The following is a 55,043-nucleotide window of genomic DNA, read 5'->3' as shown; positions in this document are numbered from 1 at the left end:
TGTCAAGGCCGAGCGGATTCTCGGTCGCGGGCAGCCCCACGAAGTGCAGTTCGACGTCGCCGTGGGCCTGGTGGGCGTGCACGGTGTCGGCGGGCACCCACAGGGCGCGGGTGCCCGGTGCGACCCAGGACCCGGCGTCGGTGGTGACGGCGACGACGCCCCGGCCCGCGTAGGCGATCTGGTGGTCGTCGTGCCGGTGGGCGTCGATCTCGGCGCCGTGCGCCAGGTACCTGGTGCGGGTGGGGGCCACCGGGGTGTGCCGGACGGTGTGACGGTTGGTGTGATGGTTGGTGTGTCGCGCGGCGTGGCGGTTCTTCGGCATTGTCTGGCAGGTTATCGGAAGCGGGACAGCGGGCCCGGTCGCGACGATGACCGGGTGCGAAAGAACACCTCCATTCCTCTGCTCTCCGTCGGGCACGCGTGCGTGGACGTCTACCAGGGCGCCGTCGCCTCGCTCGTGCCGTACTTCGTCGCCGAACGCGCCTACAGCTACGCCGCCGTGTCCGGCATCGTGCTCGCGGCCTCGCTGCTGTCGTCGGTGGCGCAGCCGGTCTTCGGCCTGCTCACCGACCGCCGGGCGATGCCGTGGCTGCTGCCGCTCAGCACGCTGCTCGCGGGCGTGGGCATCGCACTGAGCGGGGTGAGCGATTCGTACGCGGTGACCCTCGCCGTCGTCGCGGTGTCCGGGATCGGTGTGGCCGCCTACCACCCGGAGTCGGCGCGGGTGGCCCGGCTCGCGAGCGGCGGCAGTCACAGCGCGATGGCCTGGTTCTCGCTCGGCGGCAATGTCGGTTTCGCGCTGGCCCCGCTCCTGGTCGCCGCCGCGGTCGCCACCGGCGGACTGCGGTTCACTCCCCTGCTGGCGCTGCCCGCGGCGGCCGGCGCCGCGATCTGCCTGCCGGTGCTGCGCGCGCTGGGGCGCCGCGGGAACGCGTCGTCCGCCACCGTGGCGGCGCCCGCCAGGGACGACGTGCCGGCGTTCGTCCGCCTGTCGTTCGCGGTGGTGTGCCGCTCCATCGTGTTCACGGGCCTGAGCACCTTCGTCTCCCTGTACGCGACGCAGCGCATGGGCGGCAGCAAGGTGGCGGGCACCGTGGCCCTGTTCGTGCTCTACGTGGGCGGCGCGGTCGGCAGCGTCCTGGGCGGCGCGTTGGCGGGCCGCTGGGACCGGGTCGCCGTCTCGCGCTGGTCGTACCTGCTGACGGCGGCGTCGGTGGCGGGCGTGGTGTGGGTGCCAGGACCGGCGCTCTACGGCTTCCTCGCGCTCACCTCGGCCGGGCTGTACGTACCGTTCTCGCTGCAAGTCACGCTCGGGCAGGACTACTTGCCCTCGCGTGTGGGCACGGCGAGCGGCATCACCCTCGGCCTCACGGTGAGCATCGGCGGCCTGGCGAGCCCCCTCATCGGCACCGTCGCCGACCAGACGTCGCTGCGTACCGCCCTGACTCCGCTCGTCCTCATGCCGCTGCTGAGCTGGCTGCTGTTCCGGACACTGCCGGAGCCGACGGGGCCGGTGCCCGTCAGCCGCCCACGGTCACACTCCTCATCGAGTCCTGCGCGTTGACCACGGTGTCGCGCCGCGGCTCCGACGGTGTCACCTCGCGGACCGCCACCGCCAGGCTGTTGTTCGCGGTGAAGTAGGGGCCGATCCGCACCTGTTGTCCCGCGGGCCCCTCGTGGAAGGCCGGGGGCACCGGGTCGGTTCCCTTGCGCTGGGCCACGTCGCCGCCGATGCGGCCGACCGGGATCCGGGCGCCGCGGTCGACCAGGTACAGGTCCCAGAGCTCGCGGTCCTCGCCTGCGGCCCGGCACCGCTCGGCGAAGCCGGCGTGCGGCAGGGAGAGCCACACCTGGTCGCCGGAGACCACGACCTCCGCCGACTCGAAGACGGTGTCCTCGCCGCGCCGCGATGCCACCACCACGGTGTCGTCGCCCAGCGGCCGCCCCACGGACCGGCCCTCCGCGATGAGGGCGGTCCCGCCCGTGTCCACGGCGCCGATTTCGAGGTGTGCGGGGCGGGCCCAGGTCCGTACGGCGAGATGTCCCGAGCCCGTGGTGCGGGGGATGCGGGAGGTCACCTGGTCCCCGACGACCTGCGGTGTGCGGCCCACCAGTTCCGCGGTCTCCACCGTCAGGGAGTCGGCCCGGCGACGTACGCCGTCGGCCGGGCGCTCCACGTACACGGTCCACTCCCCTTCGCCCAGCACATGGTCACGGCCGATGCGGGCGCGCAGGGATGCCGGCTCCGGGTGGAGCGGGACGCGCAGTGTGTCGTCGCCGCGCCGCAGGAGCAGCGCGGCCTGTGGTGTGGGTACGCCGGTGACGTCCACCACGATGTCCCCGTCGGTCGTGACCCTCGTGCGGGCTACGGGGTGGAAGCCGGGGACGCGGGTGAGGCGCTTGGCGCGCCGGGGCATCAGGGCGCGGACGGCGGGGGCGAGGACGGGGCTGCGCAGGGACGCGCGCAGGACGGGGCGTGCGACGGTGCCGACGCGCTCGCGCACCGCGCCGCGTACCGGGCGGCGCATGCGTCCCGGTGTCGACACCGGGTCGGGGGCGCCGGGGCCGCCCAGCTCCGACACCAGGGCAAGGAACCGTTCGGCCGCCGTGTGCGGAGTGAAGGTCAGCGCCTTCGCCCGCGCCGCCTGCGCCATCGCGTGGCGCCGCTCGTCGTCCTCGATCAGGTCGAGCAGCGCGGCGGCGAACGCCTTCGGGTCGCCGGGCTGCACCAGGAACCCGTCGCGTCCGTCGTCGATGATCTCGCCGGGCCCGTAGGGGCAGTCGGTGGAGACCACGGGCAGGCCCGCGTGCATGGCCTCGACGAGGGTCATGCCGAAGGACTCGGCGTTCGACGAGACCGCCGCGATGGCTCCCTTCGCCCACTCCGGCTCGATGGACGCGATAGCCCCCATGAGCCGCACATGATTGCTCAGCCCCGCCGTCATGATCTGCTCGCGCAGGCGTCCCGCGAGGCGGCCCCGGCCGTAGAGGCGCAGGGACCAGTCGGGGCGCTCGGCCACGACGTGCCCGAAGGCCTCGATGAGCAGGGAGTAGTTCTTCACGGGTATGAGCCGGCCCGCCGCCACGACCACTTTGTTGCGTCCGGTCGACGCGGCGACATCCGGTGTGGGGACCCCGTTGGGTATGCAGCGGATCTCGGTGTCGATTCCGGGCAGGGCGTCGCGATAGCACTCGGCGTCGGCGTAGGAGACGGTGGTGAAGGCGTCGAGGTCGGCGATCGCCTGGTCCTGGGCCGACTGGATGACCGGCTTGTGCATGCTGTGCGTCAGGTGTTCCTGTCCGATGCGCAGCGCGCCGCGGGGGCCGTACTCGGCGAGCAGCACGTTGATGCCGGGCCGTGTTCCCACGATCACGTCGGCGTCGGTGCTGCCCAGCCACTCGACGATGCGTCTGTCGGTGAGGGTGCTGGAGTGGTCGTAGGGGCCGTCGGCGCGGAGGTAGAGCCGCGAGGGGTGGGCCGCCGGATCGTGTTCCGGGTCGAAGGCCGCGGAGTCGCGTCGCGCCTCGACGAGCGGATGAATCCTCACTCCGGGTGCCGGTTTCAATGCGGGGTGTTCCCTGGATCGCACGACCGATGCGATCTCCACTTCGTGGCCCGCCTCGGCGAGCGCGCCCGCGAGGTTCATCGTGGAGCGGATGGTGCCGCCTATTCCGTAGGCGTTGAAGAGCAGAAAGCTGATTTTCATCCGTGGAACGCCCGTTCTGTGGTGCTGAGACTGACGCGCGGGTTGACCACCCCGATCACATTAAATGGCCAAATACGAACAAATGCGACATCGGGCGTTGTGTCGCGCGTCAAGTCCCGGCTGGTGACGGGCAGTTGGGCGTCCACCATATGGACAGCGGTGTCTGACGGATCATCCGCTCACCGAGCGTGGTCGCTTCGGTCAGAGACCTCCCACGAGGATCTCTCCGTTCTCCTCCCGGGCCGGGTAGACCTTGATCGGTTTCACCGCGGGCGGCGACAGCGGCTCACCCGTGGCGAAGTCGAAGACGCTGCCGTGGCAGGAGCAGAGCAGCCCGTCCTCGGTGACCTTGCCCGCGGACAGGTGGCAGGCGAGGTGGGTGCAGTAGTTGGCACTGACGTGGACGTCGCCTTCGAAGCGGGACACCGCGAGTTCGAGGTCGCCGACGAAGAAGCGGCGTACGACGCCTTCCGGGACCTGCCCGGAGCGGGCCACCTTCACGTATTCGAGTTCCGTCTCCACCGTCGGTTACCCCTTTGTCCTTGCCGCGTCGGCGACCGGCTCCGCGAGCTCCATGAGTTCCGTCAGGTCCGTGTCCTCGTCGGCGAGGAGACCGGGATCGGGGCGCGCGCCCCGGGCGATGAGCTCCTTCGCCGTGTACACGTCGCCGCCGCGCTCCGCGGCGAAGGCCGCCCGTAGGACGCCGTCGGCCAGGTAAAAGGCGATGAAGTCGCGCTCGTCGAGCGAGCCGCGGACCACCAGCCGGTCCCAGCCGTGCGGGTCTCCGCAGTGCTGGAGATTGAGGCCGAACTGGTCGGACCAGAACCAGTGCGGGTCGTCGTACACGACGCTCCGACCGAGGATGTTCTTCGCCGCGGCCATCGCCTGCTTGTTGGCGTTGTCGAAGTGCTCGACGCGCACCCACCGGTCGTAGAGGGGGTGCTTGTGGTTGGCGACGTCGCCGGCCGCGTACACGCCGGGCACGCTGGTGCGGCAGTGTTCGTCGACGAGGACGCCGTTGGACACGGACAGCCCCGAGGCGTCGGCCACCTCGGTGTTGGGGAGCGCGCCGACCGCGACGACCACGGCGTCGCCCGCCACTTCCAACCCGCTCCGTGTGGTGACCACGACCGCGTCCGGTGTCGTACGCACCGTGGCCACCGTATCGCCGGTGTGCAGCTCGACCCCGCTCGTGCGCTGCACATCCGCGCAGAACGAGCCGAGTCGCGGGCCGAGCACACCCGCCAGCGGCACCTGTGCCTGTTCGAGGACGACGGGGGTGACACCCCGGGCGAGCGCCGTGGAGGCGACCTCCGAGCCGACGAAGCCGGCGCCGACGATCACCACGCGCCCGCCGGGGCGAAGCAGCGCGCGCAGGCGCAGCGCGTCGGCCATGCCCCGCAGGTGCACGATCCGCTCGTCGCCCTCGGGGACGCCCGGCAGCCTCCGGGCGCGGGCCCCCGTCGCCAGGAGCACGCGGTCGGCGGGGACGCGGGTGCCGTCGGCGAGTTCCACCGCGCGGGCCGTGGTGTCGATGCGGCGGGCCTCGGCGCCGAGGCGGAGCACGATGTCGTTGTCGCGGCACCAGTCCTCGGAGAGCAGCTCCGCGTCCTCGGGCCGCTGCGAGCCGTCGAGGAGTTCCTTGCTGAGCGGCGGGCGCTGGTAGGGGGCGTACGGTTCGTCGCCGATCAGCGTGACGGTTCCGGTGAAGCCGCGGCGGCGCAGGGTGCGGGCGGCGACCGCCGCGGCCTGGCCCGCGCCGACCACGGCGACGCTGCGGGGGTTCTCGGGCTGCTCGGGCATGGGGCTCACTCCTGTACGGGCAGGGCCGCCGCGGCGGCGGTGAGGGACGCTGAGTTCGCGGCGTACACCAGGACCCGGCCCGCCTCCACCCGCACCGGATACCCGGGCTGGCACTCGTCCCGGTCGTCCGCCCGCCCGGTGCGCAGGTCGAAGGCCCACTGGTGGCCGGGACAGATGAGGCGGCCGTTGAGGACGGTGCCTCGGGACAGCGCCTTGCCCTTGTGCACGCACGCGTCGGCGAACGCGTAGACCTCGCCGGCGTCGTGGAAGAGGGCGATACGGGTGTCACCGACGGTCACGAGTTTCTTGCGGCGCCTGGTGAGATCGGCGAATTCGGCGACGTCCACCCAGTCGGACATGGGCTCCCTCCCTGTTCTTTCGGTCCAGGTCTGTGGGGTGCGGCTACGAAAGGGGGCGGCGCCCGCCGCCCCCTTTCGGCCTTCCGTTACGCGGCCGCTGTCTGCTCCAGGTCCGGGCTGACATACGTGTCGTACAGCGACTTCGTGTACGCGAAGCGCATCTCGGCGCCCCAGCGCACGAATTGGAGGCAGCGCTGCTGCAATTGCGGGGTGTCGGCGTGGTCGAGCACGATCTGGTAGCCGCGTTCTCCGTGCACGACATCGGAGGTGATGTGGAGTTCGAAGAACTCGATCTCGTCCTCGGTGAATCCGTAGGAACCGCGCAGCGGAATGATCTGCTTCTTGTAGATGCTGGGGACCTGCGATTCGAGGCCGACGACGAGCGCGGCGGTGGCGACGACGAAGTGCTCGCGCATCGCCACGGCGTAGCACCAGGACTGGAGCCCGCGGGTGACCGCGTTCATGTTGGACGGGTCCTCGACGCGCTCGCGCGTGGTGCCGCAGGCTTCGGCGAAGCGGATGAGGAGGTCGGTGTGGCGGATGTCCGCGATCTCCTCCTCGTACATGTTCTGGAGGGTGAAGTCCTTGGCGCCGGTGAATTCGTCCGGGGTGTTTCCGTAGATGTAGCCGAGGTAGTCGGCGAACGGGCCGACGTAGTGATAGTGGTTCTCGGCCCAGCGCGCGAAATGCTCCCGCTTGAGTTCGCCGTCCGCCCATGCCCTGCTGAAGGAGGCGTTCTTGGCCTCACGGCCCTTGATGGCGCCTTCGAGAGCGCTACGGAATTCGTCCCTGGAGAGAAGCTCGGTCATGTTGCGGCGTCCTTTCCGCTGTCCGGGTAACTCCAAAGTAGAGGGGTCGAGTTGAGGGGTGGATGGTGTTTGTGCACAGGCCCCGCGGCGATCTCTGTGCACAGTGCCCCACCTCCCGTCGCGCGCGTCAGAACAGCACCGTGGCCAGTGCCGTCGCCGCCGCGAGTCCCGCGATCACGGGCAGGAAGCAGTGCCGTACGAGGTCCTGCACGGGCACCCGTGCCACACCTGCGACGGCTAGCAGCGAGGACCAGGCGATGAGGGTGCCACCGCCGGTCCACACCGAGCCCATCTGGCCGACGGCGGCGAGCGTCGCCGGGTCGGTGTGGGCGGCCGGGCCGAGCGCGCCGGCGAGCGATCCGGTCAGCGGCAGGCCCGCGAAGCCGGAGCCCTCCAGACCCGTGATCATGCCGATGATCAGGATGGCGAAGGAGAGCATGAAGCCGTTGTCGGGGATGTGCTGGTCGACGGAGGCCACCAGGTCGAAGAGGAGCGCCGGGGGCTTGGCGTCGTGCACACCCGTGATCCGCGAGACGAACTCGGCGTTCCCGAGGAAGAAGAAGCCCGCGATGGGCACGACGACACCCATCGCCTTGAAGGCGAACACCAGGCCGTCCACGACGTGGGAGGCGGCGGTGGTCAGTCCGTGGCTGCCGTCGATGCTGAAGACCGCCGCGAACAGCAGCAGCATCGCGACCCCGCCGACGAGCCCGGCCGCCTCGTCGCCCTGCACATCGCCGACCACGTCGGTGAACTTGCCGAGGAGCATGTAGCCGACGATGGCGGCGAAGGTGAGCGGGACGAGCACGGCGAACAGGCGGGAGCGGCGCACCGGTTCGGGCTTCGGCGGCGCCGCGGCCACCTCCGGGGAGGGTTCGAGCACCTGCGTGGCGGTGTCCGGGCCGGTCGCCGCGCGGGTCGCGGCCGCGGCGGCCGCCCCCTTCCCGATGCCGCGCGCCCCGGGCGAGCCGCCGAGCTGTACCTCGGCGCCCGCGTCGAGCCCGTTCTCCTGCGCCAGCCAACGCAGTTCGTGCTCGTCACCTGCCACTCCGAAGGAGCGCCGCCCGCGCAGGTAGAGGTAGGTCAGCGCCACCGCGCCGGTGATCAGGGAGAGCACCATCGCCCGGTCCGCGACCGCGCCGGTGCCCACCCCGGCGGCCTTCGCGGAGAGTCCCGGCGCGACCTGGATGACGTAGTCGCTGGAGAGCGCCATGCCCTGCCCCGCGACGGCCATCACCGCGCCCGCGGTCATCGCGGGGAGCCCGGCCCGGATCGCGGCGGGCAGCAGGATCGCGCCGATGAGGGGCACGGCGGGCGTCGGCCAGAAGAAGAGACTGATGAAGTAGGTGGCGGCGGCGATCGTCAGGAACGCGGCCCGGCCGCCCCGCATGAGCCCGCGGAACGGGCGCACCATGCGCTGTTCGGCGCCCATCGCGCGCAGGCCGCCGAGCAGCGCGGTGATGATGGCGATGATGAGGAAGATCGAGAAGAGTTCACCGGCGGCCGTCAGGCTCGCGGTGAAGATCGAGGCGAGTCCCTTGACGAGGTCGCCGCTGTAGGCCCAGGCCGTCAGGAAGGTGGCGAGGACGGCCGGGACCACGATGTTCCGGCGCGCGATCATCACGCCGATGATGACTACTACTCCCGCGAGATACGTCCAGTGCGCAGCAGTGAGTTCCACGTCCGCACTCCCTACCCGGCGCCCGGCGCTGCGGGGCCGAAGTCCGTTGGTTGTCGGGTGGTTGACGGGCATGCTGACGACCCCGGCGGCCAGGCCACAGGGGGACGATGCACATTGTCGGCGACATTATTTGTGCAGTGTGCGGACCCGTGACACGTCCCGTTTCCCGTGGATTTCGGGCCGGGGACAAGGGAGTTGCGGGCGGCCGTGATGGTGCGAAGTGCCCTGCCGCGCGCCGACTTCGAGGGCAGTGTGCACGTGGCTCGCGGCGGGTGGCCCGGTGCATACTGCGGGCATGCTCGCCACCCGCCTTGGTCTGCTTCCCCTGCTCACCGCGACGTTGACCACGACGATGGCGAACACGGTGGTCAACGTCCCCATGACGGCGATCCTGGCCGATCTGCACGCACCGCTCGGCCGGGGTGTGCTGGTGGCGACCGCGTTCCCGGTGACCCTCGCGGCGCTGATGCCGCTGTCCGGGTGGCTCGGCGACCGGTTCGGGCACCGGCGGGTACTGTGCGCCTCGATGGCGTCGATGATCCTCGGCGCGGCGGGCGCGGCGCTCGCCCCCAACCTGCCGCTGCTCGTGGCCTTCCGCATGCTTCAGGGCCTGTCCGCGGCGCCCGTGCTGCCGGTGGTGATGGTCCTCGTCGTGCAGGTCCTCGGCGAGGAACGGCGCGGCAGGGCACTGTCGTTGTGGGCGGCCGCCAACGGCGCGGGGCAGGCGCTCGGCCCGACCACCGGTGGCCTGCTCTCCGAACTCCTGGGCTGGCGTGCGGTGTTCTGGCAGATCGTGCCGCTGTCCGTCCTCGTCGTGGCCGGCGGGTGGCTGCTGCTCCCCCGCGACGACCGCTCGCGTACGCGGCCGCGTCTGGACGGGGCCGGTGCGCTGACGCTGACCTGCGGGGCCGGGCTGCTGCTCGTCGCGGCCTCGGCGCTGCCCTCGCAGGGGGCCGGTGCGCCCGTCGTCTGGGGTGCGGCGACTGCCGGTGCGCTCGCACTGGTGGCCTTCCTGCTGGTCGAGCGCAGGCGGCCCACTCCCTTCCTGCACCCCCGCCAGCTGGCCGAACTCCGCTATGTGCGCTCGTCGTTCGCGGCGGCGGCGCAGATGTTCGTCCTCGGCGCGGTACTGCTCGCCACCCCCGCGTACCTCGTCGGAACGCAGGGCATGTCGCAGTCCCGTACCGGCCTGGCCGTCCTGGCGCTGCCCCTGGCGATGGCGTCGCTGGCGCCCGTGGCCGGGCGGTGCACGGAGCGGTTCGGCGGCCGGGGTGTCATGCGGTGGGGTCTTGCGGTGCTGTTCGCGGGGGCGGTGCTGCTCGCGGTCGGGACCGGGGTGGGCCTGGGCGCCTGGCCGGTGGTGGCGGCGCTCGTACTGACCGGGGCGGGCATCGCGTTCGTCCAGACCCCGGCGGCCACGGGCGCCTCGCGTTCGGAGGCCGGGCGCACGGGGGCGGGGCTCGGCCTGTTCAGCCTGGTCCGCTTCGGCGCGACGTCCCTGGGGGCGGCGTCCGTGGCGCTGCTCGGGACCCAACCAGCGGGCCTGGTCAGGGTGTTCGGGGTGTGTGCGGGGCTCTCGGCGGTCGGGGTCGTGGTGGCTTCGCTCGGACGGGACACGGGCACGCGCGCGAGCGTGGCTACGCCGGCGGCGTCAACTCCGCCTGCAGCACCCGCAGCGAGTCGTTCAAGGTCTCGATCCGATGGGCGAGCCACACCGTGAACTGCGTCTCCGACACGCGTACGTCCATGCCGAGGGCCCGTGAGGCACGCTCCAGCTTGTACAGCATGGTGTTGCGGTGCAGTTGGAGGCGGCGGGCCGCCGCGTTGAGGTTGCCGGACTCGGCTATGTAGGCGAGCACCACCTCCTCCAGGTTCCCGGTCTGGCCGTCCGCGCGGCGCAGCGGTTCGAGCACCTCGTGGGCGAACTCCCGGCCCTGCGCCGAGCTCGCCGCCGCCTCGACCGCCGCGAACACCTGCAACTCGTCGTAGCCGCACACCTCCGACACACGCACCCGCCCCGACAGCTCAAGCGCGATCCGCGCCTCCCGGTAGCTCGCCGCGACACCGGCCGCCCCGAGCGCGGCCCGTCCGTACGCCACCTGCACACCACTCGACATCCGCTCGGAGACGAGCCGCTGGAGCTGCCGCCCGAACCGCGCCTGCGTCTCCTTGCCCGCGTCGGGCCCGAACTCGGCCACCACGACGAGCAGTTGACCCATCAACGCCGCCATCGTGAAGCCGGTACCACCACGCAACGCACCCACCGCACGCGGCAGGGACTGCGCCCTGACCGGACCCGCGTACGGCACCGAGGCGACGAACACCGCGTGCTCCGCGTCCGTGTCGAAGCGGTAATGCCGTGACCTGGCCTCCAGTTCGTGCGCGTCGGTGAAGCGGCCGTGCACGAGGGTGTCGAGGAAGTCGTCGCGCGAGCGTTCCTCCGCCTCGACGACCGAGCGCTGCCGCAGGATCTCGGAGGCGACGAGGGGCGCACCCTGCTCGACGATCACCCGGTGCTGGGCGAGGTCGTGCGCGGCGGACACCGCGCCGGGCTCGACGACGGCCACCGTCCCGTACGGCTCGCCCGCCACCCGCACCCGGGCGGTGACGACGTGCACCCGCTCCTCACCCCAGGCCACATCGAGGTCACAGGCGGTGGCATGGCCGTGCCCCAGGGCCGATTCCGCGGGCGGCCCCTGCTTGGTGTGCGCCGTGTGCACGGTGTCCGCGAGCTCCTGCCACCGCGCGTCCGTGGCATCCCTCTCCCGCTCGGCACGGGACAGGAGTTGGCCCGCCTCGTCCATGATGACCACGGAGGCGCCGGCGAGCGTGGCCATGGACCGGGCGAGCGCGGGAAGCCCCGAACCGGACGCGAACACCTCCCCCAGTGTGCGGTGCACGCGCACCCCGTACTCCAGCACATGGGCGCTGTCCGCGATCGTCTTCGTCGCCACCAGGCGTCCGATGTGGTGGTACGTCGCCTCGGGAGCGAGCCGCACCAGCGGCAGGTCCGCGGCGTCCGCCGCCCGCATCAGCGGCCCGAAGTCCGGTTCCGCGCGCGGCTGCGGGCGGGCCAGCACGGCCGCGACACCGCGTGCGGCGAGCCCGGCGAGCAAGCGCCGGCAGTCGGGCGTACAGGTCAGCTCGGCCACCGACGCGAACACCACGATCCCGGCCAGGTCCGCGCCCGCCGCGGGACGCTCGGGCCCGGGACCCGGCGGCAGTTCGGCGAGCGGCAGACACCAGGTCACCGCGTGCCGAAGGCCGGCCTTCCCGCCGAGGAGCCGCCCTCCGACGGCGGGCTCGGCGAGGAGCCTTTCGACCGTCAACTCCCTTTTGTTCGCTACGTCGTGTGCCATCTGCCTACATCCTCCTGCGGCGAAGGTGCGGAATGTACGAAGCCGCCCGGCACCTTCGCGACGAATGCTGGGGGCACGCGGAAACGCCGATGACGCGGTCGGGGCCGACGAGAACGTGGAGGTCATCTTGACTCAGAAGCTACTTGCACACCAGACCACCTCCCAGCACCGCCCACCCGCGGTGGTGACATCCTTCGACCCGGCCGCCCCGCACCGGCAGGTCACCGAGGTACCCGCTTCGAGCGCGGCCGACGCCGCCGAAGCGGTGCGCACGGCCGGGCTCGCCTTCCCCTCCTGGGCCGACGCGACGGCCGGGCGGCGCGCGCAGGCGCTGCACGGCGCGGCGGCGGCGCTCGCCGAGGACGCCGCGGGGATCGCCGCGCTGATCTGCGCCGAAGAGGGCAAGACGCTCGGCGCCGCGCGGGGCGAAGTGGCCAAGACCGTCGAGCAGTTCAGGCTCGCTGCGCAGTTGGCGTTCATGGTCGAGGGCGCCACGTACCCCGCCGAGTCCGCGGGTGTCTCGGCCTGGACGCTGCGTGTTCCGCTCGGTGTCGTCGTGGCCGTCACGCCGTGGAACTTCCCGCTGTCGCTCGCGGCCCGCAAGCTCGCCCCGGCGCTCGCGGCGGGCAACACGGTGGTCTTCAAGCCGTCGCCGGTGACACCGGGCGTCGGCGCCCGCCTTGCCGCGGCCTGCCATCGCGGCGGGGTGCCCGAGGAGGCACTGCGGGTCGTGCAGGGCGACGATCCGGAGGCGATGGCGGCGCTCGTCGGTGCGCCGGAGGTCCGTGCCGTCAGCTTCACCGGTTCGGACCGGACGGGCGCGCTGCTGCACCGCACCGTGCGCCCCGGTGTCCGTACGCAGTTCGAACTCGGCGGGCACAACGCGGCGTTGGTGTGTGCCGATGCCGAGCTGGCACACGCGGCGACCGAGGTGGCGGCCGGTGCCTTCGGCCTCACGGGGCAGGTGTGCACGGCGACGGACCGGGTCCTGGTGGACCGTTCCGTGGCGGCCGAGTTCACCGAACTCCTGGCGGAGCGCACCGCCAGGCTCACCGTCGGGCCCGGCGAGGACCCGGACGCGGCGATGGGCCCCGCGGCCACCGCGGCCCAGCGGGACCGGGTCGCCGGGCTCCTGGACTCGGCGCTCGCGGCAGGGGCGCGGGCGGTCGCGCATGGCGGCCTGATCCCCGGCGCGGACCCGGCGGGCCACTGGCTGCTGCCGACCCTCCTCGCCGACGTCCCCGCCGACCACCCCGTGCTCACCGCGGAGGTCTTCGGCCCGCTGCTGTCCGTCGTACCGGTGGACGGTCCCGACGAGGCCCTGGCCGCCCTCAACGCCGACGCCCACCGCCTCGTCACCGCCGTGCACACCCGTGACCTCGGCACGACGGCCCGCTTCGTGCGCGCGGCGCGGCACGGCATCGTCAAGGTCAACCAGCGCACCACCGGCAACGGCGTCGCTCCCCCCTTCGGCGGCTGGGGCGCCTCCAGCTCCGGCGCGTTCCCGGAGGGCGGCCGCGGCGCCCTCGACTTCGTGACCGACACCAAGACGGTCTACTGCGACCCGCTCACCGGCCGCTGACCCCTACGTACTCGTACGCCCCTGGGAGGGAACGCATGCACACCATCCACCGCCTCACCCTCGAAGACGCCGTGATCATGCTGGAGGCCGCCGAGGCCGAGGCCGCCCGGGTCGGCGTGAAGCAGACGATCTGCATCGCCGACGACGGCGCTCACCCCATCGCCCTGCATCGCATGACCGGCGCCCGCCTCACCGGCGTGGAGATCGCCATCGCGAAGGCGTTCACGGCGGCGGGCCACCAGCGCGCCACCCACCTCTTCAACGAGACACCGAAGGGCCCCGCCCTCCCGGGCAACGAGGCCTTCGGCATCCAGCACATGCACCCCGGCCGCTTCGCCGCCTTCGTCGGCGGCTTCCCGATCGTGTACGAGGGCCAGGTCATCGGCGCCGTGGGCGTCAGCGGGGGCAACGGCGAGCAGGACAAGGCGGTCGGCGCGGCGGCGCTCGCCGCGTTCGAGGAGAAGGTGGCGGTGCGCGGGCAGTGACTCGCGCTTCCCTTCCGGTTGATAGGCAAGCGAGTACTTGCCTATGCTGGGGTCGTGGCCGATGACCTGTTCAAAGCCTTGGCCGACCCCACCCGCCGCACGATCCTCGACGAGCTGACGCAGAAGTCGGGGCAGACCCTGTTCGAGATCTGCTCCCGGCTGACCATGAAGCATCAGCTGAACCTGTCCAGGCAGGCCATCTCCCAGCACCTCGCCGTGCTGGAGGCGGCCGGACTCGTCGAGGCCAGGCGGGAGGGCCGTTACAAGTTCCACGATGTGAACACCGCCCCGCTGCGCGAGATAGCGGAGCGGTGGCTCACGCCAGCAGCCCCTGCACAGGACCCGGAAGAGAGCACCCCATGAAGATCCACATGACCAGCGTCTTCGTCGACGACCAGGCCAAGGCGGCGCACTTCTACACCGAGATCCTCGGCTTCAAGAAGAAGCACGACGTGGATCTGGGCGAGGCCCGCTGGCTGACCGTCGTGTCGTCCGAGGAGCCCGACGCCGCCGAGCTGCTCCTGGAGCCCTCGGGCCACCCGGCCGTCAAGCCCTACCGGGACGCGCTGATCGCGGACGGCATCCCGCTCGCCCAGTTCGCCGTGGACGACGTGCAGGCCGAGTACGAGCGGCTGACCGCGCTCGGCGTGCACTTCACCCAGGAGCCGCTGGAGATGGGCCCGGTCACGACCGCCGTGCTCGACGACACCTGCGGCAACCTCATCCAGATCGCGACCGAGCCCAAGTAGGACCGGATTCGCGTTACGCGCGCCGCCGCCCGAAGACCGCGATGCCCGTGGCGACGGCGGCGGCGATCAGCCCGATCCCGCCGAAGATCAGCGGCAGCAGCCACAGCGAGAGAAACCCGTTGATCTGCGCGCCCTCGGGGTCATCGGCCCGGTACAGCACCTCGACGCGCTCCCCCTCCTCGTACGAGGGCGGGTTGGAGCCCGTCGAGCTGCGGAAGGTGTACGGGGTGCCGTCCGCCGCGGCGAACTCGACGACGGGGTACGCGGAGGGCCTGTCCCGGTCCCGCGACTTGCGGGACGAGCCGATGTCGGCGTCGCGCCACTGCAGGGACACGACCGTGCCCGTCGTACGGTCCGCCTCCCGCAGCAGCGAGATCGACGACCACGCCAGGATCAGCCCGACCACCAGGAAGATCCCGCCGAACGCCGACACCCCCACCACGACCCATCGGCGTACCGCCCGCCCCCGCACCTGAACCTGCACGTCGTGCCTCTCACTCGTCCAACACTCGTCCAAAGAGGAGGGAGGTTATCGCAGAACGGGTCAGCCGCTGCCGGTGAGTTCGCCGCTCAGCCCTCCGTGCAGGGCGGCGCTGTCCGGGTTGAAGCCGACGATCTCGACGCGCTTGCCGCGCTCCGCGTACTTGGTCTCGATCGCGTCGAGCGCGGCGACCGACGAGGCGTCCCAGATGTGCGTCCCGGAGAGGTCGATGACGACCTTGTCGGGGTCGCCGGCGTAGTCGAACCGGGTCACCAGGTCGTTGGAGGAGGCGAAGAAGAGCTCGCCGGTGACCGAGTAGACGACCTGGCCGCCGTCGGGATCGGTGACCGAGGTGACGTTCGCGACGTGGGCGACGCGCCGGGCGAAGATGACCATCGCGGTGACCGAGCCGAGGACCACGCCGATCGCGAGGTTGCTGGTGGCCACCACGACGACGACCGTCAGCACCATGACGACGATCTCGCCGGCCGGCATCCGCTTCAGCGTCCTCGGCGCGATGGAGTGCCAGTCGAACGTCGCGAAGCACACCATCACCATGACGGCGACCAGGGCACCCATCGGGATCTCGGAGACGACGGGCCCGAAGACCACGCACAGCACCATCAGGAACACGCCCGCGAGGAACGTGGACAGGCGGGTCCTGGCCCCTGACACCTTTACGTTGATCATCGTCTGCCCGATCATGGCGCAGCCGCCCATGCCGCCGAAGAAGCCGGTGACGATGTTGGCGATGCCCTGCCCGATCGACTCGCGGGTCTTGGACGAGCGGCTGTCGGTGATCTCGTCGACCAGCTTGGCCGTCATCAGGGACTCCATGAGCCCGACCAGCGCCATCGCGAGCGCGTACGGCGCGATGATCTTCAGGGTCTCGAAGGTGAACGGCACGTCCGGCAAGCCCGGTACCGGCAGCGAGGACGGCAGCGCGCCCTTGTCCCCCACGGTCGGCACCGCGATCCCGGCGGCGACCGTGATGACGGTCAGGATGACGATGGAGACGAGCGGCGCCGGGACGGCCTTGGTGACCTTGGGGAAGAACACCATCAGCGCGAGCCCGCCGACGATCAGCGGGTAGACGGCCCACGGCACGTCCGTCATCTCCGGCACCTGCGCCATGAAGATCATGACGGCGAGCGCGTTGACGAAGCCGACCATCACGCTGCGCGGTACGAACCGCATCAGCTTCGCCACTCCGAGGGCGCCGAGGACGATCTGGAACACACCGGCCAGGATCACCGCGGCGACCAGATAGCCGAACCCGTGCTCCCGGTTGAGCGGCGCGATCACCAGCGCGACCGCGCCGGTGGCGGCCGAGATCATGGCGCGCCGACCGCCGACGATCGAGATGGTCACGGCCATGGTGAACGCGGCGAAGAGACCGATCTGCGGATCGACACCCGCGATGACCGAGAACGAGATCGCCTCGGGGATCAGCGCGAGCCCCACCACGAGCCCGCCCAGGATCTCGGTGCGCCACACCTTCGGGTCGGACCACCAGTCGGGGCGCAGGCGCCGCAGCCGGGCGGCCGGGGACGGGAGGGCGGGCGCGGAGGAGGGGGACAAGAGAAAGGGCCTGTCGTGGTCGGGCACACCGGCGTCGCGTGGCCTGTGCGGAGGGATGGAGGGGCGGCGGGCGGCGCGCGGCCAACCCGGACGACCGGCAACTCTACCCTGACGTTAGGGTAGAGATCGGCGTCGCCGACTGTGGCCCCGGTGACACCACGTAGACACGGAGAGAGGCGCCGCGTGAGCCGCGAGCACATGCAGATCGGCGAGGTCGCCGCCCGGACCGAGCTGTCGCTGCGCACCATCCGGCACTACGAGGAGACGGGCCTGGTCATCCCGTCCGCCCGCTCGCAGGGCGGCTTCCGCCTCTACACCGAGAACGACGTGGCCCGGCTGATGGTGATCCGCCGTATGAAGCCGCTCGGGTTCACCCTCGACCAGATGCGGGACCTCCTGGACGCCACGGACCGCCTCGACGCGACGCCGCCGCCCGAGGGCGGCGAGCGCGAGCAACTCCTGGACCGTGTACGCCACTTCGAGCAGGCGGCGGCCGACCGCGTCGCGGACCTGCGCAAACAGCTCGGCCGCGCGGAGGAGTTCGCGGGAACGCTGCGGGAGCGGCTGGACGGGGCCGGGGCGGCGTAACCGGTCCCCGCACCCGCGGCGAGCGGCGTAGCCGGCCCCCGCACCCGCGGGGAAATCCGCTACCGGGGGCTGTCGCCGCGTGCCAGGATCACGCCATGACACGCACCGACATGCCCCCGTCCTGGGACGAGCGCACGATGCTCACGACCTTCCTCGACTACGCGCGCGCCACGGCCGTCGCGAAGTGCGCCGACCTCGCGCCCGAGCACGGGGGTGCGGCGCCGCTGCCCGGGTCGCCGCTCATGACACTGGGCGGTCTGATCAACCACCTCCGGTGGGTCGAGTACCACTGGATCCAGGTGATCTTCCTCGGCGAGGAGGACGCGGGGCCGTGGACGGACGAGGACCCGGACCGCGAGATGCGGCTCGGCGCGCAGACCCCCGTTTCCCAACTCGTCGCCGAGTACGAGGAGCAGAGCGCGCGGTACCGCGAACTCGTCGCCGGAACCGACCTGTTGACCACCGCGAAGCGCCCGATCAGGGACGGCACGCATGTCACCCTCGGCTGGATCCTGATGCACATGATCGAGGAGACCTCGCGCCACAACGGGCACATCGACATCCTCCGGGAGATGGCCGACGGCGCGGTGGGCGACTAGGAAGAGCGGTGGGTGACTAGGAAGACAGGCGGCCAGGCGCTACGCCTCCCGGCTGCGGTCCCTGACCTCGGGCCGCGGCTGGAAGCCCGCCGCCTGGTAGGTGGCCACGGCCGCGGTGTTGGCGCTCGGTGTGCCCACGAGGGCGCTCGACGCGCCGAGTTCGCGGAGCGCGGCCGCCGCGGCGACGCAGATCGCCGCCCCGTGACCGCGGCCCCGGTGGTCCCGGTGCACACCCATGGGTTCGAGCAGCCCGGGGCGTCCCGGCCCCGCCGACCACACCGTCACCGCCGCCACGGCCGCGCCCCCGTCGTCGTACGCGAGCAGACACCGGGCCTGCGCGTGCGGCGACCCGGCCGCCATCGCGTGCCAGCGTGCCTCGGTGAACATGGCCCCCTCGAACGCCGACCGGTGCACGGCGGCGTACGCGTCCGCCCGGTCGGGGCCCGCCACCTCGATCCGCACGGCCGGGGGCCCGACCGGCTCGGTGAGATCGCGACGCAGCGGCGTCCACGCCTCACCGGCACCCCAGCCGGCCCCGGCCAGGAGGTCGTCCAGCAGGACGCCCCAGGGAGCCTCGATGTCGACCGGCCCCTCGGGCAGGACCCCGCGCCCCGGATCGACCACATCGGCGAGCAACTGCCGTGCCAGCTCGGCGTCTTGGTGGGCGTCGGGCGCGAGGGTCAGCCGCAGCAGGGTGGGCCCGTCCAGCAGGCCGACGGCGAGGACCCGCCCGTCACGGCGCCACGTCCGCACCGACGCGGCGATCCGCTCGGCGCCCCAGCGCCAGTACCAGCCCAGGTCGCCGGGGTGCAGCTGCATCGGCGCCGTGTCGTGCTGCCACGACCGCAGGGCGTCGACGACCGCGCCCAGTTCGTCGACTTCGGGTGTCCCCAACTCGATGTCCATGTCGGCGATGACACACCATGGGGGCCGGTGCCCGCACCCGAATTCCGCCGACGACGTCGGTTGCCGTGCCCGTGAACCGCCCCTCAGTCCTTGAACCGCTCGTCGTCCATCCCCGCCATGAGCGCCTGGTGGCTGCGCCGCACGTGTTCGCGCATGACGCGCTCCGCGCCGTCGCCGTCCTTGGCGCGGATGAGGTCGAGTACGCGGTGGTGCTCGTGGTCGGACTCGCTGAGGCGGCCCGGCTGGGACAGGGACGTGCGCACGAGGCGGGCGTAGGCGAGCTGGTTCATCAGGGTGCGGTAGTGGGCCTCCAGCTTGGAGTTGTCGGCCCCGACCATGATCAGCTCGTGGAAGTCGTGCACCAGCTTCTCGTACTGCTCGGAGTCGCCGGCGCGCACCGCCTCGTCGGCGGCGCTCATGTTGGCGGCGAGCCGTTCCACCTCGGGAACGTTGCCGCGGAAGGCGAGGAGGCGGGCCGCCGCGCCTTCGAGGAGCTCCTTCATCTGGAAGAGCTCCGTGATCTCACGGCGCGAGGGCACGGCGACGAACGTGCCGACGCGCGGGCGCACCTCCACCAGGCCCTCGATCTGGAGCTGCTTGAGGGCCTCACGGATGGGGGTGCGGCTGACGCCGAAGGTCTGCGACAGCGTCATCTCGGAGAGGCTGGAGCGTGGCGGCAGCTCTCCACTGATGATCATCCGGCGCAGCTCTTCGGCGACCTTCGCCTGCATGCTGGTCTGCTGCAGCGGCCTGCGTGCGGGGTGATCGGGCTCTTGCATGGCACGAGAACCTAGTCTTCGGGGACGCATGGCGTCAATTGACGGGGAATCCCGGAATTGCCATGCAAGAAGGCGGGCAATGCCGTGGGGGCGCCGGCCCTACTCGAAGGCCGGGACGACCTCCTTGATGAACAGTTGCAGGGACTCGCGCTTCTCCTCGTGCGAGAGCGTGTTGTCGATCCAGAAGCTGTACTCGTCGATGCCCAGCTCCTCATAGGCGCGCAGCCGCTCGATCACCTCGGCGGGCGTGCCGATCATCGCGGTCCTGCGCAGGGCCTCCGGGGCGAACTCGGGGCGCTCGGCGAACTTCTCCTCGGGGCTGGGCTCCAGGAAGCCGTTGACCGGGGCCTTCTTGTTGCCGAACCAGGCGTCGAAGGTGCGGTAGAAGCGGTTGATGCCCTCGGCCGCCGGGCGCCAGCCCTCCGGGTCCTCCGGGGCGTGCACGTGGGTGTGGCGCAGCACCATGATGTCGGGGCGGTCCACCTCGGGGTGGCCCGCCACGGCGGTGTCGAACTTGTCCTTGAGCGCGGCGACCTCCTCGTCGCCCTTCATCAGCGGGGTCACCATGACGTTGCAGCCCTGCGAGACGGCGAAGTCGTGCGAGGCGGGGTCGCGGGCGGCGACCCACATCGGCGGGGTGGGCCGCTGCACCGGCTTGGGCACGCTGGTCGACGTCGGGAACTGCCAGACCTCGCCGTCGTGGGCGTAGTCCCCCTGCCACAACGCCCGTACGGCGGGGACGAGTTCGCGCAGGTGCTTGCCGCCGTCGCTCGCGGCGAGGCCGTCCGCGAGGCGGTCGAACTCGATCTGGTACGCGCCGCGGGCGATGCCGACCTCGGCCCTGCCGTTGCTGATCACGTCGAGGAGCGCGGTCTCCCCCGCGGCCCGGACCGGGTGCCAGAACGGGGCGATGATGGTGCCCGCGCCGAGCCGGATGGTGTCGGTCTTCGCCGCCAGGTGCGCCAGGATCGGCATCGGGCTGGGCGAGATCGTGTACTCCATGGCGTGGTGCTCGCCGACCCACACCGTGCTGAACCCGCCGGCCTCGGCCATCTGCGTCAGCTCGGTGAGGTTCTCGAAGAGTTCGCGGTGGGAGGTCTCCTCGTCCCAGCGCTCCATGTGCACGAACAGCGAAAACCTCATGACAGCTCCTCTTCTGTGGTGGGGGTGGGGGTGGGGGTAGGGGTGTGCGGCGCGTGCATCTCGGCGATCGTGGTGTCTCCCGTGGACCAGTGCGTCGTGGGCACCTCGTGGACGACGATCCGGATGTACTCGGGCCGGGTGTCGAGCGAGCGCAGCACGGCCTCGTGGACCTCGTGCTGCAGGGTTCTGATCTGCTCGGGGGTGCGGCCCTCGGCGAGCGTGACGGTGACCTGGGGCACGGCGATCAGCCCCGCATCGTGAACGGGTCGGCCACGGGCTCCTCGCTCGTGTTGATCCATACGCTCTTGAGCCGGGTGTACTCCTTGATGGTCTCGGTGCCGTGCTCGACGCCGACGCCGCTGGCCTTGAAGCCCTGGCGCGGGGACATCGGGGACATGGCCCGGTAGGTGTTGACCCAGACCGTGCCCGCGTCGAGGCGGCCCGCGACCCGGTGGGCGCGGGACAGGTTGGTGGTCCAGATCCCGGCCGCCAGGCCGTACTCGGTGTCATTGGCGAGGCCGACGACCTCGTCCTCGGTGTCGAAGGGCATGATCGCCACGACCGGGCCGAAGATCTCCTCGCGGACCACGCGCATGCTGTTGTCGACGTCGACCAGGACGGTCGGCTCGTAGAAGCAGCCGCCCGTGCCGCCGTCGGTGGGCGCGCCGCCGGTCAGTACCCGGGCGCCCTCCTCGCGGCCGAGGTCGACGTACGCGGCGACCTTGTCGCGCTGCGCCTCGAAGGCGAGCGGGCCGAGTTCGGTGGCCTCGTCGAGGGGGTCGCCGATGCGGATGGACTTGGCGCGCTCGCAGACCCGCTCCAGGAGCTCCTCGTAGACGGAGCGGTGGGCGAAGACGCGGCTGCCGGCGATGCAGGTCTGTCCGGCCGCGGCGAAGACACCGGCGATGACACCCATGGCGGCGTTCGGCACGTCGGCGTCCTCGAAGACGATCTGCGGGGACTTGCCGCCGAGTTCGAGGGTGGAGCCGATGAAGCGGCCCGCGGCCGACGCGGCGATCTTCGATCCGGTCGCCGTGGAGCCGGTGAAGGAGATCTTGGCGAGGTCCTCGTGGTCGACGAGAGGCCCACCGGCCTCGGCGCCGTACCCGGTGACGACGTTGACGACGCCGGGCGGGAAGCCGGCCTCCAGCGCGAGCTCCGCGAGGCGCAGGCCACTGGCCGAGGTGTACTCGGAGGGCTTGACGACGACCGTGTTGCCCGCGCACAGGGCGGGGGCCAGCTTGCTGGTGGTCAGGGTCAGCGGCGAGTTCCACGGGGTGATCGCGCCGACGACGCCGAGGGGTTCGCGCGCCGTGTAGTTGAGGACGGCGCGGTCGGAGGTGGGGACGGTCTCGCCGTGGATCTTGTCGGCGAGGCCCGCGTAGTAGTGGAAGTACTCGGGCAGCGAGGCGAGTTGGCCGCGCATCTCGCGCAGCAGCTTGCCGTTGTCCCGCGACTCCATGAGGGCGAGCTCGTCGGCGTTCTCGGCGACGAGCTCGCCGAGGCGGCGCAGCAGGTGGCCCCGCCGGGTCTGGCTGAGGTCGCGCCAGCCGGGGTCCTCGAAGGCGGCGCGCGCGGCGGCGACGGCCTTGTCGATGTCGGCGGCGGTGCCGCGGGCGGCGCGGTAGAGGGTGCGGCCGGTGGCCGGGTCGGTGCTGTCGAAGTACTCGCCCGCGGCGGGCTCGACCCACCTGCCGCCGATGAAGTGCTTCCAGGTCGTGAGGGTCGTGAGCGTCGTGGGCTCAGACATGTGCGGTGTCTCCAGGTGCGCTCTCGTCGGTGTGCTGTGCGCTCTGCGCGAGGAATGCGGTGAGGGCCTCGGCGAACGTCTCCGGGCGCTCGACGGGCAGCATGTGCCGCGCCCCGGGCACGATCACGGCCCGGCACGCGGGCAGCGCCGCGGCGAGCCGGTGTGTCATCTCCGGGGTGGATCCGGGGTCGTTCTCGCCTGTCAGGGCGAGCGCGGGCACGGTGATGTCACCGAGTCGCGGGCCGAGCTCGGCGTCGGCGTCCGCGAAGACCCGGTAGCAGCCGAGGAAGGAGTCGACGTCGTTGGCGCGCAGTGTGGCCCGCGTCCGGTCGATGACCTCGTCCGGCACGGTGGTGCCCGCGTACCAGCGCTCGATGGACGCCGCGGTGCTCGCCGTGAAGTCGCTCTCGGCGGCTCGCAGCCGGGCCCGGACGGCCGCCCGCTCGTCGGGGGTGCGGCGGCACACCGAGCTCACCGAGGTGAGCGTGCGCGTCAACTCCGGTCGGTGCAGCGCGAGTTGCTGGGCGACCAGGGCGCCGAGCGAGAACCCGACCAGGTGCGATCCTGCCGGGATGTGCCCGGCGACCCCGTCGGCGAGCTCCGCGAGGGTCACGTCGCCGCGCACGGGCGGGCGGGCGCCGTGTCCCGGCAGGTCGATCGCGATGACGGTGAAGCGGTCGGCCAGCAGGGCGGTGACGGGCTCCCACATGGTGCGGTCGAGGCCGACACCGTGCAGGAGTACGAGGGGCGGCTTGTCCATGGCGGTGCCTACTGCTCTGTGGCGAGCGGGGCGAGGCGGGCCTGCGGGCGGCCCTGGGCCGCGGCGGCGAGGCCGATGACGATCTCGTCGGCGCGCGGGCCGTCCGGGACCCGTACCTCGATGCTCTGGTGGTGGGAGCGGACGGTGGCGTCGGTGATGTGCTTCAGCGGGATGTCGAAGACACCTCCGGCGACCGCGCGCTTCTCCACGGCCGGGAGCAGTGTGGTGGCGTTCGCCGCCTTGCGGAAGTGGTCGCCGAACTTGAGTGTGTGGATCAGGGCGCTGCCGTGCTCGACCTCGCCGTCGAGGCCGACGACGGCGGCCTTCCCGTACGCCTCGACGGGCGCGCCGAGCGCTTCCACGACGCGCGGCGCGAGCAGCTCGCCGAGCTGGGGTGCCACCTCGTCGATGCCGGGCAGCAGGTCGGTGACGAAGCCCTGACCTGCCCAGGGGTTCTCGATCACGGCGAGCACCACGGCGGTGCGCGCGACCGGGCCGACGGGGCGGCCGCCCTCGGCGTGGATGTCTTCGACGTAGGTAAGGATCTTGCGGAGGTTCATCGGGCGGTCTCCAAGTCGGCGAGGCGGACCACGGGGTCCTGGCGGCGGTCTCCGATACGGGCGTTGGGGCGCGGCCCGGACGCGGCGGCGGCCACGAGGACGATCTCGTCGGGGCGCGGTGCGTCCGGCACCCGGATCTGGACGGTCTGGTAGTGGGAGCGGGTGGCGGCGGCGGTCTTGTGCCACACGGGGACGGTCAGCGGTTCGCCCGCCGCGAGCCGGTCGTCGCTGAACACGATGATCGAGGTGCCCTCGGTCAGTTCCCTCAGCACATTGCCGAAGTACGGGGTGTGGATCAATGCCCCGCCGTGCTCGATCTCCCCGTCGAGCCCGACGACGGCCGCCTTGCCGAACGCCTCGACGTGCTCCACGCCGCCCAGCGTCTCGATCAGCCGGTCGGTGAGGAGGCGGCCGATGCCGGGCGCGATGTCCTCCACCTCGGGCTGCAGGTCGGCGACGAATCCGCGGCCGGCCCAGGGGTTCTCGATCACGGCGGCCGCGGCGACGCGGCGTACGGGGGTCGCGACCGGCCGTCCGAGTTCCAGGAGGACCTCGTCCACCACGGTCACGACCTTGCGCAGTCTGCCTCGTGTGGGCGTGGCCCACAGCTGTTGGCCTGCTGATTGTTGCTGTGCCATGGCAGTGAGGCTAAGAGTGCCCCGGGGAACCGTCAAGGGTCGACAGTAAATAGCCCGCCCTGACCTAGGGGTTACCAGCAACACCGGCCAGTAGGCAGCGAATTTCGCCCGAACCATTGACATGACGGATGCCCGATTCCTACGGTCCACTGCCATACAACAGATCTGCCATGCAAGAGCAGGCCGATCCGATCGATGGAGCCGCCATGTCACTCACCCTGGAACACGCCACCGACCGCCCCGCCCGCCTCCGCGCCGCCTGGGACGCGGCCTGGAACCGGGGTGAAGTCGACGCCCTGGACGCCGTGTTGAGCCCCGGCTACGTGCGCCGACGCGGACCGGCGGGCACCGCTCAGGACCGCGCCGGGTTCAAGGACAGCATCAGCGCGGTGCGCGAGGCGTTCCCCGATCTGCACACCGAGATCGAGGACCTCGTCGTGGACGGGGACAGGCTGGCCGTCCGCTGGCGCAGCACGGGCCGGCACACGGACACGTTCATGGGTGTGCCGCCCACCGGCAGGCCCGTCGAGGTGTCGGGCGCCACGTTCGCCCGCTTCGACGGTGACACCGTCACCGAGGAGTCAGTGACCTTCGACTCCCGCCAGCTCCTCGAGGCACTCGGCATCATCACGACGGCGCACGAGGCCGCCGTCGACGCCGACCTGGTCAAGGGGGTGCACCGCAAGTTCATCACCGGTGTCACCGTGGTGACCACCGACGACGACGGGACCCCCAAGGGCCTCGCGGTCAACGCCTTCTCCAGCATCTCGCTGGACCCGCCGATGGTCCTGGTGTGTGTCCAGCGCAGCTCCTCGACACACCCCGCGCTGCACCGTGCCACCCACATCGGCATCAACATCCTCGCGGCCGACCAGCTCGACGTGGCGAAGGTGTTCGCGAGCAAGGGCACCGACAAGTTCGCCGCCCTGGACTGGGCGCCCGGCGAGCACGGCGCCCCGCTGCTCGACGGCTCCGCCGCCCGGCTCGAGGTCGAGATCGGCGAGCGCCTGGAGGCCGGGAGTCACACCGTCTTCACCGGACGTGTAGTGTCTGCTGGTCATTCCGAGCTCGCCCCGCTTGTCTACAGCGGCGGCGGCTTCTTCGACATCTCGCAGACGGCGCCCCTTCCGTGGTGACTCGCGTCCGCCCCCGCACCCACGTTCTCCGGAGCACCCATGACTCATGATTCCCAGGGCCCACCCGTCTACGGCAGCGCCGTCACCAAGGTCGAGCCGTTCGGTGTCGACCACATCCCCGACAGCGAGCGACACGGTAAACCGAGTTCACAGTTCTTCGTGTGGTTCGCGGCGGGGCTCAATTTCCCGGTCATCCTGCTCGGCTTCAGCGCCGCGTACTTCGGGCTCAGCTTCGCCACCGCCGCCGCCGCGATCGTCGCCGGCGCCGGTGTCGGCGCAGGCCTGATGGCCGTCATGTCCCGCATGGGCGTCCGCCTCGGTGTGCCGCAGCAGATCCAGGCGAGGGGGCCGCTGGGCTTCTTCGGCAACTTCCTGCCCGTCGCCTACATCAACGTGTTCTCCGGTGTGGGCTGGGCGGCCGTCACGGTCATCCTCGGCGGCAAGGCCTTCGCGGAGCTGAGCCACCTGCCGTACTGGCTGTGCGCCCTCCTGCTCACCGTGGTCGAGCTCGTCGTGGCCATCTTCGGCTACAACATGATCAACTTCCTTCAGCGGGCGCTGACGTACGTCCTCACTCCGCTGTTCGTCCTGATCACGGTCGTGGCGGTGGTCCGTGGCGGCAGCCTCTTCGAGGCCAACCCGCACGCGGACGGCTACGTCGGCGCGGCCGGTGGCTCGATCACGCTGGGCGGCTGGTTCCTGGCGTTCCTCGTGGCGTGGATGCCCTTCGCCTCCGACTACTCGCGCTATCTGCCCGACACCGCGAAGGTCGTCCGGCAGACCACCTGGTACACCGCCCTCGGCAACTTCCTCACCATCGCCTGGCTCGGCATCCTCGGCGTCGTGGTCGGCGCCTCCGCCTCCAGCTCGGACACCATCACGGCCCTGCACGAGCTGATGGGCCCGTTCGCCGTGCCCGCGCTCGTCGCCGTGGGCCTGTCAGCGCTGGCCCAGAACTTCCTCAACGTGTACGGCGGCGCGATCTCCGTCCAGACCCTCAAGGTCCCCGTCACCCGTACCCAGGCGGTGGCCGGCATCTGCGTCCTCGCGTACGGGATCAGCCTGTGGGGCGCCACCGGCACGGAGGACAAGTTCAAGGTCTTCCTCAACCTCACCGCGTACTTCATCGCGCCGTTCGCCGCCGTGCTCCTCATCGACTTCTACCTGGGCGGGCGCGGCGACCCCCGCAGGATCGCCGAGCTCTACGACCGCTCCAGGATCGTCGACTGGGGCCTGGTGGCCTGGGCGGGCGGCGTCGCGGCGTCCGTGCCCTTCTGGGTGTCCGACATCTACACCGGCGCCTTCGCCGCGGCCCACCCGGGAGCCGGCGACCTCAGCATGCTCGTCGCCGCGGGTGTCGCGGTCGTCGTGTACCTGTTCACGTACCGGCTGAAGCCGCTGTGGCGACGGGCTGGTGGCGAGGACCTCGACACAGGCACGGGCACGGGCACGGGTACCAACACCGCCACGGACACCGACCCCGCCGCTGAGCAACTGCCGGAGCGCGCGCCGGACTTGATCGGTCGCGGCTGACGGTGCGCCACCGCGGCGGGTGTGTCCGCCGCGGTGGCGGGTACGACACTTCCCGTGCAGGATGTCGCAGAAGCGGCAAACGAGCGAGGAGTGCCGGAAGTGATCAAGAAACTGCAGGCGGTCGCACTGGACTGTGCCGACCCCGTACAGCTCGCCGAGTTCTACGCGGAGCTGCTCGGCGGCCGGGTGGTCCTGGACCCCGACGACCTCGACTGGGTCGACGTGGTGGGGTTCGAGGGGACGCCCCTGGCCTGCCAGCGGGTGGACGGGTACCAGCCGCCGCAGTGGCCTGGCCAGGAGCGCCCGCAACAGGTCCACTTCGACTTCGACACGGACGACCTCGAAGCGGACGAGAAGCGGGTACTCGCCCTCGGCGCGACACTCCTCGAGCGGACCGACCAGATCCACCCGGGCACCAACTGGCGCGTCTACGCGGACCCGGCAGGGCACCCCTTCTGCCTCTGCCTGCACTGAGCCCGGGACACCGCACCGGCTCACCCGGTCGGCGCGGCCCGCTCCAGGTCCTCGACGCTCCCCGACATGATGTCCCGCACGTGTGCGGTGATGTGCTCCAACGGCCAGTCCCACCAGGCCACTTGGAGGAGGCGCTCGATGTCGGCGTCGCTGTAGCGGCGACGGATGACACGGGCCGGGTTTCCTCCGACGATGCCGTAGTCGGGGACGTCGTCGACGACCACGGCCCCCGAGGCGATCACCGCGCCGTGCCCGATGCGGACGCCGGGCATCACCATCGCGTGGTAGCCGAACCACACATCATTGCCGACCACGGTGTCACCACGCCCCGGCAGCCCGGTGATGAGATCGAAGTTCTCGGCCCAGGACCCGCCCATGATCGGGAACGGGAACGTGGAGGGTCCGTCCATCCGGTGGTTGGCGCCGTTCATGACGAAGCGCACCCCCTCCCCCAGCGCGCAGAACTTCCCGATGACCAGCTTCTCCGGCCCGTAGTGGTACAGCACGTTGCGGGTCTCGAAGGCGGTCGGGTCGTCCGGGTCGTCGTAGTACGAGAACTCGCCGACCTCGATGAGCGGCGACTTCACCAGGGGCTTGAGGAGCACGACCCGCGGCTGCTCGGGCATCGGGTGCAGCACGGTCGGGTCGGCGGGAACGTTCGCAGTCACCGGTCGGCCTTTCTCGGAGACAAGGGGCCGCCTCGAGCGGCTGACCACCCATTGACAGGACATTTGAACAAGGACGATCGTACTCGGGCCAGAGCGCGCCAGAAGCCCGGAGCGAAGGGACGCCAGCCGAGATGTCGTTCGATGTGTTGACCATGGGCCGCGTGGGAGTGGACGTGTATCCGCTCCAGACGGGCGTGGGGCTTGCAGAGGTGTCGACGTTCGGGAAGTACCTCGGCGGCAGCCCGACGAACGTCGCGGTCGCCGCCGCCCGCTACGGACGGCGCACTTCGGTGATCACAAAGACCGGCGCGGACCCCTTCGGCGCGTTCGTGCGAACTGCCCTGGCGGGCTACGGAGTTGACGCCTCGTTCGTCGGCACCTCCGACGTGGCGCCGACGCCGGTCACGTTCTGCGAGATCTTCCCGCCGGACGATTTCCCGCTGTACTTCTACCGGTTGCCGAAGGCGCCGGACCTGGACATCAGCCCCGACGACCTCGATCTGGACGCGGTGGCCTCGGCCCGGATCTTCTGGATGACGGGGACGGGACTGTGCGAGGAGCCCTCGCGGTCGGCGACGCTGGCGGCGCTCCAGCACCGGGCCAAGCGGGGGACGACGGTCTTCGACCTGGACTGGCGGCCCATGTTCTGGAAAGACCCGGCCCGGGAGGACACCGCCCAGGCGCGGGTGTACTACCGCGAGGCGCTCGCGCACACCACGGTCGCCGTCGGCAATCTCGACGAGTGCGAGATCGCGACCGGCGAGCGGGAGCCGTACGCGGCGGCAACGGCCCTGCTGGCGGCGGGCGTTGAGCTGGCCGTCGTGAAGCAGGGCCCCAAGGGCGTGCTCGCCATGGACCGCGGCGGCGCGGTGGCCGAGCTGCCGCCGGTGCCGGTCGACGTGGTCAACGGGCTCGGCGCGGGCGACGCGTTCGGCGGGGCGCTGTGCCATGGGCTCCTCTCGGGCTGGGACGTGGCGCGGACGGTGTCGTTCGCCAATGCCGCGGGCGCGCTGGTGGCGGGCCGTCTCGCCTGCTCGGACGCCATGCCCACCGCGGCGGAGGTCGAGGACAAGCTGCGCGAGGTGAACGGTGACGTCTGAGGAGAAGTCTGAGGAGAAGAGCGTGCGCATCGGTGTCATCGGGGCCGGCTGGATCGGCCGGGAGCACATCCGCCGGCTCACCGATGTGATCGTCGGAGCCCGGGTCACCGCGGTGACCGACATCGACGCGGAGCGCGCGGCCGAGGCGGCGCGGTATCCCGGCGCCGCGGTGCACGCCGATGGTGCCTCACTGGTCGCCTCCGAGGACGTCGACGCGGTGCTCGTCACCTCGTGGGGGCCGACGCACGCCGAGCACGTCCTGAACGCCGTCGCTGCGGGCAAGCCCGTGTTCTGCGAGAAGCCGCTCGCCACCACTCCCGAGGACTGTCTGAAGATCGTCGAGGCGGAGCGTGCGCATGGCGGCCGACTGGTCCAGGTGGGCTTCATGCGCCGCTTCGACCAGGGCTACCGGCAGATGAAGGAGGTCATCGACGCGGGCCGGATCGGCACCCCGCTGATGGTGCACTGCGCGCACCGCAACGCGTCGTCCGTGGAGGCGTACACCTCCGACATGGCCGCCCTCGACACGGCGGTGCACGAGATCGACGTGCTGCGCTGGCTCCTGGACGACGAGATCGTCTCCGCCCAGGTGATCGTCCCGCGTTCGACGACGCGCAAGCACGCGCACCTCACCGACCCCCAGTTCATGCTCTTCGAGACCGCGCGGGGCGTCCGTATCGACCTGGAGGTCTTCGTCAACTGCCGCTACGGGTACGACATCCAGTGCGAGACGGTTGGCGAGGACGGCCTCGTGCGGCTGCCCGATCCGGCGGCGGTCGGCGTGCGTACGGCGGGCGCGCACAGCACGGCGATCCTGCCGGACTGGACGGGCCGCTTCGCGGACGCCTTCGACACCGAGTTCCGCGAGTGGGTCGCCGACCTGGCGGCGGGCCGCGCGCCCACAGGGCCCTCCGCCTGGGACGGCTACGCCGCCACCGTCATCTCCGGCGCCGCCGTCGAGTCCCGCGCCTCGGGCCGGGTCGTCACCACGGACATCCCGAAGCGCCCCGACTTCTACGCCGCGGACGGCCGGCCGTGAGGTGCGCCCCCGCCGGTGCGGCATGGCGGCGCACACCTACAGCCCCACCGCCAGCGTCGCGACCACGGGCGCGAGATACAGCACCGGGAACGCGACCGTCTTGTAGGAGCGCACCCGCAGCACCGTGACCACCGCCCCGACGAAGTACAGGGCCAGTGCGATCGCGGCCGCGATGCCGATGGCGGGCACGGCGAGCCCCACCAACAGGCCTGCCGCGCCGAGGAGTTTGGCCACGGCGAGGCGGGGCCACCAGGTGTCGGGGACCCCGTACGAGACGAGTGGTTCGACGACGAACGGGGCGCGGCGCAGCAGCGAGACACCGGAGAAGCCGACCCAGAGGGCCGTCAGGACCGTGACGACGAGAACGGTGGTGGTGGGCATGTGGGCGTCCTCCTTCAGGACTTGAGGAGTGCGGATGCGCGGGGGGAGACGAAGAGGACGTCCCGAGCCAAGGGTCTTCGCTGCCGCTCGAAGCATCAACGGGCGCGCCGGCAACGAGCGATAATCCCCGTGTTAACGATGGGGAGGGGCACAGGGGTGGAGCTGCGGGACATCGAGATCATCCTGACGCTCGCGGACGAGCTGCACTTCGGCCGGACCGCCGAGCGGCTGCATGTCTCGGGGGCCAGGGTCAGCCAGGCGATCAAGAGGCAGGAGCGGCGCATCGGTGCACCCCTGTTCGAGCGGACCAGCCGGTCGGTGCGGCTCACGCCGATCGGGCGGCGCCTGGCCGAGGGCCTGCGGCAGGGGCAGGACGCCATCAACGCCGCGATCGCGGAGGCCACCGCCGCCGCCCGCGGTGTCTCCGGCACGCTCACGCTCGGGGTGATGGGCGCGCTCGGCCATGAACTGCGCTCCCACATCGGGCACTTCCGCAAGCTGTACCCGGAGTGCGACGTGCGGCTCCAGGAGATCCACTTCAGCGATCCGTACGGGCCGCTGCGCCGCGGCGAGGTCGACATGCTGGTGCTGTGGCTGCCGGTCGTCGAGCCCGATGTGACCGTGGGCCCCGTGGTGTTGACGGAGGGGCGGGTGCTCGCGGTGTGGGCGGGGCACGAACTGTCCGGGCACGCCGACGTCTCCCTGGAGGATCTGGCGGGCCGGACCGTCCTCGACGTCGGCCCCGATGTGCCACAGGACTGGGGCGAGGCCATGCTGCCCGCCCGTACGCCCAGTGGGCGCGCGGTCCCGCGCGGTCCCCGTGTGCGCACCTTCCACGAGGTCCTCACCCAGGTCGCCGCCCGCACCGCGGTCAGCCCGCTCAACGCGCACGTCCTGCGCTACTACCGCCACCCCGGCGTGGAGTTCCTGCCCCTCCGGGACGCGCCCCCGACCGAGTGGGCCCTGGTGTGGCGCACCACCGACGAGACCACGCAGCACCGGGCGTTCGCCGAGGCGGCGCGGGCGTTCGGGATGCGGGGCGCGGGAAGCTGACGGGCGAAGGACACATGGCCGGGAGGAGGCCGGCCGTTTACGCCGCGTGAGTCGGGGCAGGCGCCACGGCCGACGGGCGTTGCTTGATTCTGCAACTTTTCGCAGGTCGAAGAGATCGAGGTTCATGTGTCAGTCAGGCTTCAGGCCGAGCACCTGTACAAAGTGTTCGGCAGGCGACAGGCAGAGGCGGTCGAGCGGCTCCGCACGGGGACCGACCGCGAGGAGCTGCGGTCCGAAGGGACCGTCGCGGGCGTGATCGACGCCTCCTTCTCGGTGGAATCCGGCAAGATCTTCGTCGTCATGGGCCTGTCCGGCTCGGGCAAGTCGACGCTGCTGCGCACGCTCAACGGCCTGTCGGAGCCGACCTCGGGACACGTGAAGTTCGACGGCCAGGACCTGACCGCCCTGCCCGCCAAGGAGCTGCGGGCGGTCCGCTCCCACAAGATCAGCATGGTCTTCCAGCACTTCGCGCTGTTCCCGCACCGCAGTGTGCTGGAGAACGCGGCGTACGGCCTCGCCGTGCAGGGTGTGCCCCGCGCGGAACGCGAGCGGCGGGCCGCGGAGGCCCTCGAAATGACCGGGCTCAAGGGCTGGGAGAAGTCCTTCCCCGACGAGCTCTCCGGCGGCATGCAGCAGCGCGTGGGCCTGGCCCGCGCGCTGGCCACCGACGCCGAACTGCTGCTGATGGACGAGTCGTTCAGCGCCCTCGACCCGCTGATCCGCCGGGACATGCAGGACCAGCTCCTCGTGCTGCAGAAGAAGCTCAAGAAGACCATCGTCTTCATCACGCACGATCTGAACGAGGCCATGCGCCTCGGCGACCGAATAGCCGTCATGCGCGACGGCCGCATCGTCCAGAACGGCACCCCGGAGGACATCCTGGTCCGCCCGGCGGACGACTACGTCACCAACTTCATCCAGGACGTGGACCGTTCGCGGGTGCTGACCGCGGGCGCCGTCATGGAGTCCCCCGACGCACTGCGCGCGAGCACGGGCCGGACGGATCTCACCGACACCGAGCTGCTCGCGAACGCGCCCGCCCGCGTCGGCCCCGACACTCCGCTCGCCGAGCTGTTCGCGCCGTGCGCGCAGCGGGCCGCCGAGCCCGTCGCCGTCGTCGAGGACGAGGTGCTGGTCGGTGTCGTGAGCCAGCAGCGGCTGCTGGCCGTGCTCGGCGAGGCAGCAACGGCCGGTGAACAGGACGACGTCCAGGACGGGACGGCCGGGGACAAGGTGACCGCACGTGCCTAGAGTCCCCTTCGGCGACTGGGAAGTCGAGGGCGTGGCGCGCGATGCGTGCCACGCCCTCGGTCGTCCCGTCAGCGGACCTTCTTGATGGGGATCACCACCAGCGCGCCCACCACGCAGATCGCCGCCGCCACGTGCAGCATCGTCGCGTAGCTGTCGCCGCCGACCGTGGTGACCAGGAAGCCGGCGAGGCCCGGGGCGAGTGCCTGGGGGCCCGCGTTGGCGACGTTGAAGACGCCGAGGTCCTTCGCCGCGTTGTCGGGGTCCGGCAGGACGTCCATGACGAGTGCGATGTCGACGCCGATGTACATGCCGTAGCCGAGGCCGAGCACCAACTCGGCCCAGTAGAAGGCGCCCACGGTGTCCACGTGCACCAGCATGTACGTGCCGATGCCGAAGAGCAGGGTGGCCCCTCCCACGAACACCTTGCGCCGGCCCGTCTTGTCCGAGAGCCACCCGGCGGTCTGCGAGGCGACCATCAGGGCGGCCGTGTAGACGAGGATGCCGGTGGCCATCGCGCCGGTGGCCTCGCTCACGGACAGGTCGAGCTGGTGCTCCAGGTACAGGAGCCGGAACGTGGTGAACATGTACGCCGCCAGGATCACCAGGAAGCGTGAGGCGAACGCCCAGCCGAAGTCGGGGTGTTGGCGCGGGTTCACCCAGAACGTCTTGATCGCGGTGCGCCAGCCGCCGTCGGTCCGCGGACGCTGGCGCAGCGGGACGTCCGGGAGCACCACGGCGTACAGGACCATGGCGGCGAGGCCCACGAGGCCCGGCACCATGAACAGCAACAGCATGTCGCGGCCGAGGAGTTGGCCCGCGTACGCGGCGCCCAGCACGCCCGCGTTCTGCATCAGGCCGATGAGTCCGGAGATCTTGCCGCGCTGGCGGCTGGGAACCTGGTCGGCGACGGAGGCCAGGTAGGCGGCGATCGCGGCGTTGGCGCAGACCTGGGCGAGGAACCAGGCGATCGCGACGGTGGCCACGTTGGGGGCGAGGGCGATCACCAGCAGGCAGCAGGTGAGCCCGGCGGCGCCTGCCACCAGCCACGGGCGGCGGCGTCCGAAGCGGCCCGTGGTGAGGTCGCTGATCCGGCCGAAGATCGGGTTGGCGAGGAAGGCGCCGACCGCGCCGATCGAGGAGACGGTGGCCAGGGCGGTGATGGCGTCGCCGTCGACGGTGAGCGTCTGCAGCTTGAGGGTGAGGCTGACGTAGACGGGTGTGAGGAGTGCGAGGTAGAGGCCGGCCTGGGCGATCGCGAGGAAGACGATGAGCCTGGGCGGGGCCTTGCGGGTGGGTGGGGGGATGGCGGGTGCGGCGACGGAGCCGGATCTTGGTGTGTCGGTGTCGGTGTCGGTGTCAGTGTTGGTGTCAGTGTTGGTGTCAGTGTCAGTGTCAGTGTCAGTGTCGGCGTTGTTCGGGGTGGATCCCATGGTTCGCCTCCTTGCGAGCCTGGGCCAATGGGGGGAGCGTCGGGCCGGGACACGGCGGGGTGGCGCGTGTGGGGGCGGTGTCCCGGTCCGACGGAAGCGCGCAGGGCGCTGTCGCAGGCCGTCAGGCCGTGGTGTGCCCGAACTCCAGCAGCGCGTCCCTGTTGCGGGTCAGGAGGTCGAAGCGGTCGAGTTCCGTCGTGTCGATCTCGGCGATGTGCCAGGCGAGGGCGGGGCCGCCCGCCTCGATGGCGGCGGGGACGTCGACGTCACCCGTGCCGATCGGGGTCTGCGGCTCCTGGCGTACCGCCTTGCCGTCCTTGAGGTGCGCGGCCACCACCCGGCCGTCGAGCGCGCGCAGCACGGCCGCCGGGTCCTGGCCCGCGACGGTCGCCCAGTAGACGTCGAGTTCGGCGAGGACCTGCGCGCCGGTCAGTTCCCAGAACACGTCGTAGCCGCTGCGGCCGTCGGGCAGCGTCGTCCACTCCAGCTCGTGGTTGTGGTAGCCGAGGCGGATGCCGTGCCCGGCCAGTTCGGTGGCGGCCTCGTCGACGCGGGCGGCGAACCGGGTCAGGGTGTCCAGGTCGCCGAACACGTCGCGGCCGAAGCGGTCCCCGCCGTCGAAGCCCTCGACGAGCCCGGGGATCGGGATGAAGACGGTGTCGGTGCCGAGGATGCGGCACTCCTCGGCGAGGGTGGCCAGCTCGCCGGCGGCGATCGAGGCGTGCAGGGAGCAGACGGAGAGGCCCGCCGCGTCCAGGTCGGCGCGCAGGGCGCGGGCCTTGGCCAGGCGCTCGTCGGCGGGGGTGCGCCAGTCGCCGAGGCCGAAGGGCTCGACGTGCCGGTAGCCGAGTTCGGCGAGGCGGGCGAGGGTGCCTGCGCGGTCCTTGTCCAGGTCCTCGCGGAGGCTGAACAGCTGGACGGCGAGGGTGCCGGTGGTGGGTGTGCCGGCGGGGTGCGGGGTGGTGGCCATGGTGTCTCGGTCCTCCGGGTTCAGGCGACGATCAGCGGGCGAAGCGTGCTGTGGGCGATGTCGAGCCCCTGGACGACCTTTTCCGGGGTGCCGCCCCAGACGGGGTCCTCGTGCTCGACGGAGAGGGTGCCGGTGAAGCCGTGCTCGTAGAGGCGGTCGAGGACGGTGCCCCAGTCGACCTGGCCGCGGCCCGGGACGCGGTAGCGCCACCAGCCCATGTCCCAGGCGTTCTTCGTACGGTCGCGGGCGGGGCCGAAGTGGCCGTAGCGCTGCCGGTCGTGCGGGCGCAGCTCGACGTCCTTGGCCTGTGCGTGCACGATCCGGTCGGCGTACGGCGCGATGGTCTCGACCGGGTCGATGCCGATCCACGTGAGGTGTGAGGGGTCCCAGTTGAGGTACAGGCCCAGGTCGAACATCCACTCCCACAGCTCCGGGGAGTAGGCGAGGTTGCCGGGGTAGCCGTCCGGGTGCCAGCCCTCCATCACGCAGTTCTCGATGATGAGCTTGACCCCGCGCTCCCCCGCGTACTCCACGTACCCGGGGAAGATCCGTTCGGCCTCGGCGAGGTTCTCGGCGACCGGCTTCGTCCAGTCGCGGCCGATGAAGGTGCCCACGTACGGGATGCCGAGGCGCTGCGCCGTGTCGATGGCGTGCTTGAGGTGGGTGCCATAGGCGGCGCGCTGCTCGGGGTCGGGGTGGAGGTGGTTCTCGTAGTAGGCGAGCGCGGAGATCTCCAGTCCGTGCCGGTCGAGGAGGGCGCGGGTGCGCTCCTCGTCCTCGCCCGTGAAGGTGGCCACGGGCAGGTGGGCGGCCTCGAAGTCGCGGCCTCCCGTGCCGGGCCAGACGGCGACTTCGAGGGCCTGGTAGCCGCGGCCCGCGGCGTATCCGGCGATCTTGTCGAGGTCCCAGGAGGGCAGGCAGGCGGTGAGCATGCCGAGTTTGATTCGGCTCGGTTTCAGTTCACTCATGGTCAGTTCACCTTTGTCCAGGCGCCGTTGGCGGATGAGGTCAGGAAGGCGTCGACGAGCCGGGCGGAGCGCAGCCCGTCGGCGAAGAGCGGGAGCCCTTCGGGTGTCTCGCCGGTGGTGACGGCCGCGTACACGTCGGCGACGAACGCGGCGAAGCAGTCGACGTAGCCCTGCGGGTGGCCGGGCGGGACGACGTTGAGGCGCCGCTGCTCGGGAGTGGTGTGTCCCGCGCCGCGGTGCAGGATCCGGGAGGAGTCCTCGCCGCCGAGCCAGAGGGTGTCCGGGTTCTCCTGGTCGAAGACGGCGCTGCCGGCCGAGCCGTCCAGTTCGAACCAGAGGCGGTTCTTGCGGCCCGCGGAGACCTGGGACACCACGGTCGAGGCGAGCGCCCCGCTCTCGGTGCGCAGGAGGAGGGCCGCGGCGTCCTCGGTGGTGACGGTGGTGCGCTTCGCCGAAGTCGCGCTCCCTGTAAAGGACTTGCCGCCCGCTTGCGGGCGGTCGGGGACGGTGACCGTACGGTGCGCGGTGAGTTCCGTAAAGCGTTCGCCGGTGACCCACTCGACGAGGTCGCACCAGTGCGAGCCGATGTCGGCGAAGGCGCGGGAGTCTCCCCCGGCGCCCGGGTCCACGCGCCACCCGGACGCGTCCGGGTCGAGCATCCAGTCCTGGAGGTAACTGCCGTGCAGCAGCTGCCAGTTGCCGAACTCCCCGGCTCGGGCCCGGTCGCGCAGTTCCCGTACGAGGGGGTGGTAGCGGTACACGAACGGCACGGCGGCGACGGTTCCGGCGCGGTCGGCCGCACGCTCCAGGCGTTCGGCGTCGGCCACGGAGGTCGCCAGCGGCTTCTCGCACACCACGTGCTTCCCCGCCGCGAGGGCGCGTTCGGCGTACGCGGCGTGGGTGCGGTTGGGGGTGCAGATGTGTACGACGTCGACGTCCGCGTCCGCGAGGAGGTCGTCGAAGTCCCCGTAGGCGGCGACGGGTCGCCCGGGCGCCGACCAGTCGGCGGCGACCTGTACCGACCGCTCCGGGGTGGAGGCGAGCACACCGGTCAGCCGGCCTCCCGCGGTGCGGATCGAGCGGCGGTGCACCTCGGCGATCATGCCTGCGCCGACGATCGCGGAGCGGACCTGAACGGCCGCCGGGTCAGGGCTTGGTGGTGCGGGCGGGGCCATCGCGGCCGCCCTCCTTTCGACGTCGACACATGACACACATGACGCATATGACGTACATGGCGCCGTGCACACCGTCGGCGGAGGTAACTCGTCCCGCTCATGAACGTAGGACATTCAATTTGGCCCTGACAAGCGAAAGTTACTGCATCTTGAGAGTCATAAATGGCGGGGAGCGCGTACGGTGTGCAGCCATGTCCACCTCGACACTCCCCCGCGCCCGACTCTCCGTCCCCACCCTGCGGTTCCGGGACGGCGGCGGGCTGCTGTACTCCACCCTGGCCCGCCTGATCGCGTCCGGCACCGCCGTGCACCGGGCCGACCTGGTGGAACGCGCGGGCCTCGCCCGCTCGACCGTCACCCGGCACCTGGACGCGCTGATCGAGGCCGGCGTGGTGGCCGAGGGGCCGGGCGCCGCCAGGGCCGGGCGGGGACGCCCGCCGCAGCTCCTGACACTCAACCCGCGGGCGGGGCTCGTGGCCGCGGCCGACATCGGGGCGCGCGACGCCCGGCTCGCCGTCGCCGACCTCTCGCAGAACCCGCTGGCAGACGGCCACATAGCCGTCGACCTGGCGCAGGGGCCCGAGGCGGTGCTCGGCGAGGTGGAGACCGCCCTGCGCGAGCTGCTCGCCTCCGCGGCCGACGGGAGTGTCCCGCTGTGCGCGGTGTCGGTCGGGCTTCCGGGTCCCGTCGATCACGCCGCGGGGGCGCCGGTCCGGCCGCCGATCATGCCGGGCTGGGACGGGTACCCCGTGGGCGACGCGCTGGCGGAGCGCTTCGGCTGCGCGGTGCTCGTCGACAACGACGTGAACCTGATGGCACTGGGCGAGGCCCGCAGCCTGCCCGAGGACCAACTCCCGCTGCTGTTCGTGAAGGTGTCGACCGGCATCGGCGGCGGCCTCGTCTCGGCGGACGGCGAACTGCATCGCGGGGCGGACGGCGCGGCGGGCGACATCGGCCATCTCCCGGTCATCTCCGGTGGTGCCTCGAAGGTGGTGTGCCGATGCGGGAAGAGCGGCTGCGTGGAGGCCGTCGCCTCGGCGGCGGTGATGATCCGCCACCTCAACGCGGCCCGCGAGGAACCGGGTTCGGAGCTGAGCGGCACCGGCGACCTGGCCCGCCTCGTGGCCCACGGCGACCCCGAGGCACTGCGCGTCGTCCGCGCGGGCGCCGAGCGGATCGGCGAGGTGGTGGCCCTCCTGCTGCACGTCTACAACCCGGCCCGCGTGGTCCTCGGTGGGGCGCTGGCGGGTGCGGGCGACGAACTGCTCGCCGGGGTGCGCTCGGTGGTCTACCGCCAGGCCCTCCCCCTGGCCACCCGCAGGCTCGTCCTCGAACCGAGCGTGCTGGGCGAGCGGGCGGGGTGGGTCGGCGGGACGGTTCTGGCGGTGGAGCATGTGCTGTCGCCGGACGGGGTGGTGGATCTGATGGCGCGGCGGCAGGAAGTTCCTCAGGCCACGGGGCTCCGCCCCTGACCCCGCGCCTCAATCGCCGGCGGGGCTTGAAGTGCGCGCACCCTTGACATCCCTCGGCCCCGGTGTTTGATTGGCGCAAGATCGTGCACTTCCCGGCGGAGGTCTCGTCCCCCGAACCCACCCCGCCCGAAGGGACGTCACACCCTCATGAGCCGCAGCGTCAACGTCGGCATCCTCGGCACCGGTTCGATCTTCCGGGCCTACGCCGCCGGCATCGCCACCCTCCCCGAACTCACCGTCACCCGCGTCGCCGACGTGGATCTGGAGCGGGCCCGCACGGCCGCCGCCGAGTTCGGCATCCCGGCCGCAGGTACCACCGAGGAGCTGCTGGCCGACGACGACGTGGAGATCGTCGTCAACATCACCCCGCCCGCCGTGCACGCGCCCCTCAACGAGGCCGCCCTGCGCGCCGGAAAGCACGTCTACACCGAGAAGCCGCTCGCCGCGACCACCGAGTTGGCGCGCGCCAATCTGGTGACCGCGACCGAGACGGGTCGCACGCTGGGCGGCGCGCCCGACACGTTCCTCGGCACGGCCGGGCAGACGGCGCGTGCCGCGATCGACGACGGTCTGATCGGCACGCCGTTCGCCGCGACCAGCTTCGTCCGCTCCAGCCGGGTGCAGGCGTGGCACCCGAGCCCGGGCTTCTTCTTCCAGGCGGGCGGCGGGCCCGTCCTGGACTGGGGGCCGTACCATGTGGCCGCTCTGGTCAACCTGTTGGGCCCGGTGCGGGATGTCATGGGCGCCAACGCGATGGCCGAGAAGGAGCTGGCGGTGACGGCTCCCGAGCGGACCGTCGAGTCGGTGCCGGTGGAGGTGCCCACGCACGCCACCTCCATCCTCCGGTTCGACTCGGGGGTGCTGGCGACGGTGATGTACTCCTTCGACGTGTGGGACACCGAGCTGCCGCACCTGGAGATCTACGGCACCGGCGGCACGCTCTCGCTGCCCGACCCCAACACCTTCGACCGCCCGGTGCGCATCAAGCGCCGTGGTGACACCGAGTGGAGCGAACTCCCCGCGGTGACGGAGGCGAAGGCGCCCGCCACCGGACCGTTCCGGGGCCTCGGCGTCCTCGACCTGGCCCGGCACCTGGACGGCGGTCCGCACCGCGCGTCCGGCGACTTCGCCTTCCACGTCCTGGACGTCCTGGAGCGGATGTCCCTCGCGTCCCCGGAGTCCGGCGCGCTCACGGTGCTCTCCTCCGTGAAGCGGCCGGCTCCGCTGGATCGTCCCTGAGAGACCGTCGGCCTACGGGTAGAAGTGCGTGAGCGGCTCCGCCACGCACGCGGGCTTCTCTGAGCCCTCCAGTTCGAAGGTGAACGCCCGCGTCATCTGCACGCCGCCCCGCGCCACCTCCGTCACGTCGGTGACGGAGGCACGCAGGCGTACGCGGCTGCCGACGGGCACGGGCGCCGGGTAACGGACCCGGTTGACGCCGTAGTTGAGCGCCCGCCCGACACCCTTGACCTGGAGCAGCTCGCCGAACATCGGGATGCCCCAGCTGAGCACCATGTAGCCGTGGGCGATGGTGCGCCCGTACGGCCCGGACGCCGCGCGCTCGACGTCGGTGTGGATCCACTGGTGGTCCCCGGAGACGTACGCGTACGCGTCGATGAGCTCCTGGGTGATCTCCTTCCAGTCGGAGTGCCCGAGGTCGCGTCCGGCGAGGCGGAGGACCTCCGGGATGCCATGGACGGTCAGGGGCATGGTCAGGCTCCGTTCGTGGTTGCGGTCGCGGGGCGCTGCCCCGGACCCCGCTGCTCAATCGCCGCAGGGGCTTGATTTGCCACCGGTCACGCGGACGCGGCGACCGTGCGGGGTGCCGGGGCCGGGTCCGCGGCCAGTTCGTCGTGGTTGGGGCGTTTGAGCAGGAGCAGCATGCAGCCCAGCGTCAACGCGACCTGGAACAGGGCGTAGGCGATGACCGCGGAGATGGATCCGGTCCTGTTGAGCAGGAACTGGCCGACGATCGGGGTCGTGCCGCCGAGCAGCGTGCCGCACAGCTGGTAGCACAGGGAGATGCCGGTGTAGCGCAGGTGGGCGGGGAAGCGGCTGGCGAGCATGCCGGCGAGGGCCGCGTAGTACAGGCAGTGCGGGATGGTGGCGACGGCGACGCCGAGCATCGCGAGGCCGTAGTTGTTGGTGCTGATGAGCAGGAACATCACCGGCAACAGGACGAGTTCGGGCACCAGCATGACGGTGACCGCGCGGGACCAGCTCTTCATCCTGGTGGCGAGGACGGCGCCGAAGGGCTGGACGATGACCTGCGTGATGTTGGCGACGAGGATGATCGTCAGGAAGGTGCTGCGGTCGAAGTCGAGCGACGTGGTGGCCCAGGACAGGGCGAACGTCGACTTGAAGTACGTCGCGGACAGGCCGATGGTGCAGGCGCCGATGCCGAGGGCGATCAGGCCGGGGTGGCTGCGCAGTACCTCGGTGATCGGAAGCTTGACGACTTCCTTCTTCTCGATGAGCTTGGCCATGGCCGGGGACTCGGCGACCTTGAGGCGGACCAGCAGACCCACCAGGACGAGGACCGCGGAGGCGAGGAACGGCACGCGCCAGCCCCAGGACACGAAGGCGTCGTCGGGCAGCTGGCTGATGGCCAGGAAGCTCAGCGTGGCCAGGGTGTTGCCGACGGGCGAGCCCTGCTGGGCGAACGCCCCGTACAGCACCGACTTGCCCTTGGGCGCGCTCTCGGAGGCGATGAGGACGGAGCCGCCCCATTCGCCGCCGAGGCCGATGCCCTGGATCATGCGGATGCAGACCAGCAGGATGGGAGCCGCGACGCCGATGGAGGCGTAGCTCGGCAGCAGGCCGATCGCCGTGGTGGAGATGCCCATCATCAGCAGCGTGATCACGAGCGTCTTCTTGCGGCCGAGGCGGTCGCCGAAGTGACCGAAGACGATGCCGCCGATGGGGCGGGCGAGGAAGCCGACCCAGAAGGTGGCGAAGGCGACCAACGTACCGATGGCGCCCTCCAGTTCGGGGAAGAAGACCTTGTCGAAGGCGAGCGCCGCCGCGGTGCCGTAGATGTAGAAGTCGAACCACTCGATGGTGGAGCCGACGAAGGCACCGAATCCTGCTCTGTTGGCGGCTCTGGTCTCCGCACGTGAGGTGGCGGTGGACGCACTCATGGGTCGCTCCGTGAACGTCGTTGATCAAGCGGATGGGGACGGGAACTGCGGGCGGAACGTGGGGAGTCGTTACGCGGCGACGCGCTCGAAGACCGCGGCGAGGCCCTGGCCGCCGCCGATGCACATGGTCTCCAGGCCGTAGCGCGCCTCGCTGCGCTGCATCTCGCGGGCGAGCGTGGCGAGGATGCGGGCGCCGGTGGCGCCGACGGGGTGGCCCAGCGAGACACCGGAGCCGTTGACGTTGATGCGCTGCTCGTGGTCCTTCTCGCCGAGGCCCAACTCGCGGGTGCAGGCGAGGACTTGGGCGGCGAATGCCTCGTTGAGCTCGATCAGGTCGAGGTCGGCGAGAGTGAGTCCCACGCGCTCCAGTGCGGCGCGGGTGGCCGGGACGGGGCCGATGCCCATCGCCTTGGCGGGGACGCCCGCGCGGGCGAAGGAGACGAGGCGGACCAGCGGGGTGAGGCCGAGGCGTTCGGCGGTGGCGGCGCTGGTGACGAGGCAGGCGGCGGCCGCGTCGTTCTGGCCGCTGGCGTTGCCCGCGGTGACGGTGGCCTCCGCGTCGGACTTGGCCATGATGGGCCGCAGCGCGGCGAGTTGCTCGGCGGTGGTGTCCGGGCGCGGGTGCTCGTCGGCGCTGACGACGGTGTCACCCTTGCGGCCCCGTACGGTGACGGGCACGGTCTCCGCGTCGAAGCGGCCCTCCTGGGCGGCGCGGGCGGCGCGTGCTTGCGAGCGCAGGGCGAGGGCGTCCTGGTCGGCGCGGCTGATGGCGTACTCGCGGCGCAGGTTCTCGGCAGTCTCGATCATGCCGCCGGGCACGGGGTGGTGGATGCCTCCGGCGGTGACCCGGCCGCGCGCCAGGGAGTCGTGGAGCTGGAGGCCGGGTCCCTTGATGCCCCAGCGGCCGTCGTGCGTGTAGTAGGGGGCGGCGCTCATCACGTCGACGCCGCCGGCGATGACGACCTCGCTGAACCCGGCCCTGATCTGCATGGCGGCGTCGAGGACGGCCTGTAGTCCGGAGCCGCAGCGCCGGTCGATCTGGGCGCCGGTGACGGAGTCGGGGAGACCGGCGTCCAGGGCGGCGACGCGGCCGATGGCCGGGGCGTCGGATGAGGGGTAGGCCTGCCCGAGGATCACCTCGTCGACCCGGTCCGGGTCGATGCCGGTGCGGGCGACGAGTTCGGCGATGACGCGCGCGGCGAGTGCCGCCGGAGTCTGCCGGGCGAAGGCCCCGCCGAAGCGCCCGATGGGGGTGCGCAGGGGTTCGCAGATGACGACATCGTCCTGTTCGGGCACGGCGGAACACCTTTCGGGCGGCTCAGGGAGGTGAGCCGACCATCGCACCCGACCGCTGAGTCGGTCCAATACCAAGTTTTCGATCCATCAAGACGGACGACGTCTCAATCAGGGCTTTCGGGAGTCGGCATCAGCGCTTCCGGGCGTCGGCAGCGCCTCCTCGCAGACCGCGAGCACCGCACGCAGCGCGGCGGAGGGGTTGTCGGCCCGCCAGGCGAGGGCCGCCTGGCGGCGGATGGGCGGTCCCGCGAGGGGCCGGTAGACGAGCCCGGTCTGCTGGATGTGCCGGACCGATGACACCGTCAGCGTGACCCCGACGCCCGCCGCGACGAGCGCCAGGATCGTGTACGAGTCGGGGGCCTCCTGCACCACGCGCGGGTTGAACCCGGCGGCCTCGCAGGTCTCGACCATGGCGTCGCGCACCGTCGACCCGGCGTTCGCGGGGAAGGAGACGAAGGGCTCGTCGGCGAGGATGCCGATGGGGATCTCGTCGAGCGCGGCGAGGTGGTGGTCGGAGGGCAGCGCGCACAGCAGCTCCTCCTCGTCGATGACCCGGTGGGCCACGCCCGGCTGGGTCACCGGGAGCCGTACGAAGCCGAGGTCGAGCGAGCCGTCCGCGACCCGGTCGAGCGCGACGTTGGCGTACGTCTGGCCCTTCATGACCAGTTCGAGGGCCGGGTGCGCGGCCCGCACGGCGCGGGTGAGCCGGGGCAGTGTCTCGTGGCTGGAGGCGCCCGCGAACCCGATCGTGACCCGGCCGAACTCCCCGCGCCCGGCGGCCTTGGCGGCCCGCACCGCCGTGTCGAGGTCGGCGAGCACGGTCCGTACGGGTTCGAGGAAGGACTCCCCCGCGCTGGTGAGGCGCACGGAGCGGGTGTTGCGCTCGAAGAGCTGGACGCCCAGCTCCTTCTCCAGCTGCCGGATCTGCTGGCTCAGCGGCGGCTGCGCCATCTGCAGCCGCTTGGCGGCCCGGCCGAAGTGCAGTTCCTCGGCGACGGCGGTGAACGCGGTGAGATGACGCAGCTCCACGAGCCCGCCCCCATTCATTAATCTGCGGTCTTGATTGCACCTTAATTTGGTATTGGACGGCAATCAATAGGCGCTGAGACGGTAGGGCCACCCCTACGCACTCACCGAGGAGCACCGTGCCAGCCAAGGTCATGTCGATGAAGGAGGCCATCGCCGCCTTCGTGCACGACGGCGCCACCGTCAGCATCGAGGGCTTCACCCACCTCGTCCCCACCGCCGCCGGACACGAGATCATCCGACAGGGCCGCAAGGACCTCACGGTCGTCCGGATGACGGCGGACATCGTCGTGGACCAGATGCTCGCCGCGGGCTGCGTCTCGCGCCTCGTCTCCTCCTTCGTCGGCAACTCCTCGGCGGGTTCGCTCGGTGAGCTGCGCCGCAGGATCGAGCGCGCGGACCCGGCGCCGCTCGCGTTCGAGGAGTACAGCCACTACGGGATGATCTGCCGCTACCTGGCCGGCTCCCAGCGCCTGCCGTTCTACCCGCTGCGCTCCTACGGCGGCAGCGACCTGCCCGGCATCAACAGCGCGCTGCGGAAGGTGACTTCGCCCTACCCCGGCCCTGACGGGGAGCCCGAGCAGATCTACGTGGTCCCGCCCGTGAACCCGGACGTCACGATCATCCACGCGCAGCGCGCCGACCGCCGCGGCAACACCCAGATCTGGGGCCTCACCGGCATCCAGGCCGAGGCGGTGTACGCGGCCGACAAGGCGATCGTCGTCGTCGAGGAACTCGTCGAGGACGACGTGGTCCGCTCGGACCCCAACCGCACGCTCGTCCCGGCCCACGCCGTCGACGCCGTCGTGGTGTGTCCGCGCGGCGCCCACCCGTCGTTCGCGCAGGGCTATTACGACCGGGACAACGCCTTCTACCGCGCCTGGTCGCACATCAGCAAGGACCCGCAGCGCCTCCAGGAATGGCTGGCGGAGTGGGTGTACGGAACGGCCGACCACGCCGAGTACGTCGCCAAGCAGGGCGAGGAGTTCTGGGCGGGCCTCGCGGTCGGCGAGGCCCTCAGCGAACCGGTGAACTACGGACGGCGACTGTGAGCGCGACACACGAGAAGGAACTGACCACCATGACTGCCGCCACCCCCGACACGGTCACCTCTTCGGAGCTGCTCTCCGTCGTCGCCTCGCGTGAACTGGCCGCCCGCCGCACGGTGTTCGCCGGCATCGGCCTTCCCACCCTCGCCACCGAACTGGCGCACCTGACGGTCGCCCCGCAGATCGAGGTCGTGTACGAGTCCGGGGTGTGCGGCGCACACCCCTCGCACCTGCCGGAGACCATCGCGGACGCCGTGCTCATCTCGGGCGCGGAGGCCGTGCTCTCGATGCCGGCCCTGTTCGGCTGCGTACTGCAAGGCGGACACATCGACGTCGGCTTCCTCGGCGCCGCGCAGATCGACCGCTGGGGCAACCTCAACACCTCGGTCATCGGGGACTGGGAGAGCCCGTCGGTACGGCTGCCGGGATCCGGCGGCGGCATCGAGGTGATGGCCAACTCCCGTGAGGTCTTCGTCGTGATGCGCCGGCACAACCCGCGCTCCTTCACCGAGACCCTGGACTTCTGCACCACGCCAGGACCGGACCGCGCGCTCGCCGAGGGCATCCGGCCGCTGGGTGTCGGTGTCACGCGTGTCATCACCGAGCTGGGCATCCTGGCCCGCGAGGGCGTCGGCGAGGAACTGCGGCTGACCGCCGTCCACCCCGGTGTCACGGTCGACCAGGTCAAGGAGGCCACCGGCTGGGACCTGAAGGTGGCCGACCGCGTCGAGACGGTGGAGCCGCCGAGCGCGGCGGAGCTGCGGCTGCTGCGCGAGGACGTCGACCCCGGCCGGGTCTACCTCCGCTGACCCGCCCCCGTACGCCACCTCCCGAATCTGCGAAAGGACCCCAACTGCCATGCGTATCAGGATCGTCGGCGCCGGAGCCATGGGCCGCGGCATCGCCCAGTGGGCGGCGAGTGCCGGGCACACCGTCGAGCTGGGCGACGTCCGGGCGGAGGCGGTGCGGGACGCCGTCGCCTTCGTCGAGTCGATGCTGGACCGCGCGGTGGCCAAGGGCCGCATGAGCACCGACGACGGCGCGGCGGCCGTGGCACGGCTGATCCCGCTGGACGATCCCTGGGCGGCGGGCCCCGACGTGGAGCTGGTGGTCGAGGCCGTACGGGAGGACCTGGACACGAAGGCGGAGGTCTTCGGGAAACTGGAGCAGGCGCTCCCGGCCACCACCGTCTTCGCGACCAACACGTCGTCCCTGTCGGTGACACGGATCGCGGCGACGCTCGACGACCCGACGCGCCTCGCGGGCCTGCACTTCTTCAACCCAGTACCGCTGATGCGGATCGTGGAGGTGGTGCCGGGCGCCGCCACCAGGCCCGAACTCCCGCCGCTTCTCACGGAGTTGGTCGAGAGCTGCGGCCACCGCGCGGTCACGGTGGCCGACACACCGGGATTCCTCGTCAACCACGCCGGGCGCGGCCTGGTGACCGAGGCGCTCGCGCTCCTGGAGGAGTCGGTGGCGCGGCCCGTCGACATCGACCGGGTCGCGCGCGATGTACTGGGGCTGCGGATGGGCCCGTTCGAGCTGATGGACCTCACGGGGCTCGATGTCACGGCGGCGGTCATCGACTCGATCTGGCAGGGCTTCCGCCACGAACCCCGGCTCCGCCCGTCCTACCTCACACCGAACCGGGTCACGGCGGGCCTCCTCGGCCGCAAGACCGGGCAGGGCTGGTACGCGTACGGGGACGGGGCCCCGGACTCCGCCTCGGCCGCGGAAGCGCCGGTGACGGGGGACGCGGACCGGCCGGTGTTCGTGGCCGGCGACGACGGTGCGGCGCTGCGGGACGCCCTGACCACGTCCGGCGTCACCGTCGAGACCGGCGAGCGGCCGTCGGCCGACGCCCTCGTCCTGCTCCCGGTCTGGGGCACCACCGTGGCGGACGCGGTCGCCGCCCACGCACTCCCCGCCGGTCGCACGTTCGGCGTGGATCCGCTGTCCGTGGCGAGCGGCCGCCGAGTGCTGTCGGTGACCCCGGCGGCCGACCCGGGCGCCGCACGGGACGCCCGCGCGGTACTGGCCCGCGGCGAACACACCGTGACACTCGTCCGTGACACCGCCGGTTCGGTCGCCCAGCGCCTGCTCGCCTCCGTGGTGTCGGTCGCCGCGTCCATCGCCGAGCGCTCCGTCGCCGCCCCCGCGGACATCGACCTCGCGGTGACACTCGGCCTCGGCTACCCCGTCGGCCCGCTGGCCTGGGGCGACCGCATCGGCGCCGCCCGCATGCTGGAACTGCAACGCGCCCTGCACACCACCACGGGCGACCCCCGCCACCGACCGACCCGCTGGCTCACCGAACGCGCCCGGCTGGGCCTGCCGTTGACCCACCCGGGCACGACGCCCGAGGACTGCGTCGGCTGACCCGGCGGCCGCCGCGCACCACCGTCACCAGTCGTGCACGGCCCCGTCCCGCAGCCGGTTCACGGGCAGGTACTTGCGCTCGTACGGGAACCGCTCGGCGGCCTTCTCGTCGAACTCGACGCCGATGCCGGGGCGGTCGCCGGGGTGCATCAGGCCGTCCTCGAAGGTCCAGGACGTGTGGAACACCTCCTCGTACCCGGGGAGGTGGGCCATGTACTCCTGCATACCGAAGTTCGGGACCGCCAGGTCGAGGTGGAGCGCGGCGGCGAACGACGCCGGGGAGAGGTCACCCGCGCCGTGCGAGCCGGAGCGCACCCCGTACAGCTCCGCGAGCGAGAAGATCCTGCGCAGGTGTGTGATGCCGCCCGCGTGGGAGACGGAGGCGCGGATGTAGTCGATCAGCCGGTTGGTGATCAGGTGCTGGCAGTCCCAGATCGAGTTGAAGATCTCGCCGACCGCGAGCGGCGTCGTGGTGTGCTGCCGGATCAGCCGGAAGGCCTCCTGGTCCTCGGCCGGCGTCGGGTCCTCGATCCAGAACATGCGGTACGGCTCAAGGGACTTGCCGAGCCGGCCCGCCTCGATCGGGCTGAGCCGGTGGTGCACGTCGTGCAGCAGGTGGAAGCCGTAGCCGAACTCCTCGCGGACGGCGGCCATGTACTCCGGCACGAAGTCCAGGTACGCGCCCGTGTCCCAGACCTCCTCGGTCGGCAGGTTGCCGTCTGCGGGCTCGTAGGTGTCACCGTCGCCCTTGCGCATCCCGTAGACGCGCTCCAGGCCGGGCACCGCCGCCTGGGCGCGGACCGCGCGGAAGCCCTTGTCGCGGAACCGCCGTACGTCGTCGAGGAGTTCGGGGATGGTGTTGCCGCTGGCGTGGCCGTAGACGGTGACACCGTCGCGGGCTGCGCCGCCGAGCAGCTGGTAGACGGGCAGGTTCGCGACCTTGCCCTTGATGTCCCACAGGGCGACGTCGACGGCGGCGATGGCGGTCATGGTGACCGGTCCGCGCCGCCAGTAGGCGCCCTTGTAGAGGTACTGCCACAGGTGCTCGATGCGGGCCGGGTCCTTGCCGATGAGCGTGGGGCAGACGTGGTCGCGCAGGTAGGAGGCGACGGACAGTTCGCGGCCGTTGAGGGTGGCGTCACCGATGCCGGTGACACCGTCGGAGGTGGTGATCCTCAGGGTGACGTAGTTGCGGCCGGGGCAGGTGACGAAGACCTCGGCGGAGGTGATGGTGGAGGACATGCGATGCCGTTCTCTCGGGAGGCGTCGTGGTGTGGTGTCTCAGGTGCGGGCGGCGCGCAGCGCGGCTTCGGCTCCGTGGGCGTCCAGGATCCGCGTGAACTCGGCGACGGAGTCGGCGAACTCGGCGTGCTGGGCCGCCTGTTGAGGCAGCAGCCCGCCCTCGGCGAGCAGCAGGCGGGCCGCCCCGTCAGGGCCGGTCGCACGCGACGCGAGTTCGACGAGGCGGGCGCGGGCGTCGTCGTGGACGGTGCCCAGGCGCTGCTCGTCGTACGCGCCGTCGGCCGTGATCACTCGTACGTACGCGGCGAAGCCGAGCGCGAGTACGCGCGGCACACGTCCGGCGGCCAGTGACTCGGTGAGGGTTCCGGCCCAGCGCACGGGGATCTTCAAGGAGCCGTCGGATCCGACCTGGGCGGTGCGGTGGCCGAGTGCCGGGTTGGCGAAGCGGTCGAGGAGTTCGCCGACATAGGCCTTGCCGGGCATGCCGGCGGGCTCGGGGACGGTGGGCAGGATCTCCTCGCGCATCGCGAACTCGACGGCGCCGCCCAGGAGTTCATCGCCCACGGCCGCGTCGATGGAGCGGTGGCCGCGCAGCAGCCCGAGGTAGGCGAGCAGGGAGTGGGCGCCGTTGAGGAGGCGCAGCTTCATCAGCTCGTAGGGCGCCACGTCCTCGGTGAACACCGCGCCCGCCTGCTCCCACGCGGGCCGCCCCGCACGGAAGTCGTCCTGCATCACCCACAGTTTGTACGGTTCTGCGGGCACCGGCACGGTGTCGCGGACGCCGAACACGCGGGCCGCCAGGGTGCGGTGCTCGTCGGTGGTGGCGGGCGCGATCCGGTCGACCATGCTGTTCGGTGTCGACACGGAGGCGTCGGCGTACGCCTGGAGGTCCTCGCGCTCGGCGGCGGGCAGCGCGGCGATGAACTCGTCGAGCAGGCCGCGGAGTCGGTGCCCGTTGCCCATCAGGTTGTCGCAGCTCAGGAGCGTCACGGGCGGGGCACCCGACCGCAGCCGCTGTTGCAGCCCGCGGGCTATCAGGCCGAGCGCGGTGCGCGGGGCGCCGCCCGCGAGGTCGGCGCGGATGAGCGGGTCGTCGAGGTCCAGGCGGCCGTCGGCACCGAACGTATAGCCCTTCTCCGTGACCGTGAGGGAGACGATGCGGGTGGTGGCCGCGCCGAGGGCGGCGACCACCTCCGCGCCCTGCCCGTCGGCGACGAGCCCCTTGTGGTGCACGCCGGGCACGCTCGCGGCGACGGCGCCGCCGCGGTGCAGGGTGAGCACGGTGTAGAGGCCGTCCTGTGCGGCCATGCCCTCGATCACCGGCCGGGGCCGGCTGCCGGTCGTGGTGGACACACCGGTGATCCCCCACGGCCCTTCGGTGTGCCGCAGCGCATCGGCGGTGTACACGGCCTGGTGGGCGCGGTGGAAGTTCCCGAGGCCGAGGTGGACGATGCCGGGGGCACCCTCAAGCCCCTCCGGCGATTGAGGAGCGGGGTATGGGGCAGAGCCCCAATCTCTTCCAGCCCCCGCGGCGCTTGAGCCGGCCAACGCAGCCCGTCCCAGCCGCGGCAGACCGCGCCGATCGGAGCCGGTCACACGACCACCCCGCCGGGCGTGACGAGCACCTTCATCTGCGTCCGGTCGACCAGCGCGGAGCGCAACGCCTCGTCGGCCCGCTCCAGCGGGAACTCGGCGGTGACCAGCTCATCGAGTCGTACGCGGCCGGATCCGGCGAGCCGGACGGCTGCCGCGAAGTCACCCGCGGCGTACCGGAAGGAGGTGAGCAGGGACATCTCCTGGCGCTGCATCCAGGCCAGCGGCAGTGCGGTCTCGGGGCGGTTCGGGTTGCCGACGACGACGGCGGTGCCGCCGGGGCGCAGCGCGCGGATCCCCGAGACCAGCGCGGGTCCTACGCCGGAGCAGTCCAGGACGGAGTCGTAGCCGTCCGGGTCGGCGAGCGCGTGTGCCCGGTCGGGGTCGGGGGTGAGCGCGGTCGCATCGACGGTCTCTGCGCCGAGGCGCGCCACGAACTCCCGCCGCGCCTGCGCCACATCGGACACGGTGACCGAGGCTCCGCAGGCCGCGGCGACCTGGGCGACGAGCACGCCGATCGGCCCGGCGCCGGTGACCAGGACGCGTTCACCGGGAGAGACACCGACGCGGCCCACGGCGTGCACGGCGACCGCGAGGGGTTCGATGAGCGCGCCCAGCTTCACGTCCATGCCCTCGGGCAGCGGGTGCACGAAGTCCCTTGGCACGGCGACGAGTTCGGTCAGCGCGCCGTTCGTGGGCGGGGACCCGAAGCAGGTGCCCTTCGGGCACAGGTTGTAGCGACCGGCCCGGCACAGGGCGCAGCGCCCGCAGGGGTGTGCGGGCTCGATCGCGACGGGCGTGCCGTGGGGCAGCTCGTCCGTGCCCGCGCCGTGGCCGACGACGAATCCGGCCGGTTCGTGGCCGAGGACGGTCGGCTGCCGCAACACGTTGGGCCCGTTCTCACCGTGCTCGTAATAGTGCAGATCGGAGCCGCACAGGCCGACGGCGCGTACGGCGACGAGCACCTCACCGTGGCCCGGCTCGGGCACCGGACGGTCCTCCACTCGCAGGTCCTTGGGTCCGTGCAGCACGGCGGCGCGGTGCGTGGTGGTGGCCACGAGGGCGCTCCTTTCGGGGGGTTTCTCGAACGACGGGGCCTGGGGCCCTATCGGATCGGCAGCGGTTCGACGCGCTTGATGACGAACGCGTAGGTCAGGGCGCCGACGATCGACAGGGCGCCGGAGACGAGCAGCGGCACCAGGTACGAGCCGCCACCCACCCCCAGCAGGAAGCCGGTGACGATCGGGCCGAGGACACCGGCGACGTTCGAGGCGAAGTTCTGGATGCCGGCGAGGGAGGCGACATGGCCCGAGGTGGGCGCGACGTCGGCGGGCAGCGAGGCGACGGACGCGGTGGAGAAGGTCAGCGAGGCGTAGCTCAGGGAGAGCAGCGCGAGCGCGCCGGACGCGGTCGGCACGACGACGGCGAGCGCGATGACGGACGAGCACAGGGTGCCGGAGATCAGACACGTCTTGCGGACCTTGGTGGTGGACCAGCCCTTGCGCAGCAGCCGGTCGGCCGTGTAACCGCCGAGCAGCGAGCCCACGATGGCGACGAGGCCGGGGACGGTGCCGAAGAAGCCGAGCGAGAGGAGGTCGAAACCGCGCTCGTCGACGAGGTAGCTGGGGAACCAGGTGATGAAGAAGTAGATGACGTAGTTGAGGCAGAAGAAGCCGAGCATCATGCCCCAGACCGTCCGGTACCGGAACAGGTCCCGCCAGCGCACCTTGGGCGCGTCTTCCTCTTCGGCAGGTGTCTCCTGGACGAGGGCGCCACCGGCCTCGATGTACTCGCGCTCCTCCGCGCTGAGCTTCGGGTGGTCGGCGGGCTCGTGGTAGAGCCGCCACCAGCCGACGATCCACAGGAAGCCGAGCAGGCCGCAGGCGATGAAGGCGACCCGCCAGTGGAAGACGGAGACCAGCATCGTGACGAGCGGCAGGGCGATGGCGGTGCCGACGCGGGCACCGTTGTCCCACACGCTGTTGGCGAGGGTGCGCTCGTGCCGCGGGAACCAGCGCGAGACGGCCTTCGCCGCCGCCGGGTAGCCGGCGGCCTCACCCGCGCCGAGCAGCATCCGCGCCCCGACGAGCGAGCCGACCCCGCGCACCAGACCCATGCCGACGGTGGCCACCGACCACCAGATCGCGCTGAGCGCGAAGACCCGCTTCACGCCGTACTTGTCGAGCATCGCTCCGGCGGGCAGTTGGCACACCGCGTACGTCACGAAGAAGGCGCTGAGGATGAAGCCCTGGGTCTCGGGGCCGATGTGCAGGTCCTTGGACATCGTGGGCAGTGCGACGCTGAGCGTGGAGCGGTCCAGATAGTTGACCGCGAGGCCGCCGAAGCAGAGCACGGCGATACCCCAGCGGACGTTCTTGCCGCGGCCGCGCGGACGGGGTGGCGGGGTCGTGCCGGACGGCGTCGTCACCTCGGTGTCGGTGACGGGGTGGCTGGTCATCGTTGACCTCCGGTCGGGGGCGGACCTGTCACTTTCTACCCGCGCCCCCGGCTTACATACAAGGCTTGTATGTAAGAATTTCCGCAGCTGAGGTGAGAAGGTGACGGGATGCGGGACGAGCAGCGACGAAGCAGGAAGACGACACGGCGCACACCGGAGGACGCGGCGCCAAGGGAGTCCAACCGGGTACGCGTGCACGCGCTGCTGCGCTCGCGCATCACGTCACTCGAACTGCCGCCGGGCACCCCCCTGTCGGAGAACGAACTCGCGGCCGAGCTCGACGTCAGCCGCACGCCGGTGCGCGAGGCGCTGATCCTGCTCGGCGAGGAGTCGCTGGTCGACATCTTCCCGAAGCTCGGCACGTTCGTCTCACGGATCAGCGTCGACGCCGTCCTTGAAGCCCAGTTCATGCGGGAGGCGCTCGAACTGGCCGCGCTGCGCGAGGCGGTGAAGCTCGCCGAAGACGAGGACATCGCGGCGCTGCGCGCGATCCTCGACGCCCAGCGGGCCGCGTTCGAGGCGGCGGACGACGACCTGTTCTTCGAGCAGGACGAGGCGTTCCACCGCCGCCTGATGGAGGCCAGCGGTCACCGCACGCTGTGGCGCACCGTCACCACGGCCAAGGCCCACCTCGACCGCGCCCGCCGCCTCAGCCTGCCGCTGCCGCACCGCATCGAGCACCTCATCGGGGAGCACCGGGAGGTGGTCGACGCCCTGGAACTGCGCGACGCGGCGCGGGCCGAGCAGGCGCTGCGGGGCCACCTCCAGGGTGTGTTCGACGACATCGGCACCATTCAGGCCGAGCGCCCCGAACTGTTCGTCGCACCAAGCGAGTTGCCCCCGCCCAGCAGGCCCCGCTCCCACCCCGGACTGCGCCCCTGAGCGCTCAGGCTGTGCGCCTCAGGCCGTGCGCCTCAGGCCGTCCAGGGTGAGGTCGAGGAGCCGCTCGGCCTGGGCGCGCTGTTCGGGCCTCGCGGAGGTGAGGGCGATCCCGGCGAGGGCGGCGAAGATGTCGCTCGTGGGGATGTCGGAACGGATCGCCCCGGCCTCCTTGCAGGCCTCCATCAGCTCGGCGATGGACGCCTCGATCATGTCCCGGCTGTGCCCGTACGGATTTCCGCCCTCGGCGGCCATGGCGCGCAGGGCGTCGGCCATGCCGTACTTGGCGCTCGCATAGTCCATGAAACGGCGGGTCCACGCGCGCAGGGCCTCGTACGGCGGGTGCGCCGCGAGCAGCCCGGTGGCGGCCTCGCAGAGCTGGGCCACCTCGTTGCGGTAGGCCGCTTCGATCAGCGCCTCGCGGGTCGGGAAGTTGCGGTACAGGGTCGCGCTGCCGACGCCCGCGGCCTTGGCGATGTGTTCGAGACCGGCGTCGAGGCCGTCCTCCGTGAACACCCGCACCGCGGCGGCCAGGATCTTCTCCCTGTTGCGTCGCGCGTCCGCTCTCAGCGGCCGCTGCGTACCTCGGTCCATCGCCGGCCCCCTTCGTGCCCACTTGCTAAGTGGAGGCTACCCCACTTATGGTCACACCGTCAGCCTAAGTGGGGGGTCCCCCACTTTCACTCTGGGGCGCAACGGCCCCGCCTGCCCACACCCACCTTCCGGGAAGGACCACCCATGTCGGGAATCGAAGGCAAGGTCGTCGCGATCACAGGCGCCGGCAGCGGCATCGGCGAGGCCACGGCCCTGCTGCTCGCGGAACGCGGCGCCAAGGTCGTCCTCGGGGCGCGCCGCACCGAGCGCCTGCAGGACCTGGCGGGCCGCATCGAGAAGTCCGGCGGCCAAGCCGCCTGGATCCGCACGGATGTGACGGTCCGCCAGGACCTGGTGTCACTGGTCGAGTTGGCGCGCAGCCGCTTCGGCAGGATCGACGCGCTCGTCAGCAACGCCG

Annotated in this window: 55 protein-coding genes (2 of these 55 only partly in view); 22 read left to right on the top strand and 33 right to left on the bottom strand. The window is 71.5% G+C overall.

Going from position 1 to position 55,043, the window contains the following annotated elements:
- A protein-coding gene (locus OKJ99_RS33860) for an AraC family transcriptional regulator (RefSeq protein ID WP_326021995.1) crosses the window boundary here: on the bottom strand, positions 1-322 show its beginning. It extends 539 nt beyond the left edge of the window; the window shows 322 of its 861 coding nt (coding positions 1-322); it begins with the start codon at positions 320-322; the stop codon falls past the left edge of the window.
- A gap of 54 nt (positions 323-376) precedes the next feature.
- Between OKJ99_RS33860 and OKJ99_RS33855 the strand changes: the two genes are divergently transcribed.
- On the top strand, positions 377-1,564 hold the full coding sequence (locus OKJ99_RS33855; protein ID WP_326021994.1) for an MFS transporter: 1,188 nt from the start codon (positions 377-379) through the stop codon (positions 1,562-1,564).
- Here OKJ99_RS33855 and OKJ99_RS33850 read toward each other — a convergent pair.
- The 6 genes from OKJ99_RS33850 to OKJ99_RS33825 all read right to left on the bottom strand — a co-directional run bounded on the left by OKJ99_RS33850 (position 1,521) and on the right by OKJ99_RS33825 (position 8,359).
- Positions 1,521-3,707 (bottom strand): glycosyltransferase, encoded by a 2,187-nt coding sequence (locus OKJ99_RS33850; protein ID WP_326021992.1) that lies wholly within the window; start codon positions 3,705-3,707, stop codon positions 1,521-1,523. The two genes, OKJ99_RS33855 and OKJ99_RS33850, sit on opposite strands and share 44 nt — an antisense overlap.
- Before the next feature lie 201 nt (positions 3,708-3,908).
- Positions 3,909-4,229, bottom strand: a complete 321-nt coding sequence (locus OKJ99_RS33845) for a Rieske (2Fe-2S) protein (RefSeq protein ID WP_326021990.1) — start codon at positions 4,227-4,229, stop codon at positions 3,909-3,911.
- Between the two features lie 6 nt (positions 4,230-4,235).
- Complete coding sequence (locus tag OKJ99_RS33840) at positions 4,236-5,510, bottom strand: NAD(P)/FAD-dependent oxidoreductase (protein WP_326021989.1); 1,275 nt, start codon at positions 5,508-5,510, stop codon at positions 4,236-4,238.
- A 5-nt stretch (positions 5,511-5,515) separates the two neighbouring features.
- On the bottom strand, positions 5,516-5,869 hold the full coding sequence (locus tag OKJ99_RS33835) for a Rieske (2Fe-2S) protein (protein ID WP_326021988.1): 354 nt from the start codon (positions 5,867-5,869) through the stop codon (positions 5,516-5,518).
- A gap of 86 nt (positions 5,870-5,955) precedes the next feature.
- Positions 5,956-6,678 (bottom strand): TenA family transcriptional regulator, encoded by a 723-nt coding sequence (locus OKJ99_RS33830; protein ID WP_326021987.1) that lies wholly within the window; start codon positions 6,676-6,678, stop codon positions 5,956-5,958.
- Between the two features lie 127 nt (positions 6,679-6,805).
- Positions 6,806-8,359, bottom strand: coding sequence for a hypothetical protein (locus OKJ99_RS33825; RefSeq protein ID WP_326021985.1), 1,554 nt, complete (start codon positions 8,357-8,359; stop codon positions 6,806-6,808).
- 295 nt (positions 8,360-8,654) lie between these two features.
- On the opposite strand from OKJ99_RS33825, the gene OKJ99_RS33820 reads away from it, so the two are divergent.
- Positions 8,655-10,079, top strand: a complete 1,425-nt coding sequence (locus OKJ99_RS33820; RefSeq protein ID WP_326021983.1) for an MFS transporter — start codon at positions 8,655-8,657, stop codon at positions 10,077-10,079.
- On the opposite strand, the gene OKJ99_RS33815 is transcribed toward OKJ99_RS33820, so the two are convergent.
- The gene (locus tag OKJ99_RS33815; RefSeq protein ID WP_326021982.1) at positions 9,997-11,718 is read right to left on the bottom strand and encodes a helix-turn-helix domain-containing protein; all 1,722 of its coding nucleotides are present in this window, start codon (positions 11,716-11,718) and stop codon (positions 9,997-9,999) included. The genes OKJ99_RS33820 and OKJ99_RS33815 overlap by 83 nt on opposite strands.
- A 127-nt stretch (positions 11,719-11,845) precedes the next feature.
- Between OKJ99_RS33815 and OKJ99_RS33810 the strand changes: the two genes are divergently transcribed.
- Genes OKJ99_RS33810 through OKJ99_RS33795 form a run of 4 tightly spaced genes read left to right on the top strand, consistent with a single transcriptional unit; the run spans position 11,846 to position 14,534 of the window.
- A complete protein-coding gene (locus OKJ99_RS33810) occupies positions 11,846-13,300 on the top strand; it encodes an aldehyde dehydrogenase family protein (RefSeq protein WP_326021980.1) in 1,455 nt (484 codons plus the stop codon).
- Positions 13,301-13,335: 35 nt separating this feature from the next.
- A complete protein-coding gene (locus OKJ99_RS33805; RefSeq protein WP_326021978.1) occupies positions 13,336-13,785 on the top strand; it encodes a GlcG/HbpS family heme-binding protein in 450 nt (149 codons plus the stop codon).
- Between the two features lie 54 nt (positions 13,786-13,839).
- Positions 13,840-14,148 (top strand): ArsR/SmtB family transcription factor, encoded by a 309-nt coding sequence (locus tag OKJ99_RS33800; protein WP_326021977.1) that lies wholly within the window; start codon positions 13,840-13,842, stop codon positions 14,146-14,148.
- Positions 14,145-14,534 (top strand): VOC family protein, encoded by a 390-nt coding sequence (locus OKJ99_RS33795; protein ID WP_326021975.1) that lies wholly within the window; start codon positions 14,145-14,147, stop codon positions 14,532-14,534. The genes OKJ99_RS33800 and OKJ99_RS33795 overlap by 4 nt, the downstream gene beginning before the upstream one ends.
- A 13-nt stretch (positions 14,535-14,547) precedes the next feature.
- On the opposite strand, the gene OKJ99_RS33790 is transcribed toward OKJ99_RS33795, so the two are convergent.
- Together OKJ99_RS33790 and OKJ99_RS33785 are read right to left on the bottom strand one after the other, a co-directional pair.
- Positions 14,548-15,018 (bottom strand): DUF3592 domain-containing protein, encoded by a 471-nt coding sequence (locus OKJ99_RS33790; RefSeq protein WP_326021974.1) that lies wholly within the window; start codon positions 15,016-15,018, stop codon positions 14,548-14,550.
- A 60-nt stretch (positions 15,019-15,078) separates the two neighbouring features.
- On the bottom strand, positions 15,079-16,596 hold the full coding sequence (locus tag OKJ99_RS33785; protein ID WP_326021973.1) for a SulP family inorganic anion transporter: 1,518 nt from the start codon (positions 16,594-16,596) through the stop codon (positions 15,079-15,081).
- A gap of 183 nt (positions 16,597-16,779) precedes the next feature.
- Between OKJ99_RS33785 and OKJ99_RS33780 the strand changes: the two genes are divergently transcribed.
- Both OKJ99_RS33780 and OKJ99_RS33775 read left to right on the top strand, forming a co-directional pair.
- A complete protein-coding gene (locus OKJ99_RS33780; protein ID WP_326021972.1) occupies positions 16,780-17,184 on the top strand; it encodes a MerR family transcriptional regulator in 405 nt (134 codons plus the stop codon).
- Between the two features lie 95 nt (positions 17,185-17,279).
- Positions 17,280-17,783: a DinB family protein gene (locus tag OKJ99_RS33775; protein ID WP_326021971.1), complete on the top strand. Its 504-nt coding sequence runs from the start codon at positions 17,280-17,282 to the stop codon at positions 17,781-17,783.
- A gap of 39 nt (positions 17,784-17,822) precedes the next feature.
- Here OKJ99_RS33775 and OKJ99_RS33770 read toward each other — a convergent pair whose 3' ends face one another.
- The 8 genes from OKJ99_RS33770 to OKJ99_RS33735 form a co-directional block, all read right to left on the bottom strand.
- On the bottom strand, positions 17,823-18,689 hold the full coding sequence (locus OKJ99_RS33770) for a GNAT family N-acetyltransferase (protein ID WP_326021970.1): 867 nt from the start codon (positions 18,687-18,689) through the stop codon (positions 17,823-17,825).
- 83 nt (positions 18,690-18,772) lie between these two features.
- Positions 18,773-19,468 (bottom strand): GntR family transcriptional regulator, encoded by a 696-nt coding sequence (locus OKJ99_RS33765; RefSeq protein ID WP_326021968.1) that lies wholly within the window; start codon positions 19,466-19,468, stop codon positions 18,773-18,775.
- A gap of 99 nt (positions 19,469-19,567) precedes the next feature.
- Positions 19,568-20,611, bottom strand: coding sequence for an LLM class flavin-dependent oxidoreductase (locus OKJ99_RS33760; RefSeq protein WP_326021966.1), 1,044 nt, complete (start codon positions 20,609-20,611; stop codon positions 19,568-19,570).
- Positions 20,608-20,850 carry a tautomerase family protein gene (locus tag OKJ99_RS33755; protein WP_326021965.1) on the bottom strand — a complete coding sequence of 81 codons (243 nt, stop codon included), beginning with the start codon at positions 20,848-20,850 and terminating at the stop codon, positions 20,608-20,610. The genes OKJ99_RS33760 and OKJ99_RS33755 overlap by 4 nt, the downstream gene beginning before the upstream one ends.
- A 5-nt stretch (positions 20,851-20,855) precedes the next feature.
- Positions 20,856-22,361: an aldehyde dehydrogenase gene (locus OKJ99_RS33750; RefSeq protein WP_326021963.1), complete on the bottom strand. Its 1,506-nt coding sequence runs from the start codon at positions 22,359-22,361 to the stop codon at positions 20,856-20,858.
- Positions 22,354-23,121 (bottom strand): alpha/beta fold hydrolase, encoded by a 768-nt coding sequence (locus tag OKJ99_RS33745; protein WP_326021961.1) that lies wholly within the window; start codon positions 23,119-23,121, stop codon positions 22,354-22,356. The genes OKJ99_RS33750 and OKJ99_RS33745 overlap by 8 nt, the downstream gene beginning before the upstream one ends.
- A gap of 8 nt (positions 23,122-23,129) precedes the next feature.
- Positions 23,130-23,681, bottom strand: a complete 552-nt coding sequence (locus OKJ99_RS33740; RefSeq protein WP_326021960.1) for an amino acid synthesis family protein — start codon at positions 23,679-23,681, stop codon at positions 23,130-23,132.
- The gene (locus tag OKJ99_RS33735; RefSeq protein ID WP_326021959.1) at positions 23,678-24,319 is read right to left on the bottom strand and encodes an amino acid synthesis family protein; all 642 of its coding nucleotides are present in this window, start codon (positions 24,317-24,319) and stop codon (positions 23,678-23,680) included. The genes OKJ99_RS33740 and OKJ99_RS33735 overlap by 4 nt, the downstream gene beginning before the upstream one ends.
- A gap of 206 nt (positions 24,320-24,525) precedes the next feature.
- Here OKJ99_RS33735 and OKJ99_RS33730 point away from each other — a divergent pair, with 206 nt between their 5' ends.
- From OKJ99_RS33730 to OKJ99_RS33720, 3 genes are all read left to right on the top strand, one after another.
- Complete coding sequence (locus tag OKJ99_RS33730; RefSeq protein WP_326021957.1) at positions 24,526-25,455, top strand: flavin reductase; 930 nt, start codon at positions 24,526-24,528, stop codon at positions 25,453-25,455.
- A gap of 39 nt (positions 25,456-25,494) precedes the next feature.
- A complete protein-coding gene (locus OKJ99_RS33725) occupies positions 25,495-26,988 on the top strand; it encodes a purine-cytosine permease family protein (RefSeq protein WP_326021956.1) in 1,494 nt (497 codons plus the stop codon).
- 99 nt (positions 26,989-27,087) lie between these two features.
- On the top strand, positions 27,088-27,462 hold the full coding sequence (locus OKJ99_RS33720) for a VOC family protein (RefSeq protein WP_326021955.1): 375 nt from the start codon (positions 27,088-27,090) through the stop codon (positions 27,460-27,462).
- Between the two features lie 20 nt (positions 27,463-27,482).
- On the opposite strand, the gene OKJ99_RS33715 is transcribed toward OKJ99_RS33720, so the two are convergent.
- Entirely contained in the window at positions 27,483-28,088 is a 606-nt protein-coding gene (locus tag OKJ99_RS33715) for a CatB-related O-acetyltransferase (protein WP_326022014.1), read from the bottom strand.
- 173 nt (positions 28,089-28,261) lie between these two features.
- On the opposite strand from OKJ99_RS33715, the gene iolC reads away from it, so the two are divergent.
- Positions 28,262-29,230 carry a 5-dehydro-2-deoxygluconokinase gene (iolC, locus tag OKJ99_RS33710; RefSeq protein ID WP_326021953.1) on the top strand — a complete coding sequence of 323 codons (969 nt, stop codon included), beginning with the start codon at positions 28,262-28,264 and terminating at the stop codon, positions 29,228-29,230.
- A complete protein-coding gene (locus tag OKJ99_RS33705) occupies positions 29,220-30,269 on the top strand; it encodes a Gfo/Idh/MocA family protein (RefSeq protein ID WP_326021952.1) in 1,050 nt (349 codons plus the stop codon). The genes iolC and OKJ99_RS33705 overlap by 11 nt, the downstream gene beginning before the upstream one ends.
- Positions 30,270-30,305: 36 nt before the next feature.
- Here the strand turns inward: OKJ99_RS33705 and OKJ99_RS33700 are convergent, their stop codons facing one another.
- Positions 30,306-30,650: a DoxX family protein gene (locus OKJ99_RS33700; protein ID WP_326021950.1), complete on the bottom strand. Its 345-nt coding sequence runs from the start codon at positions 30,648-30,650 to the stop codon at positions 30,306-30,308.
- Between the two features lie 156 nt (positions 30,651-30,806).
- Here OKJ99_RS33700 and OKJ99_RS33695 point away from each other — a divergent pair, with 156 nt between their 5' ends.
- Positions 30,807-31,703: a LysR family transcriptional regulator gene (locus tag OKJ99_RS33695; protein ID WP_326021948.1), complete on the top strand. Its 897-nt coding sequence runs from the start codon at positions 30,807-30,809 to the stop codon at positions 31,701-31,703.
- A gap of 126 nt (positions 31,704-31,829) precedes the next feature.
- Positions 31,830-32,954: a quaternary amine ABC transporter ATP-binding protein gene (locus OKJ99_RS33690; protein WP_326021946.1), complete on the top strand. Its 1,125-nt coding sequence runs from the start codon at positions 31,830-31,832 to the stop codon at positions 32,952-32,954.
- 68 nt (positions 32,955-33,022) lie between these two features.
- On the opposite strand, the gene OKJ99_RS33685 is transcribed toward OKJ99_RS33690, so the two are convergent.
- From OKJ99_RS33685 to OKJ99_RS33670, 4 genes are all read right to left on the bottom strand, one after another.
- Positions 33,023-34,384, bottom strand: coding sequence for an MFS transporter (locus tag OKJ99_RS33685; protein ID WP_326021945.1), 1,362 nt, complete (start codon positions 34,382-34,384; stop codon positions 33,023-33,025).
- Between the two features lie 121 nt (positions 34,385-34,505).
- Complete coding sequence (locus OKJ99_RS33680) at positions 34,506-35,354, bottom strand: sugar phosphate isomerase/epimerase family protein (RefSeq protein WP_326021944.1); 849 nt, start codon at positions 35,352-35,354, stop codon at positions 34,506-34,508.
- A 20-nt stretch (positions 35,355-35,374) separates the two neighbouring features.
- On the bottom strand, positions 35,375-36,322 hold the full coding sequence (locus OKJ99_RS33675; protein WP_326021943.1) for a sugar phosphate isomerase/epimerase family protein: 948 nt from the start codon (positions 36,320-36,322) through the stop codon (positions 35,375-35,377).
- Between the two features lie 2 nt (positions 36,323-36,324).
- Positions 36,325-37,497: a Gfo/Idh/MocA family protein gene (locus OKJ99_RS33670; protein WP_326021942.1), complete on the bottom strand. Its 1,173-nt coding sequence runs from the start codon at positions 37,495-37,497 to the stop codon at positions 36,325-36,327.
- Between the two features lie 191 nt (positions 37,498-37,688).
- Here OKJ99_RS33670 and OKJ99_RS33665 point away from each other — a divergent pair, with 191 nt between their 5' ends.
- Complete coding sequence (locus OKJ99_RS33665) at positions 37,689-38,969, top strand: ROK family transcriptional regulator (RefSeq protein WP_326021941.1); 1,281 nt, start codon at positions 37,689-37,691, stop codon at positions 38,967-38,969.
- Positions 38,970-39,116: 147 nt separating this feature from the next.
- The gene (locus OKJ99_RS33660; RefSeq protein WP_326021940.1) at positions 39,117-40,208 is read left to right on the top strand and encodes a Gfo/Idh/MocA family protein; all 1,092 of its coding nucleotides are present in this window, start codon (positions 39,117-39,119) and stop codon (positions 40,206-40,208) included.
- A gap of 12 nt (positions 40,209-40,220) precedes the next feature.
- Here OKJ99_RS33660 and OKJ99_RS33655 read toward each other — a convergent pair whose 3' ends face one another.
- From OKJ99_RS33655 to OKJ99_RS33640, 4 genes are all read right to left on the bottom strand, one after another.
- The gene (locus OKJ99_RS33655) at positions 40,221-40,679 is read right to left on the bottom strand and encodes a MaoC family dehydratase (RefSeq protein ID WP_326021939.1); all 459 of its coding nucleotides are present in this window, start codon (positions 40,677-40,679) and stop codon (positions 40,221-40,223) included.
- Positions 40,680-40,765: 86 nt separating this feature from the next.
- Positions 40,766-42,109 carry an MFS transporter gene (locus tag OKJ99_RS33650; protein WP_326021938.1) on the bottom strand — a complete coding sequence of 448 codons (1,344 nt, stop codon included), beginning with the start codon at positions 42,107-42,109 and terminating at the stop codon, positions 40,766-40,768.
- A 69-nt stretch (positions 42,110-42,178) separates the two neighbouring features.
- Positions 42,179-43,405: an acetyl-CoA C-acetyltransferase gene (locus tag OKJ99_RS33645; protein ID WP_326021937.1), complete on the bottom strand. Its 1,227-nt coding sequence runs from the start codon at positions 43,403-43,405 to the stop codon at positions 42,179-42,181.
- A gap of 108 nt (positions 43,406-43,513) precedes the next feature.
- Positions 43,514-44,434 carry a LysR family transcriptional regulator gene (locus tag OKJ99_RS33640; protein ID WP_326021935.1) on the bottom strand — a complete coding sequence of 307 codons (921 nt, stop codon included), beginning with the start codon at positions 44,432-44,434 and terminating at the stop codon, positions 43,514-43,516.
- A gap of 131 nt (positions 44,435-44,565) precedes the next feature.
- On the opposite strand from OKJ99_RS33640, the gene OKJ99_RS33635 reads away from it, so the two are divergent.
- The 3 genes from OKJ99_RS33635 to OKJ99_RS33625 are packed head-to-tail and all read left to right on the top strand — an operon-like array spanning position 44,566 to position 47,859.
- Positions 44,566-45,483, top strand: coding sequence for a CoA transferase subunit A (locus OKJ99_RS33635; RefSeq protein ID WP_326022012.1), 918 nt, complete (start codon positions 44,566-44,568; stop codon positions 45,481-45,483).
- Between the two features lie 29 nt (positions 45,484-45,512).
- A complete protein-coding gene (locus OKJ99_RS33630; RefSeq protein WP_326021934.1) occupies positions 45,513-46,289 on the top strand; it encodes a CoA-transferase subunit beta in 777 nt (258 codons plus the stop codon).
- Positions 46,290-46,338: 49 nt separating this feature from the next.
- Positions 46,339-47,859, top strand: a complete 1,521-nt coding sequence (locus tag OKJ99_RS33625) for a 3-hydroxyacyl-CoA dehydrogenase (RefSeq protein ID WP_326021932.1) — start codon at positions 46,339-46,341, stop codon at positions 47,857-47,859.
- A gap of 24 nt (positions 47,860-47,883) precedes the next feature.
- On the opposite strand, the gene manD is transcribed toward OKJ99_RS33625, so the two are convergent.
- The 4 genes from manD to OKJ99_RS33605 are packed head-to-tail and all read right to left on the bottom strand — an operon-like array spanning position 47,884 to position 53,152.
- A complete protein-coding gene (gene manD, locus OKJ99_RS33620; protein WP_326021930.1) occupies positions 47,884-49,101 on the bottom strand; it encodes a D-mannonate dehydratase ManD in 1,218 nt (405 codons plus the stop codon).
- A gap of 39 nt (positions 49,102-49,140) precedes the next feature.
- Positions 49,141-50,697: a mannitol dehydrogenase family protein gene (locus OKJ99_RS33615; RefSeq protein WP_326021928.1), complete on the bottom strand. Its 1,557-nt coding sequence runs from the start codon at positions 50,695-50,697 to the stop codon at positions 49,141-49,143.
- Complete coding sequence (locus tag OKJ99_RS33610) at positions 50,694-51,752, bottom strand: NAD(P)-dependent alcohol dehydrogenase (protein ID WP_326021926.1); 1,059 nt, start codon at positions 51,750-51,752, stop codon at positions 50,694-50,696. Before OKJ99_RS33610 ends, OKJ99_RS33615 begins: the two co-directional genes overlap by 4 nt.
- 47 nt (positions 51,753-51,799) lie before the next feature.
- Complete coding sequence (locus OKJ99_RS33605) at positions 51,800-53,152, bottom strand: MFS transporter (RefSeq protein WP_326021924.1); 1,353 nt, start codon at positions 53,150-53,152, stop codon at positions 51,800-51,802.
- A 108-nt stretch (positions 53,153-53,260) separates the two neighbouring features.
- Here OKJ99_RS33605 and OKJ99_RS33600 point away from each other — a divergent pair, with 108 nt between their 5' ends.
- Positions 53,261-54,034, top strand: coding sequence for a GntR family transcriptional regulator (locus OKJ99_RS33600; RefSeq protein ID WP_326021923.1), 774 nt, complete (start codon positions 53,261-53,263; stop codon positions 54,032-54,034).
- A gap of 18 nt (positions 54,035-54,052) precedes the next feature.
- Here the strand turns inward: OKJ99_RS33600 and OKJ99_RS33595 are convergent, their stop codons facing one another.
- A complete protein-coding gene (locus OKJ99_RS33595; RefSeq protein ID WP_326021922.1) occupies positions 54,053-54,625 on the bottom strand; it encodes a TetR/AcrR family transcriptional regulator in 573 nt (190 codons plus the stop codon).
- A 144-nt stretch (positions 54,626-54,769) separates the two neighbouring features.
- On the opposite strand from OKJ99_RS33595, the gene OKJ99_RS33590 reads away from it, so the two are divergent.
- Positions 54,770-55,043 carry the 5' portion of an SDR family oxidoreductase gene (locus tag OKJ99_RS33590; RefSeq protein ID WP_326021921.1) on the top strand. It continues 461 nt past the right edge of the window, so the window shows 274 of its 735 coding nt (coding positions 1-274); its start codon is at positions 54,770-54,772; its stop codon lies off the right edge, out of view.

It is taken from the genome of Streptomyces endophyticus (assembly GCF_035798155.1).
In the GTDB taxonomy this organism is placed as follows: domain Bacteria; phylum Actinomycetota; class Actinomycetes; order Streptomycetales; family Streptomycetaceae; genus Streptomyces; species Streptomyces endophyticus.
Note: the sequence above shows the minus strand (reverse complement) of the source record. Positions and strands in the feature narration are given on the sequence as shown.

What these genes read in the sequence shown, in the direction of transcription:
- OKJ99_RS33765 (WP_326021968.1), bottom strand. Translation starts at nt 19,468, where the DNA reads ATGCAAGAGCCCGATCACCCCGCACGCAGGCCGCTGCAGCAGACCAGC.
- OKJ99_RS33775 (WP_326021971.1), top strand. Translation starts at nt 17,280, where the DNA reads ATGACACGCACCGACATGCCCCCGTCCTGGGACGAGCGCACGATGCTC.
- OKJ99_RS33815 (WP_326021982.1), bottom strand. Translation starts at nt 11,718, where the DNA reads ATGGCACACGACGTAGCGAACAAAAGGGAGTTGACGGTCGAAAGGCTC.
- OKJ99_RS33660 (WP_326021940.1), top strand. Translation starts at nt 39,117, where the DNA reads ATGAGCCGCAGCGTCAACGTCGGCATCCTCGGCACCGGTTCGATCTTC.
- OKJ99_RS33735 (WP_326021959.1), bottom strand. Translation starts at nt 24,319, where the DNA reads ATGGCACAGCAACAATCAGCAGGCCAACAGCTGTGGGCCACGCCCACA.
- OKJ99_RS33840 (WP_326021989.1), bottom strand. Translation starts at nt 5,510, where the DNA reads ATGCCCGAGCAGCCCGAGAACCCCCGCAGCGTCGCCGTGGTCGGCGCG.
- OKJ99_RS33835 (WP_326021988.1), bottom strand. Translation starts at nt 5,869, where the DNA reads ATGTCCGACTGGGTGGACGTCGCCGAATTCGCCGATCTCACCAGGCGC.
- OKJ99_RS33760 (WP_326021966.1), bottom strand. Translation starts at nt 20,611, where the DNA reads ATGAGGTTTTCGCTGTTCGTGCACATGGAGCGCTGGGACGAGGAGACC.
- iolC (WP_326021953.1), top strand. Translation starts at nt 28,262, where the DNA reads ATGTCGTTCGATGTGTTGACCATGGGCCGCGTGGGAGTGGACGTGTAT.
- OKJ99_RS33595 (WP_326021922.1), bottom strand. Translation starts at nt 54,625, where the DNA reads ATGGACCGAGGTACGCAGCGGCCGCTGAGAGCGGACGCGCGACGCAAC.
- OKJ99_RS33805 (WP_326021978.1), top strand. Translation starts at nt 13,336, where the DNA reads ATGCACACCATCCACCGCCTCACCCTCGAAGACGCCGTGATCATGCTG.
- OKJ99_RS33670 (WP_326021942.1), bottom strand. Translation starts at nt 37,497, where the DNA reads ATGGCCCCGCCCGCACCACCAAGCCCTGACCCGGCGGCCGTTCAGGTC.
- OKJ99_RS33700 (WP_326021950.1), bottom strand. Translation starts at nt 30,650, where the DNA reads ATGCCCACCACCACCGTTCTCGTCGTCACGGTCCTGACGGCCCTCTGG.
- OKJ99_RS33635 (WP_326022012.1), top strand. Translation starts at nt 44,566, where the DNA reads ATGTCGATGAAGGAGGCCATCGCCGCCTTCGTGCACGACGGCGCCACC.
- OKJ99_RS33715 (WP_326022014.1), bottom strand. Translation starts at nt 28,088, where the DNA reads ATGCCCGAGCAGCCGCGGGTCGTGCTCCTCAAGCCCCTGGTGAAGTCG.
- OKJ99_RS33655 (WP_326021939.1), bottom strand. Translation starts at nt 40,679, where the DNA reads ATGCCCCTGACCGTCCATGGCATCCCGGAGGTCCTCCGCCTCGCCGGA.
- OKJ99_RS33730 (WP_326021957.1), top strand. Translation starts at nt 24,526, where the DNA reads ATGTCACTCACCCTGGAACACGCCACCGACCGCCCCGCCCGCCTCCGC.
- OKJ99_RS33625 (WP_326021932.1), top strand. Translation starts at nt 46,339, where the DNA reads ATGCGTATCAGGATCGTCGGCGCCGGAGCCATGGGCCGCGGCATCGCC.
- OKJ99_RS33850 (WP_326021992.1), bottom strand. Translation starts at nt 3,707, where the DNA reads ATGAAAATCAGCTTTCTGCTCTTCAACGCCTACGGAATAGGCGGCACC.
- OKJ99_RS33795 (WP_326021975.1), top strand. Translation starts at nt 14,145, where the DNA reads ATGAAGATCCACATGACCAGCGTCTTCGTCGACGACCAGGCCAAGGCG.
- OKJ99_RS33770 (WP_326021970.1), bottom strand. Translation starts at nt 18,689, where the DNA reads ATGGACATCGAGTTGGGGACACCCGAAGTCGACGAACTGGGCGCGGTC.
- OKJ99_RS33685 (WP_326021945.1), bottom strand. Translation starts at nt 34,384, where the DNA reads ATGGGATCCACCCCGAACAACGCCGACACTGACACTGACACTGACACT.
- OKJ99_RS33740 (WP_326021960.1), bottom strand. Translation starts at nt 23,681, where the DNA reads ATGAACCTCCGCAAGATCCTTACCTACGTCGAAGACATCCACGCCGAG.
- OKJ99_RS33820 (WP_326021983.1), top strand. Translation starts at nt 8,655, where the DNA reads ATGCTCGCCACCCGCCTTGGTCTGCTTCCCCTGCTCACCGCGACGTTG.
- OKJ99_RS33675 (WP_326021943.1), bottom strand. Translation starts at nt 36,322, where the DNA reads ATGAGTGAACTGAAACCGAGCCGAATCAAACTCGGCATGCTCACCGCC.
- OKJ99_RS33600 (WP_326021923.1), top strand. Translation starts at nt 53,261, where the DNA reads ATGCGGGACGAGCAGCGACGAAGCAGGAAGACGACACGGCGCACACCG.
- OKJ99_RS33745 (WP_326021961.1), bottom strand. Translation starts at nt 23,121, where the DNA reads ATGGACAAGCCGCCCCTCGTACTCCTGCACGGTGTCGGCCTCGACCGC.
- OKJ99_RS33725 (WP_326021956.1), top strand. Translation starts at nt 25,495, where the DNA reads ATGACTCATGATTCCCAGGGCCCACCCGTCTACGGCAGCGCCGTCACC.
- OKJ99_RS33680 (WP_326021944.1), bottom strand. Translation starts at nt 35,354, where the DNA reads ATGGCCACCACCCCGCACCCCGCCGGCACACCCACCACCGGCACCCTC.
- OKJ99_RS33750 (WP_326021963.1), bottom strand. Translation starts at nt 22,361, where the DNA reads ATGTCTGAGCCCACGACGCTCACGACCCTCACGACCTGGAAGCACTTC.
- OKJ99_RS33630 (WP_326021934.1), top strand. Translation starts at nt 45,513, where the DNA reads ATGACTGCCGCCACCCCCGACACGGTCACCTCTTCGGAGCTGCTCTCC.
- manD (WP_326021930.1), bottom strand. Translation starts at nt 49,101, where the DNA reads ATGTCCTCCACCATCACCTCCGCCGAGGTCTTCGTCACCTGCCCCGGC.
- OKJ99_RS33605 (WP_326021924.1), bottom strand. Translation starts at nt 53,152, where the DNA reads ATGACCAGCCACCCCGTCACCGACACCGAGGTGACGACGCCGTCCGGC.
- OKJ99_RS33650 (WP_326021938.1), bottom strand. Translation starts at nt 42,109, where the DNA reads ATGAGTGCGTCCACCGCCACCTCACGTGCGGAGACCAGAGCCGCCAAC.
- OKJ99_RS33830 (WP_326021987.1), bottom strand. Translation starts at nt 6,678, where the DNA reads ATGACCGAGCTTCTCTCCAGGGACGAATTCCGTAGCGCTCTCGAAGGC.
- OKJ99_RS33665 (WP_326021941.1), top strand. Translation starts at nt 37,689, where the DNA reads ATGTCCACCTCGACACTCCCCCGCGCCCGACTCTCCGTCCCCACCCTG.